This is a genomic window from Saccharicrinis sp. GN24d3 (genome assembly GCF_052400645.1).
In the GTDB taxonomy this organism is placed as follows: Bacteria; Bacteroidota; Bacteroidia; order Bacteroidales; family Marinilabiliaceae; genus Saccharicrinis.
In genome coordinates this window covers 425,881-483,551 of sequence record NZ_JBQTGI010000002.1, presented here as the reverse complement: position 1 = coordinate 483,551, position 57,671 = coordinate 425,881, and the positions used below count along the sequence as shown (strand labels likewise).

Sequence of the window (57,671 nt, the reverse complement as noted above, 5' to 3'; positions counted from 1 at the left end):
GCCCCTTGTACTATGGGAAAAAATGTTTGAGAATAACCGTATTTCGCTTCCGTTGCATCAAATTGAGTGATTCCTCTTTTCAGCCAGCGGTGGGTAAGCTCCATAGAGTTTTTAGCATACTTGTGATCCGCATCCCCAGGTGCACATTCGTCAAAGGCCATTATAATATCCGCCCCAATGATTCTTTGTGTATCAACCACGTTTTCAGGCGTAAATAAATGTTTCGATCCATCTATATGTGATCTGAAAACAGCCCCTTCTTCTTTTAGTTTTCTGTTGCCACTTAAGGAAAATACCTGATAGCCGCCGCTGTCTGTTAATATAGGACGGTCCCAACCATTAAACTTGTGCAGCCCTCCAGCTTTTTCAATTATTTCTAATCCCGGGCGTAAATACAAATGGTAAGTGTTGCCGAGGATTATCTGGGCTTCAATATCCTTTTTTAAATCGTTAAAGTGCACGCCTTTAACGCTTCCCACAGTTCCTACGGGCATAAAAATAGGCGTTTCTATTTCTCCATGGTCCGTGGTTATTTTTCCTGTCCGTGCTCTGCTTTTGGGGTCTGTTACTTGTAATTCAAAATCCATTCGGTCTACATTTGGGGCTGCAAATATAAAAATACATTATATACTTCACCCTGTATATTTTATAAAAATAAATCACTTGTGTCAGTCAATATTGAAATGAAAGGAAAGGTTGAATGAAAATTTTTTTTTAGCCGATAGGCAGGCTTACTTTGTTCTGCAAGACAAATATTTCGAACATCCTGGTATTTTAGCCAATTGGAAAAACCTTAAAAAAGGTTATCCGGACAGGAATAAAAAACCTCCAAATTATTTTACTTTTTACAAAAAAAAAGTGGATGGATGCATTTTTTTGACTCGATTAAAAAGAGCGTTATGTTATAATTAGTGTAAGTCTACGTTTAACAGCCAATGCATCACAATACAACACCTCATCTTAAGTAATTTTTAGTGTTAGAATGTAAGTGTGGCATAAATATGGTTAAGGGTGGGTAAGGTGTTGGATATGAGATTGTAGAAAATGAACCCAATGATTATTGTCTACATGGCCGCAATCTATAAAAAAGGGGAACTTTTATTTTTTTAATGCGTAATGCTATAGAAGCAAAGTTAAATGAGTTATACTTGCCAGAGTCTTATTAATTAAACATATTTGAAAAGTGGAATTATCAAATTTAATACCAACCCATGGCCCTTGGCTTTATGTATTTATTGTATTGCTAAGTGCTTTTTTTATACAAATATTTTACCATTTGTTTTTCTACAACGTATTGGATAAATATTTGAAGAACTATACGGAAGAAAATGATTTTTCGTATCCACCTATTTCAGTAATAATTTGTGCTAGGAATGAGTCTAAAAATCTGAAGCAACATCTTCCTTCTGTATTAGAACAGGATTATCCAGCACCGTTTCAGGTGATTGTTGTTAATGATGCTTCTGAGGATAATTCGGAGTTGGTATTGGCTCAATTAAACGAAAAGTACAATAATTTATATTTTACGAGTATACCTTATGATAAAAAATTTTATCATGGTAAAAAGCTGGCGGTTACTTTGGGAGTGAAAGCGGCAAAGTATGAGCATCTTTTATTTACAGATGCAGATTGTGAACCGGCAGGAAAATATTGGATAAAAAACATGGCCGAAGGATTTGCATCCGGTAAAGATATTGTGCTGGGATATGGCCCATATAAAAAACAAAAAGGATTTGTGAACCTTTGGCATAGGTACGATACTTTTCAGATTGCGATACAATATTTATCGTTCGCCTTAAAGGGAGTTCCGTATATGGGGGTGGGGAGAAACATGGCTTATAAAAAGTCGCTCTTTCAAAAACATGAAGGATTTAAAAGCCACCAGCACGTATTGTCGGGAGATGATGATTTATTTATACGAGATGCAGCAACAAAAGATAATGTAGCTGTTGTTGCATTACCGCAAAGTCAAACCAAATCGGTTCCGGTAGCTAGCTTAAAGGAGTGGAAACGACAAAAAAGCAGACATTTGACAACCTCTCATTTCTATAAGTTTAAAACTAAGATGCTGATTGGTTTGGAGGCTTTATCGAGACAAATATTTTGGGGCATATCTTTAATATCTGTTTTTTTTTCTAATTTTGCCGTAGTTTTAATTGCAGTAATAATTATTAAATTGGCAGTTCAATTTTTTATTCAAAGTAAAATAGCCAGGCAATTAGAAACAACCGAATTACCTTGGGGCGGGTTATTGTTAGATTTTATTCTGCCCTTAGTAACGGGAACATTGCTTTTTAGTGGAAAAAGACAAGCAAAAAAATATAAATGGACTTAAATCCAAACTTATCAGAAAAGGCTAGACACGATTATGCACTCGTTCAATTAGCTGTGAAGGGCGATCAAAAAGCGTTTGCCGAACTTATGGGTAGATATCGCGATGCCATCTACTTTATGTTGTTGAAGATGGTAAATAATAAAAGTGATGCAGAGGATCTAACCATTGAGGCTTTTGGAAAAGCTTTTAAAAACATTCATCAATATTCTCCCAACTACGCATTTAGTACTTGGCTTTTTAAAATCGCTTCCAACAATTGTATCGATTATTTGCGTAAGAAACGCAATAATATTGTTTCTATAGATGGAACGCACATCAGTGAGGAGAAAGAGAACGATTCACCTATACATTTGAAGGATGAAACTCCGGATCCGGAAGAAGGTTTGATAAAACAACAGAAGGCTGTATTGATGCGAACGGTTGTTAAAAAACTGAAGCCAAGATACCGTACTTTAATTGAGCTGCGTTATTTCAACGAATTTTCGTACGAGGAGATTGCGCAAGAGCTTGATTTACCTTTGGGAACAGTAAAAGCGCAGTTGTTCAGGGCTCGCGAACTCCTTTTCAACACCCTTAAAAATACCGACGTTAAATTAGATTAGCATTATACAAATTACACGTTTTCTACATATAAGTATGTAATTTGCATAAAGCTAAAGCAAAATTTATAATGCATTGTTATTGGGAGAAAAGAGGAAGGGATATTAATGGATTTGATTCAAAAATACTTTGCCGGATTATCGGAAGAGCAGGTAAAACTGTTCCAAAAACTTGAGGAGCTATATCCCGAGTGGAATGACAAGATCAATGTGATTTCACGCAAGGATATTGATGAGTTGAATATTCGTCATGTTTTACATTCGCTGGCAATAGCGAAATACATAAAATTCAAACCGGGGACAAAGATAATCGATGTAGGCACAGGTGGCGGTTTTCCCGGCATCCCGTTGGCTATTTACTTTCCTGATTGCGAGTTTCATTTGGTAGATTCTATTGGCAAAAAAATTAAGGTGGTTGAAACTATCGCCCAGGAACTTGGGTTGAACAATGTAATGGCACAACAGGCCCGATCCGAAAATATTAAAGGAAAATACGATTTTGTGGTAAGTAGGGCTGTAACTGCATTCCCTCGTTTTGTTTCGTTAACAAGGCACTTGATAAGCAATAAAAGCAAAAATGCCGTTACCAACGGGATCTTGTATCTTAAGGGAGGCGACTTTGAGGAAGAAATAAAACCGTTTAAGAAAAGCACGTCCGTTATAGCGTTGAAAGAATATTATTCGGAAGATTTCTTTGAAACCAAGAAATTAATTCACCTTACATTTTAAATAAATCTTTTATTTTTTTTGGAAGAAGAAAATAAAGATGTATTTTTGCAGTCCGAAAATAGAAACTAACGAACTGTCGAAAGATATAAAAAAGTAATACGATGAAAAGGACATTTCAACCTTCGAACAGAAAAAGAAGAAACAAGCACGGATTTAGAGCTAGAATGGCCAGCGCTAACGGACGTAAAGTTTTAGCTTCGAGAAGAGCTAAAGGTAGGAAGAAACTGAGTGTTTCAAGCGAGAAAAGACATAAAGCATAATTAATGCTTCATCAGATATTAAAAAGGATTCCTCGTGAATCCTTTTTTTTTGCCTTTTTGTATTATTTTTGAGCTCGTCTTGAATAAAACACAAACTTATGTCGGTTCTTAAATTTCTGGTCAGCAAAAAGTTTTTTCTGCATATAGCATCAGCCGTTGGTCTGGTGGCTTTAATATTGATCAGCACCTTTATTACGCTGAATATTTATACCCATCACGGTGAAAATTACGCCACACCGGATTTCTCAGGTTTAACAGAGAAGCAGTTTATCGATTTGGTGCAACAGAAGAAACTTAGGTATAAAATCATTGATTCGGTTCATATTTCTGAAATGACACCGGGTGTTGTGGTTGAACAAACACCCAAGCCAGGCAGTAAGGTGAAGGAAAACCGAACCATTTTTTTTACCATCAATGCCTATTCGGCAGAACAGGTACCCATGCCGCAGTTAGTCGATTTTTCGTTACGTAATGCCCAGGTAACTTTGGAGTCTTATGGGCTGAGGGTTGGGAAGTTGATTTACATTCCTTCGGAATATACCCAATTGGTGTTGGGTCAGCATTATCAAGGTAAACCCATTGAACAGGGTGTGTTGATTGCCAAAGGTTCAAGTGTCGACTTGTTGGTGGGGCAAGGATTAAGTGACGAAAAAACGGAAGTGCCGGACTTGTTTGGGATGACCCTGGAAGAAGCAAGGATTTTGTGCCAATCAAACGCATTAAACATAAACGCCGTTATTTACGATGATAGCATACCTACGCTTGAAGACAGTGCGAGGGCCTTTATATGGAAGCAGTTGCCCGAGATTGAATCCGGGAAGAAATTAAGACTGGGTTCTTCGCTGGACGTATGGTTGACCATCGATTCGTTTAAGATAATGCCCGATACTTTAATGGTGGATTCATTGGCCGTTCAAATAAACTAAGTAATGACGGAGCAGAAGGATAATAGAAAAGAAATGGAAGGACTGGAGGAAGAGCAAAATGAAATGTTTGAGCATTTCCGTTTTGTTACGGACGCAGGTCAAAAACAAATCCGTATTGATAAATTTTTGGTCAATAGAATGGAGAACGCTTCCAGGAACAAAATTCAGGAAGCAGCTTCCGCAGGGAATATATTGGTAAATGGAACTTCGGTAAAATCAAATTATAAAATAAAGCCCAACGAAACCATTACCATTGTAATGGAATATCCTCGCAGAGAGATCGAGATTATTCCAGAAGATATCCCATTGAATATTCATTATGAGGATGATTGTTTGATGGTCATAAACAAGGAGCCGGGGATGGTGGTGCATCCCGGACATGGGAACTATTCAGGTACATTGGTAAATGCCCTGGCTTATCATTTAAAAGATCTTCCGCTTTTTAATGCCGATGACCCACGACCCGGTTTGGTGCACAGAATAGATAAGGATACCTCAGGCTTATTGGTTGTCGCCAAAACGGAGCAGGCCAAAAACCATTTGGCACGTCAGTTTTTCGACAAAACAACGGAACGTTCCTATACTGCCATTGTATGGGGAAATATAGACGAGGAGGAAGGAACGATAACCGGACATATCGGGCGTAGTCTTAAAAACAGAATGCAGATGTCTGTTTTTCCGGAAGGAGAGTTTGGGAAGCATGCTGTTACGCATTATAAAGTGTTGGAACGATTCGGATATGTTACTTTGGTGCAATGCGTGTTGGAAACAGGACGTACCCATCAGATCCGTGCCCATATGAAATACATTGGACATACCCTTTTTAACGATGAACGATACGGAGGTAACGAAATATTAAAAGGAACAACGTTTACTAAATACAAGCAATTTGTGCAAAACTGTTTTAAGATACTGCCGCGACAAGCACTTCATGCCAAGTCGCTCGGTTTTATCCATCCCCGCACAGGGGAAAAAATGAGTTTTGATACTGAACTTCCTGAGGATATGACCATGGCTATTGAAAAATGGAGGGGTTATATTTCAAGTAGGGGACACTAAGAAGTCCGTAGTGTTCACCAGGTAAAACATTAGATATTGAGATAACCTTCCGATCTTGCGGAACAGGTTGTCCCGAAAAATTGCGGGAAGATATCATAACCTGTCCCTAACTAGTATTGGAAAGACTGCATAGTTACAAGGCAAAAATAAATCCGACGCAGCACTAAACTCAAAAAAAATGTACAATTGTGTGTCGGAACAAACATATTGTTAGTTATAAGTATAATCAAACAACCATGAATAAAAAAAACATAGCTGTTGTTTATGGCGGCGATTCATCGGAAATAATTGTGTCGCGAAAAAGCGCCCGGGGAGTATTGTCTTTTATCGACGACGCTAAATATGATTCGATACCTGTTTTAATTACTTCGGATAAATGGGTGGCCGAGGTAAACGGGCAGGAATTTCCAATTGATAAAGATGATTTTTCTTATTCGATACATGGGGAAAAAAAGTTTTTTGATTGTGCGTATGTGACTATTCATGGAACTCCCGGCGAAGATGGCAAGTTGCAGGGGTATTTTGATATGATAGGTATGCCTTACTCTACTTGTGGAGTGTTGCCGGCATCGCTATCGTTTAATAAGTTTGCCTGTAATACGTACCTAAAAGGTTTTGGTGTATTGGTGGCCGATTCGCTGCTGATCAGAAAAGGCACAGAATATAACATAGATCATATTATCGATACTCTTGGTGTACCGTGTTTTATTAAGCCCAACGCGGGAGGTTCCAGCTTTGGAATTACCAAGGCTCAAAAAATATCGGAAGTAAAACCTGCCATCGAAAAAGCCTTTAGCGAGAGCAACGAGGTGATCATCGAAAAATTTGTCGACGGAAAGGAATTTACCTGCGGATTATATAAAATCGTGGGAAAAGAAACCGTTTTCCCAATTACAGAAGTTATTCCTGCCAATGATTTTTTTGATTTTGAAGCCAAATACAACGCCGATAAAGCGGAGGAAATTACGCCGGCACGTTTGCCACAGGAAACGGCTGAAAGGATGCAAAAAATTACTTCGCTGATTTATGATATACTCGGCTGTAAAGGTATCGTACGAATCGACTATATTCTAAAGGAGAACAACATCTTTTTGCTGGAGGTAAATACCACACCGGGTATGACGGCTACCAGTTTTATTCCTCAGCAAATTAAAGCTGCGGGCTTAAATATAAAGGAAGTTTTCACAGAGATTATCGAAAGTTCTATGTCTCAATAGTTTGAATTTTAGGTCATTTTTTACACTTTTGTCGTCGATAACATTAAATTAACACAGCATTGTTCTTTGTGTTGCTAACAAGGATTTTTGCGCTCCGAATATTAGTGTGGGAAAATGATTTTTAAAAGAACGATAGTTTTTATTTGTATTTTATTACTTGCTAATGTTTTAAATGCTCAGAAACAAGAGCTTAGAGTGTTGGTTCTGGAACAATTTAAAATTGATCCGTCCTGGACAACCACTTTTGATGGTGGATTTTATAAGGGATATAACGGAGCAGATTGGACACGTTGGGGCATTAGAAATCTTACCGCCTACAAATTAAGCGGGAATGTATCTGTGGACGTTGGTTTTATGTATAATCGCACCGCAACTCCCGATAAGGTTGTGCAAAGTGAATTTCGTCCTCATCAATCTATAAAGTTTATGTATCCGCGGATGGCACATATGTCATTCTCGCACCGGTTTAGGATGGAAGAGCAGTTCTATACTTACAATCGTGACCGGGAAAACAAAAATGCCTCACGGTTCAGATATGAGATTAAAACCAAGCGTGCTTTTAACACTAATAAAAACATTGAAGCTAAAACGCCATATTGGATGGCCTCGGTTGAGTTCTTTTTTAACCCGGTAGGCAAAATGGAGCATGACCATATTTTATTCAACAGGGGGAGACATGGGATTGGAATCGGTTATAAGCTAAACTCAAAAACTTCTCTAGAAGGAACTTTATTTTATCAGCACACCCACAGCAATACTAACTTCTCCGATTATTCGGACATCGCTATTTTCAATGTATATATTAAAAACAGTTTGTTTTCGAGGAAATAAAAGGCTGCCTTCAAATCATAAAAGCAGCCCTTGTTTACCATTATTGTTATAATTTATACCGACATGTTAATGATGTATCGTTAAACCTACTACCTCGAAAAAATCGGGTAGGTTATCGGTAGAATTGCTCCATATAATTAAAGAATTATCGAGCATTAATTTTCGCCCTGTGTAAAATTCTTACCCAAGGCGAAGGGTCAAGATGATATTACTTTCCAATTAACTCGTATTCCTCGGGAGTACCACAAGCACAAATCAGGTTTCTGTCGCCAAAGGCATCGTCAACCCTGGCTACGGTCAGCCAAAATTTATTCTCACGAATCCATTCCAGTGGGAATGCCGCTTTTTCACGTCCATATGGGTGTGTCCATTCGTCGGATACCACCTTGTAATCGGGGTGAGGAGCATTTTTAAGAACGTTATCTTCCCTGTCCACAGCACCGGACTCTACTTCTTTAATTTCATTGTAAATTCCTTGCAGTGCTTCAATAAATCTATCCAATTCTTGTAAAGATTCACTTTCCGTAGGTTCTATCATTAAAGTTCCATGTACAGGGAATGATAATGTTGGCGCATGGAAGCCATAGTCCATCAGTCGTTTGGCAATATCAAGTTCTGTGATCCCAGCACTGTTTTTAAAGTGGCGGCATTCAAGTATCATTTCGTGTGCTACCCTTCCTTTTTCTCCGGTGTAAAGTATACCGTAGCCATCTTTTAAATGATGTGCCAAATAATTTGCATTAAGAATAGCCATCTCTGTTGACTTGGTTAAGCCATCACTTCCCAGCATTTTTATATAACCATAGGTAATGGGTAATACGCTGGCACTTCCCCATGGGGCAGCAGCTACAGCTGAAATACCTTTGCGTCCGGTCTGAACAACAGGGTGTGTGGGTAAAAACTCCACCAAATGTTTGGCTACGCCAATGGGGCCAACCCCAGGTCCACCGCCACCGTGTGGGATGGCAAAGGTTTTATGAAGGTTCAAGTGGCAAACGTCGGCTCCTATCAAGCCCGGATTGGTCAGCCCAACCTGGGCGTTCATGTTGGCACCGTCCATATAAACTTGTCCACCATTCTTGTGGATAATCTCACAAATTTCAACTACAGAAGCCTCAAATACGCCGTGAGTGGAAGGGTAGGTGATCATTAAGGATGATAATGTATCCTTGTGTTTTTCTGCTTTTTCTTTTAAGTCGGCTACATCAATGTTTCCTCTTTCATCACATTTAACCACTACTACTTTCATTCCGGCCATTACGGCACTCGCCGGGTTGGTTCCGTGAGCCGACGATGGGATGATGACCACGTTTCTTTGATCTTGGCCTTTGCTTTGGTGATAAGCCCTAATGACCATTAAGCCTGCATATTCGCCTGCTGCTCCGGAGTTTGGCTGAAGGCTAACGTCAGCAAATCCCGTTATCTCGGCCAAATCTCTTTTTAATTCGGCAAAAAGAAGGTGATAACCTGCTGCCTGGTCTCCGGGAACAAAGGGGTGGATGCCCCCAAACTCAATCCAGCTCAGCGGAAGCATTTCGGTAGCGGCATTCAGTTTCATGGTACACGAACCTAACGAGATCATCGAGTGTGTCAAAGAAATATCCTTGCGTTCCAGCTTTTTGATATATCTGACCATTTCTGTTTCGGAGCGATAGTGCTTAAATATTTCTTGTTGCAGATAATCACTGCTTCTTAAATATTCATTATTGATGGTACAGGCATCTGGTATTTCTCTAATTTCAGGTTCCTCGATACAGGCAGCACGGGCAAACACCTCCAATATCCAGTTGACATCTTCCAGATTGGTTGTTTCGTCAATGCTTAAACCAACATCGCCGTTCTCGAAATAACGGAAGTTCATTTCCAATTCCAGAGAATACTTCTCAATTAAATCAACCGAAGCATGTTGAGCCATCGAGAACCTGATGGTATCAAAATAGTTTTGGTTAAGCTGTTTGTAGCCTAATTTTTCAATTTCTTCTGTTAATAAGGATGCTATATTATGAATTTGTCCGGCAATTCTTTTAATACCCTCTGCACCATGGTACACGGCATAGAAACCGGCCATAGTAGCAAGTAGTGCCTGTGCAGTACAGATATTAGAAGTAGCCCTTTCGCGCTTAATATGCTGTTCGCGTGTCTGTAGAGCCATCCTTAAGGCACGGTTGCCGTTTTTATCTTTGGTAATTCCGATAATTCTGCCTGGCAAGAAGCGCTTGGCCGATTCCCTTGCAGCAAAAAAAGCGGCATGAGGACCACCATAACCCATAGGTACCCCAAAACGCTGGGTAGATCCAAATACGATATCGGCTCCCCATTCCCCCGGAGGAGTTAACAAAGCAAGGCTCAATAAATCGGCCCCCACGGCTATTTTACATTCGCTTTCATGGGCTTTTTCAACAAGTGCCTTATAATCTTCAATGTTACCATCAGAGTTAGGGTACTGAACAATTACGCCAAAGTGTTTATCTGTTGGTTCATAGCTTCTCCAGTCGCCAAATTGTAATTCAATACCCAATGGGTTAGCTCTTGTTTCCAAAACGGCGCGGGTTTGGGGCCATACTTTTTCGTCCACAAAAATAATATTTGCACCGGCCTTGGCCATAGCTCTTGGGCGAGAGTTAAACATCATCACCATGGCTTCTGCCGCTGCTGTGGCTTCATCCAATAGGGATGCGTTCGCGATCTCCATTCCGGTAAGATCAATAACTACCGTTTGAAAGTTTAATAAAGCCTCCAGGCGACCCTGGGAAATTTCAGCCTGATAAGGTGTGTATGATGTATACCACACGGGGTTTTCCAAAACATTACGATGGATAACGGCAGGTGTTATGGTATCGTAATAACCCATCCCAATATAGGTGTTGTAAACCTTATTTTTACCGGCAATGTCCAATATTTTTCTAAAATACTGACGTTCCGTTATTCCCTGCGCCAATCGCAAGGGTTCCTTTAATCTAATGTTTGAAGGAACAGTCTCGTCAATTAATGCTTCCATTGAATCTGCACCAATGGTTTTTAGCATTTCGTCAATCTCATGGTCACGAGGTCCAATATGCCTTGCAACAAATTTATCAGTAGCCATATCCGTTTTATAGTTTATTGCCTATGGAAGCAAAGTAATGCCGCCAGGCTTTCCTGTTAAAATGATGGTGTTAAAGGTAAGATTTAAAGAAAATTATAAAAATGATGTTTATGGCTTTTAATGATGATTTTTGTCAGCGCCCCCTGTTGGCCTTTTCCAATTCTCCAGCTGATTTAGTATAATTGTATTTTGGCACTTACAGGTCAACTTTTTCTAATCTCATTTGAAAACGGCACAAGCAGTGTTTTTTATGGCATAATATGTGGGTTAAGACACAATGTGCAATTGTAGCAGGCAGTTCTGATATAAGTACAAAGTTATTTTTGAACGTTGTAATATTTTTTTGATAAAGGTATAGTAAATAGGAATTTGCTTCCTATATCAGTTTTGCTTTCAGCCCAAATATTTCCGTTATGTTTCTCAATGAATTCTTTACATAAGATTAGGCCTAAGCCAGTGCCGGTTTCATTTTCGGTGCCTTTAGTTGATGTGTTTTCGTTGATGTCAAATAGCTGGGGTTGGATTTTTGGTGAGATTCCAATTCCTGTATCTTCGACAGATATTTGCGCAAGCTGTTGTTTGTTTTTATTTGTTATGACGTGAGATTTTATTATAATGTCACCGCCTTTAGGTGTAAATTTAATGGCATTGGACACTAAATTCAGAATTATCGTATATATCATGTTTTTATCGGCAATTACCAATATTTCTTTTTCGGATTTCAACCCCAACTTTATTTCCTTGTTTTCCGCAGTTTCTTTTAATAAGGTAATTATTTCATTAATTAATGTTTTAATATTTATTTTTTCAGGTGAGAATTTAATGATTCCTGTTTGAGATTGTGCCCAGGTTAGTAGGTTTTCAAGTAGTTTGTAGGTTTTTAATGAGCAGTCGTTAATGTACTGAATATATGTTTCCCTTTCTTCATCTTTATACATAGCATGATTTTCCAGTAAGAGTTCGGTAAAACCTAATATGCCTCCAAACGGACTTTTTAAGTCATGCGCAATTATTGAGAAAAATTTGTCCTTTGTTTTGTTTGCTTTTTCTAGTTCCTGGGCTACAGCTTGTATTTCTTCTTTTTGGATAGTAAGCTTTTTGTTTACTTCTTCTATTCGTTTTTTTTGTTTAGCCAGAATAAGATTCGCTTTTCGTTTTTGCAATAGGTTATGAAGGACTGCCAAAGCTAAAACAATTGCTAGAATAATACCGCCAATTAAAGAATCTCTGATGATTTTCTGTTGTTTTTCTTGTTCAGTGTGTATGGCATCTTTTTTCTGTTGTTCAAACTCCATGGCTTCTCTTTCTTTTTGGTATTTGTACTGATATTCCAGATTTGCCATGGATTTTATATTTTCTTCGTTATACAAGCTGTCGCTCATATTTTTAAATAAAACAAAAAACTTGTAGGCCTCTTTATATTCACCTAAAGCAGCTTTACTTTGAGCTAATATTTCGGCACTTTGTTTTATTAAATCAATATTGCCAATATCATTGGCCATAGAAAAGGCTTTATTACCGTATTTTTGGGCTAAAAGGTATTTCTTTTGATTTGCATAAAGGACAGAAAGACCTACATAACATTTCATTTCAATTTGCATATTAGCAATAGCTTTGCCAATGTTTAATGATTGATTATAATACGAAATGGCCTCTGAATACATTTTTTGCAGATAGTATATTTCAGCGAGATCTTTATATGCGTTGGCCAAACCGGTTTTATTCCCAATTTCCTTTTGTAAAGTCAGTGCTTTTTGATGGTTTTCCCATGCCTTTTCATAATCACCTTTGTTTTTGTAAATTAGTCCCAAATACTCATAATTATATGTCAGACCTGTCTTAAAGCCAATTTGTTCAGAGTAGTCTAATCCTTTTTGGCAATATTCTATGGCTTTGGAGAATTCGCCTTGTATATTTAAAATAAAAGCAATATTGGAAGCAGATACTGCCGCATCTTTGTAATTTTTCTGCTTCTCATCTATCCAAAAACTTTTTTGATAGCACTCCAATGCCTTTGGAAAATTTCCTTGCACATTATAAACAACCCCTAAATTGTTGAGCGCATAGGAAATGGATTTTTTGTTGGTTAAGTTGTACGCAATATCAAGTGCTTTCTTTTCATAGTCTAATGCTAAAGCAAAGTTGCCAATGTCACAATAGTCTGTGCCTATGTTGGCGTAACTATGGCAAATTGCTAAACTATCCTTTAATTCAATGTTGATATCCAACGCTTTTTTCTTAAAGTCCAACGCTTTTACAACATCACCTTGGAAATAATAGATGTCTCCAATAGCCAGCATGTTCTTCGCCATTCCTTTTTTATCAGAAATATCTTCAAAAATAGTCTGGCTTTTTTGGGCATATTCCAGCACCTTTTCAAAATCGGATATTGTGTTGTAATAATTTGCCATTTGGTAAAAGGCTTCTGCTTTACCTTTGGAATAATTTAAGGCAATCGAAATATTATATGCCTCTGTTATATATTTTTTTGATGTCTCGGGGTTAATGTTTTGAAATGCATTGGCAGTTTCATTTAATAAATTAACCCTGGTGCTATCTTTTTTTGAGCGGATCTGTAGAAGGTTTTTAAGGCTGTCGGTTTTAACAGTTTGGGCATCAATGCCAAATATACTTATTGTGAATAACAGAACATACGAAAGGTAAAGGTTGTATCTCATATTGGGTTAATTCATTGTTCATTTGTTATTATGGGGATGTGTGTGGTGTATAAATCTCAATAGGTTTTCATGTAAAAATAAAATAATTTACTAAAACATATCTTTTATTTTTTAAAAGATTTTTGTAATTAAATATTAATGATGGTTATTCAGTTTAAAAATGGATGAGTTGGAGAGAAGATAAACATGGAAGGAGAAGGGATAGGGTGCAATTAAAGCTTGAAGAGAAATGCACTTGAATGAACCAAGGCATCTCCCTTTTTATTTCTTTTACAAAAACTGATTGTGCTTTTTTTCGTGTCCAATGGTGGTCGAAGGACCATGGCCCGGGTATACTACGGTTTCGTCCGGTAAAGTTAAAAGGTGTGTTTTAATTCCCGAAATAAGGGTATCAAAATCGCCACCAGGCAAGTCAGCTCTGCCAATACTTTCTCTAAACAAAACATCGCCTGCAATAACTGTGTTTTCATTTTCCATATAAAGGGCCACTCCACCGGGAGAGTGCCCGGGAATATGTAACATTTTAATGGTTGAGCCACCGAATTCAATCACCTGCGCATGTTGTAGGTATCCTTTTAGTGCTGGCGGGTTTTCTTTTATTGCAAATCCCATTTGAGTCGCATAAGGCACTGTCTGTTCAATCCAGAACTCATCTCCCTGATGTGCCTCGGCCCCCAGCTTGAAGTGTTCGCAAACAAAACGGTTTCCAAACACATGGTCCAGGTGCAAATGCGTATTCAATAATCTTACCGGTTTAAGATGGTTATCCTCTAAATACGAAACCAGATGTTGCTGTTCTTCATCTGTTAAGCAGCCGGGGTCAACAATAATGCAATCTCCATTTTCGGCAGCGATTATGTATGTGTTTTCTTGCCAGGGATTGTAAGTTAGCGGGTGAATTTTTAGCATAATTATTAGTTAATAAGTCACGGAACATTAGTTAATAGTCATTACGTTTAAATTACTAATGACTAATCATCCATTGACTATTTGTATGATTTGTTTTAAGTCAGAAATCTCGTTCATCAGTTGTCGGTCGTGTTTGTTTTTGTTAGGGTTGAAAAATACATAATCCAATCCAAAATTAATAGCACCGTCGATATCTGTGTCCAGATTATCGCCAATAATCAAGCATTCTTTCTTTCTGGCATTGGCACTTTTTACGGCATACTCAAAAAATGCGGTTTTAGGTTTTGAAGCTCCAATAGTTTCAGATATAAATATCTTAGAAAAATAATGCTGTAAATTACTGTTCTTTAGTTTTACAAATTGCACTTCCTTAAAGCCATTGGTAATAACGTGCAAGGTGTATCTTTGTTTAAGTTGCTCCAAAACTTCTTTTGTATTTGGCATTAAGGCTGTTTTGGTGGGGCTAACGGTAATGTAATCTTGGGCAAAACGCTGTGCGATAGATTCGTTGGTTATTCCTACTTCTGAAAATGGCGTGTAAAACCTGTCAAAATTCAAATGGTTTTTTGTAATTTTTCCTTTCCTGTATTGCGTCCAAAGTTGTTCGTTATGTTGTTCGTAACGTTCATAGAACGCTCCAAAACTCCTAAAAGAATCGCTTAATTTGTATTTTTCATACAGCTCCTCCAGCGTTTGAACAGAGTTCGTCTCAAAATCCCACAAGGTATGATCCAGGTCGAAAAAAAGGTGTTTGTATTTTTGCATAATGCATAAATTTGGAAGCAAAGATAAAGTTATTATAAATAACTTTTTTTGATTGTCCACAGATTATACAGATTGACGCAGATTTTTAGTTTTATGGCAATGTCAGGATATTCTTCATCGAATGGTTATTATAATGAACTAGAATGACAGTTTTGGGATAAATCCATAAATACATAAACTCCGCGAATCGCGGAGTTTATGTATCTGATCTCTTCCCGCAATCCTGGGGGACAGGTAATCTAAAAATCTCTTTGTGTAGTCCTTATCTAATTTACTTGGACCACCATAAATTTTGAGATGCTCCAGAATGCTTCCTTATCTAATATTTTAACTGTCTTGGTATCTTCTTCACCATTAACCAGTTCATATGATCCTTCCGGGTGGCTGGTTAACATTTTAACTTTGGGGCGGAACAGTGGAATGTTTTCTACTTCCCGGATATCCACTTTTGTGAAATAGTCCTCGTTGAAATCTTCACTTAACACCTTTTGTTTTCCAAATAACGGAAGACCTTCACTTGAAATAACATTGTGTTCCTTTAATTCTTTTTTAGTGCCAAAGGCATAGTAAGCCGCATATAATTCAATTGTTGTAGAGTCGAGAACTTCTTGTGTGTTTTGTTTAACCGTTCTGATTGAATCGATCACCTCGGTCATTCCTTCCACAGTGAAATTAAGCGAAGCAATTTCAATATCCTTGGTGTTCAATTGTTCTTTCAACGCTATTATTTCAATACTCTTGTCTTTAAGCTGTCGGTTAAGGCGGCCTATCAGATTACTCATGTTCTTGTTTTCCAAACCTGAGGATTGTAGGTTTTGTTCAAGTTCGGCGATTTTTTCCTTGTTGGCTAACATCAGTTTGTAAATATCCTGAATGTCCTGATTGATCCTCCTTTGGATGTCCCTTGAATTTCCCTCGGGTGTTCCCATGTTTACATCAATGAGTTTCTCTTTTTCCTTGATTTCTTGAAGGTTCTGATCGATGGTCACTAAAGTGTTTACCAGGTCGTTCGTGATCTGTTGCTGTTCAATGGCAACGGAAACCAGCGAATCGTTTTGCTGCTCCAACGCTTTTTGCTTGGAAGTGTTGCAAGCAATAATTGCTATGGCCAATAATGGTACAATAAGTGTTTTTCTCATGATGTGTTGTTTATGATTGATTTAAAATCTAAATTAAATTAAGATTTATTTTTCATTAACGTTGACTTTGGCGTATTTATTTTCCTTTTTTCCGGCAGGCTTGTCCTCTTTGCCTTCCAGAACAATTACAATTTCGCCTTTTACGGTTTTGGCGGCAAAGTGTTGGGTTACTTCGCTTAAGGTGCCTCGTTTGTTTTCTTCATGTAGCTTTGTCAGCTCTCTGCTAACGGAAACTTTCCTTCCTTCGCCAAACACATCAATAAATTGTTCCAGGGTTTTAACCAGCCTAAAGGGAGACTCGTAGAATATCATGGTTCTTGTTTCTTCCGTAAGTGATCGCAGCCTCTTTTGCCGGCCTTTCTTTTGTGGTAAGAATCCTTCAAAACAGAATCTGTCGTTGGGCAGGCCAGAATTAACCAACGCCGGAACAAAAGCTGTAGCTCCGGGTAAACACTCTACATTCACCCCCTGATCAACAGCATGTTTTACCAATAAAAAACCAGGGTCGGAGATGGCAGGCGTGCCCGCATCCGAAACCAATGCCCCGTTTTCTCCACCTAAAATTCTTTGCACAATCATATCTGATGTTTTGTGCTCGTTGAATTTGTGATGGGAAAACATTTTCGACCCAATTTGAAAGTGTTTCAGCAAAAAACCTGTCTTACGTGTGTCTTCGGCCAAAATAAAATCTGCTTCCTTTAAAACAGTCAGCGCTCGCAGCGTAATATCTTCGAGATTCCCGATCGGGGTTGGTACTATATATAATTTGCCCATTATTATTTTCAGTGAGCAGTTAACAGTATTCAGAAAACAAATTATCAGCATGTACGGCTGACTGTTGACTGTCGACTGTTGACTGATTAAAACTTTCGTTCAATGTAACTAAAAAACGCCTTAGTGACTTCTTGTTCTTCGTCCCAGTTAAAATTCGATTGAATAAATGATTGGGCCGTTATAAAATCTGGCATATCGTTAAGTTGTTGTAGCGTTTGGTTTAATACTTCAATTTTACCACCAAACAATTCCCTTTGAAACATAAAACGGTCGTTAATTCCTAAACCTTTGGTTAGATCCTGGATGGGTTTGCCCTTGAGGGGCTTTTGAATAGTAGAGACCTGAGTATTGGCAATTAACTCGTTTACCGATTTTTTTTCGGAAACCAATGATTCGCCAATGGTTTTTGGATTATCACCCGGTTTGGCTTCTATATTTTCAAATTTTGAATCAGCCTGTTCGATTATCTCTGGTTTATCCTCCTTTGAAACGTCCTGGGGTATTTCAATGGCCTGCTTCTCTTCAGCAACAGTCTTTTTAGTAATCGGCTCTGGATTTATAATTTCCTTTGCAGGCTCTTCCTTTTGTTCAGGTTCAACAACTTGGGGTGTTTCTTCTACAGGTGTTGCCGCAACAGTCAAAGTTTTAACTGGTGCAGTAGTTGCTTCTGCCCCATTTATATGTTTAAGTAATTTAAATTCTTCGGTAATATTTGCGAGCTTACTTTCCGTTAAATCCAGAAATGCACCAGGGATATCTTGTTGACCATGAAATGATTTGACAAGGGTTTCTATTTCGGAAATATCTTTAATAATAATATTGAGTAGTGTTTCTTTGTCCATAATAATATCAATTCAAGCTCTTTTTTCTTATTTTGCAAAGTTAGTGATAATATCCAGTATTAAATACCAATATAAAAGTAGCAAGAAAAATACCAAAAACAGAATAGCTTGCCATCTTGATGCTTTTTTATTTTTTTATGATAAAATGTTTTTAGAGAACAAAATAAACAAAGAAGGAAAGCACGGTTGGATAGAAGTGATTGCAGGCTCTATGTTTTCGGGTAAAACAGAGGAATTGCTTCGGCGGTTGCGAAGGGCGAAAATAGCCAGGCAACAGGTCGAAATATTTAAGCCCCATTTAGATGTGCGTTATAGTGATGAAGAAGTTGTTTCACATGATGAAAACTCAATTCTGTCGACACCTGTGGAAACATCTGGAAATATTTTGTTGTTAACCGGAAATGTTGATGTGGTTGGGATTGATGAGGCACAATTCTTCGACCAAGGATTAACACATGTTTGTTCGCAACTGGCCGATCAAGGCATTCGGGTTATCGTGGCCGGGCTGGACATGGATTTTAAAGGTAAACCTTTTGGACCTATGCCTCAGTTAATGGCTTGTGCCGAATACGTGACTAAGGTACATGCCATTTGTATGAAGTGTGGCGATTTGGCACAATTTTCTCACCGTTTGTCTGACGAGGAAAAATTAGTAATGTTGGGCGAAAGGGTTGAGTATGAGCCTTTATGTCGCACCTGCTATTGTAAAGTCAATAAAAAATAATAAGAATGCAGGAATATCTCTTTAGTGAAGTAAGCCAGTGGATACCATGTAAGTCTATTGTCAATAATGACATGGTTTTTTCGAACCTAATTACCGATAGCCGCACAGTGGGTATTCCTGAAAAAGCGATGTTCGTAGCTATTTCCGGTCAAAACCATAACGGACATGATTATATTCCCTCCCTTTATCAGCAAGGAGTTCGCTGTTTTATGGTGGAGCGTGATTTTGATTATGCTACAGGACTGGATGGGGCTAATTTTTTGGTGGTTGAAAATACCTTGTTGGCATTTCAACAGTTGGTGGCCAAAAAAAGAAACGCATATTCTTGCCCGGTTGTTGGAATTACAGGAAGCAACGGCAAAACGGTTGTGAAAGAATGGATATCACAATTGATAGGCAATTCAAAATTAATAGTTCGTTCTCCCAAAAGTTACAACAGCCAAATTGGTGTGCCTCTTTCGGTATGGCAAATGGATGCGAAAACCGAACTGGGTGTTTTTGAGGCTGGGATATCCCAGAGAGGCGAAATGGAAAAAATAGCCCCGATTATTTCGCCATCGATTGGCGTACTGACCAATATTGGCACTGCACATCAGGAGAACTTTACCTCTCAACTCGAAAAACTAAAGGAAAAAATTAAGCTTTTTAAAAATAGCAGTACCATCATATTTTGTTCAGATTCTACTTTTGTTAAAAATGAAATTCAATCTGAATATGCAAACAAAAAGTTGTTTACTTGGGGGCGTGGAGATGAGGCTAGCCTGCAGTATTTATCAAAAAAAGCCAAAGGAACAGAAACCGCTATCCAATTACAGTATCATGCCCAGCAATATGAAGTTTTTATTCCATTTTCTGATGACGTTTCTTTTGAAAATGCCTTAACCGCCATTTCCGTTCTTCTAGTGTTGGGTTACGATTTTGAATATATATCAAAATCACTGAGGGATTTGGTACCCGTGGCTATGCGAATGGAATTAAAAGAGGGCATTAACAATTGCATAGTGATAAACGATTCCTACAATTCCGATTTATCCTCTTTGGCTTTGTCACTGGCGTTTTTAGTTCAGCAAAGTCGGGATAAAACAGAAAAGCGTACTTTGATCCTTTCGGATATTTACCAAAGTGGCATCGGGAACAAAAAGTTGTGTTTTCAAATTAATGAATTGCTAAAACAAGTAGGTGTTACTAAACTGGTGGGTGTGGGAAATATTCTTAAATCACATGCTTATATGTTTGATTTGGATGGCATATTTTATGACACTACAGAGGAATTGCTTCAAAGTTTGGTTCCCAATTCTTTTAAAAACGAAGCTATTCTCATAAAGGGTTCAAGAAATTTTGGATTCGAGAAGGTCTCTTCCGTACTGGAGATGAGACATCATCAGACCAGTTTGGAAATTAACTTAAATGCATTGGTGGATAACTTAAATTATTATCGCTCTAAGCTAAACGATAAAACCAAGGTCTTGGCCATGGTTAAAGCATTTAGTTATGGTAGTGGTTCTTTTGAGATTGCCAATGTTTTGCAGCATCAAAAGGTAGACTATCTGGGCGTTGCTTTTGCGGATGAGGGCGTTGAGTTACGTAAATCCGGGATTTCGTTACCTATTGTTGTGATGAATCCTGAAGCAAAAAGTTTTCCTATGATGTTAGAGCATCAACTTGAGCCGGAATTATATGGGTTTAAGGTTTTTAATCAGTTTGTAAACTTATTGGCAAAGGAAGGGATTTCAAATTATCCCGTTCATATAAAGTTAGATACAGGGATGAACCGTTTGGGATTTGTGTCCAGCGAAATAAAACAACTCACACAAGTATTAAAACAAACTCACGAAATTAGTGTAAAGTCTTGTTTCTCGCATTTAGTGGGAAGCGATGACGCTCAGTTCGATGAATTTACCCAGGAGCAGATAAATAGGTTTTCTGATTTAACAACACGATTGGAAAAAGAATTGGGATATTCTTTTATCAAGCATATTTTAAACTCGGCAGGTATTTTAAGGTTTCCCCAGGCACAGTTTAATATGGTTCGTTTGGGAATTGGCATGTACGGGGTAGGTGCAATTGAACAAGAAAATCTTAAGCCTGTAACCCGTTTTAAATCTTATATTTCACAAATTAAAAGCGTGAAGGCGGACGAAACTATTGGTTACAACCGTAAAGGAGTGTTGGCGTATGATGCTGAAATAGCCATAGTTCCCGTAGGTTATGCTGATGGATTAAACCGAAAGTTAGGTAATGGAGCGGGTAAAATGATGGTGAAAGGGCAATTGGCAGCCATTGTTGGAAATGTTTGTATGGATATGTGCATGATAGACGTAACAGGACTTTTGGCAAAAGAGGGTGATGAGGTAGAGGTTTTTGGCCCACACAACCCGGTAGAAAATATTGCGCAAGCCCTGGATACCATTCCTTACGAAGTGTTTACAAGCATTAGCAGAAGAGTGAAAAGGGTTTACTATTACGAGTAAGAATAACTTTTTTCATTAGATTAACAATTTTGCCTCTTAACTCCAAAGGACTAGCCCAATTTAGAAATCTTCTCCAATTTTTCGGGATCCAATATTCTAATGATTCTGCCATCAACGGTAATTACCTCTTCGTTCACGAAGGTAGATAAGGTGCGGATGGCATTGGATGTGGTCATATTGGAAAAATTGGCCAAGTCTTCGCGCGACAAGTACACGTTTAGGGTAGTGCCATCTTCGTCAAACCCGTAAATCTCTTTTAACACCAATAAGCTCTCAGCTAATCTTCCGCGGATATGTTTTTGGGTAAGTGTTACGGTTCTATACCTGGAGAAACCAAGTTCCTGCGCAAGGGAACGGATTATATTTAAACTAAATTTATGGTTGTTTTCCAAAAGCTCAAAAACAAGTGCCTTGGGAATATAAAATATAGTGCAGGGTTCAATAACAACTGCCGAAGCCACATGAGGACCTTCCGCAAAGAAAGCCCGATAACCAATAAAACTCGTGGGATTTGCCATGCGTACAATCTGATCTCTGCCACCAAACCCAAGCTTGTATACTTTCACTTTCCCCGATCCAAGGCAAAGCAAACCATCAGGGACTTCACCTTCCTGATAAATCACTTCATTTTTTTTGTAATGTATGGCCTTATGGTTGTGCAGTACTTTCTCTTTTTCTTCTTCCGTAAGTACATCGTAAAGCTGAGAAATGTCTTTGATGGTAGGTTCTTTGATTTCAGTTTTTTCGGCTCTTCTTGGCATATTGGATATGTTGTACAACATGTAAATTTCAGCCAAAAATAGAAAAAAGCCCACATACTCACAAGTAAAACAGGGTAATGCGGACTTTTTTATTTAATAAAGGTGGTTGAACCGTATTATTTCAACGTTGAAATTAGAACCTGGATACCAATGGTATTCTCCTGCCTAATCCAAAGGCTTTGGATGAAACCCTTATAATAGGTGCTGTTTGAAAGCGCTTGTACTCATTGATATTAACCATTCTGACCGCTTTTTTTACCACTGCTTCATCAAATCCTGCGGCAATAATTTTTGCAGGAGATTCATTTTTTTCGATGTAATTGAATAAAACCTGGTCCAATACATCATAGTCAGGTAGAGAGTCGCTGTCCTTTTGGTCGGGACGAAGCTCTGCAGATGGTGGTTTTACAATGGTGTTTTCTGGTATTACTTCATCGTTTCGGTTAATGAATTTTGCCAAAGCAAACACATCGGTCTTGTACACATCACCTAAAACGGAAAGCCCGCCATTCATGTCGCCGTATAAAGTACCGTACCCAACAGCGGCTTCACTTTTATTGGAAGTGTTTAATAAGATATGTCCAAATTTATTAGACAGTGCCATGAGCAAGGTTCCTCGTATTCTGGCTTGAATGTTTTCTTCTGTAACATCAGGATTTAAACCTTCGAACAGGGAGGACATTGTGCTGTCAAAACTACCCACTATGTCCTTAATAGGGACAATGTCGTATCGGATACCCAGATTGTTGGCCAGATCTTCCGCGTCCTTAATAGAGTGATCCGAAGAATATTTCGAGGGTAAAAGAAGCACTCTCACGTTTTCCGGACCAAGCGCACGCGCGGCAATAACTGCAGTTACGGCAGAGTCGATACCACCGGACAGCCCCAATGTGGCTTTTTTGAAACCCATTTTCTCAAAATAATCCCTAACGCCCAATACCAACGCATCGTGAATCATATCCAGTTTTTCCTTTGGAACCGGTTCTATCACATTGGCATGCTCAATGTCTTCCAATTTGCAGTACTGAATATCTTCACTAAAGGAATTAAGCTGATTTACAATTTTACCCTGGCTGTTTACCACCAAAGAGCTACCGTCGAAAACCAGTTCGGTATTCGCACCAATCTGGTTTACATAAACAAACGGTATTTCGTTTTTTGCAGCCTTGTTTCTAATAATTTGCTGACGAATCTGCCCTTGATTGTAGGAGAATGGAGAGGCTGCAATGTTTACCACAAAATCGGGGTTGAGCTGTTTTAACTCTTTCATTGGTGACTTGGTGTACAACTTGCTTTTTGCAAAAGAATTGGCCACAGGTTGCTCATCCCATAAATCCTCGCAAATCGTTAATGCTATTTTTTTGTCCTTTACATCAATCAAACTAAACTCGCTATTAGGCTGGAAGTAACGGTACTCATCAAACACATCGTAGTTGGGCAGTAGCGTTTTATGATGAACTGATTTTATCTTGCCCTCACTAAGTACATATGCCGAGTTAAATAACTTCTTTCCTTTTGGTTCCGGGTTTATGCTGGGGCAGCCTACAATAGCGATAATGTGCTTGCATTTTTCGGCAATCAGGTCAACCTGTTGCAAGCACTGTTCTACAAATTCTTCCCTTTCCAGCAGGTCGAGCGGGGGATATCCGCAGACAGCTAGTTCGGAGAATACGATCAAATCACATCCATCATTTTGTGCTTTTTCGATGGCTTCAATAATTTTTTTGGTGTTGGATGCGAAATTTCCAACATGGTAGTTCAATTGAGCAAGCGCTATCTTCATTTATTAGGAACTTATGAATTATTTCTTGGTAAGCGGTAGTGTTTTTAAAATATGACTCCAAAGTTAAACACCAGGCGGTTCAATATCGTTTTATCGTCAATGGTGCCATTGTCAGTTATATCCGAAAGACCTTGGTTGTATGTCAATCCAAATTTCAAATAGGCGTCACCACCCACCGAATATTGCATGCCACCTCCAAATCGGTAGCCTAAGTTAAAAAGTTTTACTTCATCATTAATGTTTTTACCAGATCCATCATTGGTTTTAATGTTGACCATCCCTGACAAGCCAAAAACGCCATAGTAACTGGCACGCTGAAAATCACTGGTCTGTAACTTTAAGGCAAGTGGTACTTCAAGGTATTTTAACCTGTATTCCAGTGTTGAATTGGCATCGTAAGCAACTTCTTCTCCTCCCACATTAAAATCAATTGGATTTTTATAACGTAGTTTGCCACCTGTTGTGTTAATTGTTAATCCCGTTGAGATAGCATAGTTTTGGGCAAAGAACTTATCCATTTCAAAGCCAAAATTGTACCCCATCAAATTCCCGTTTCCATCGGCGGCAGTATTGTCCGATTTCAACCAACTGATTTGGGGACTAAGTACAAAGGCAAACCTGTAATCAGATTCTCTGCCTGACCTGGTTTGCGCAAAAATCGTAGATGCAACAAGTAACATCAATATGAGCAGTAAGGTTGTGTTTTTCATCTCTTAAATTTTAGCTAAACCATGATAACCAGTGCGTATTTCAATCGTGTGCTTGTTTATGACCTGATTATTTGCTCCCTGCCTATGGCGGACAGGGGACGTGTCGGTTTCATGGTATAATGATTATTTGATTAGTTAAAAATATTGCAAACTTAATAAATTAATAGCGATTAGCTTTTAGCCATGGCATGTTTTAGTAGTAATCGATTAATACTCCGGTTCCTTTGTTACATTCTCCGCTCTTAAGCCAAAACGCCGGGCGATAAAACTTATTGCAATCAATTGCAGCGAATGATATACCATTATCGGGATAATGAAGATTCCTTGCGAAGCCATGTTTTTAAATAGCACGTTTGCCATTACCGAACCATGAATCAGCGACTTTTTGGAACCACAAAACAAAGCCGTAATCTGATCCTCTTTCGAGAAGTTTAGTCTTAGCGTGATAACAAATACAATACCATAAATAAGGGTGAACGTGCATATGATTATTACAACCGTTGTAATTAGGTGTGATAACTTAATGTCATCGAAAACATTGGCGACAAAGGATTTGCCAAAGCTGTTGTAAACAATCATAAGGATGATACTTTTATCGAACAAGGTTAAATACCTGCCGTATTTTCGGGCAGTGTTGCCTAAATATTTATTTAGTGATAGTCCCAGAATTACAGGGCATAAAATTTTCAGTATTAAGCTGGTCACAATTCCCGCAAGGTCGAAATCGCTTTCCGCCGTGTGCATAAATAAACCCATCCAAAGGGGTGTAATAATAATACCAATTAAGCCGGAAATACTGGCGTTAAATATCGCCCCCGGTATATTTCCTTTGGCAATAGATACCATGACCACCGATGAAGATACGGTAGACGGGAGTGCTGCCATAAAAAATAATGCCAACCAAAGTAAATGGATTTCTTCTGTTTTTACCAATGGGCGTAAGCAGATCATTAACAAGGGGAATAATGCAAAAGTCGTTAGCTGAACCAAGATATGAAGTCTGAAATTCGACAGTCCTTTTGCCATGTTCCTGGGGCTCAGTTTCAATCCGTAAAAAAAGAAAATCAGCGAGATTCCAACGGATGTTGCGGTTGTGAGTTGGATGGGGCTGTTCTCATCTCCAATACCAGGATACAGATAAGCGAGTAGTATCATGCACAGCAAGCCAACAATAAATCCATCTATCTTTTTGAGCATTTTGTTTTGTTTGCCGCAAAAATACTAAATGTATTAACAAACTTACTTGATATCAGCCTAATTCCATTTGCAAAATGATAAGGATAGGTATTTTGTGCTAAAATATTTAAGTTTGGTGTCGTTAAATTTTAAGTGAAATCAGATGTGTACTTTTGCTAATAAGTTTGTACTGTTATTTTGTATTGTGTTGGGTGTTACCTTTTTTTCGTGTAAGGATAAAAACATGTATCCCGATGTAAGCGATATTGGGATTGATATAAACGTTATTCCAATCTATCAGGATATACACGGCATGGATACCATGAAAGTGGGCGAGGAGATTGCTCCGGTCATTGCTAAATATCCAGAGTTTATGACGGCGTACAGTTATAAAATAGCAAAACTTGGCAATCCCGAAGCACAGGAATATGCGGATCGTTTGTATGGTTTTGTTACCTATCCTGCCAATAAAGATATCTACCGGAAGTCAAAGGAAATATTTCCTGACTTCAATGATTTTCAGAAGCAACTGGAGAAAGGATTTAAGTATTACAAGTATTACTTTCCGGAGATGCCTGTTCCGGATGTCTATCTGATGATATCAGGTTTCAGCCAATCCATAGCCGTGGATTCGGCCTGGGTAGGTGTGAGTATTGAAAAGTATCTTGGACAGGATTGTGAGTTTTATGCGTGGCTGGGCATACCCAAATATCTTCGGAAGGGTATGGTTAAGGAAAAGATGGCGCCTGATGTTTTGAGAGCCATAGCTATGACCAATTATTCTAATGCCAGGGAGGTGGACGACTTAATCAACAATATGGTCTACCAAGGCAAGGTAAGGTATTTTGTGCACCGGATGTTTCCCGATATTCAAGATACCTTGCTTTTTGATTATTCAAAGGAACAGATGCATTGGTGCAATAATCACGAATCGGATATGTGGGCATCGCTTGTTGAGTGGAAACATCTTTTTAAGGAAGATAGAATGTTGATTCAGAAATATACGGGAGATGCTCCTTTTACCTCAAACTTTGGCAATAATTCGGCACCAAGAGCCGGTGAGTTTCTCGGATACAAGATCATAGCGTCTTACATGAATAAAAACAAAACGGTAAGTTTAAAAGATTTAATGGAAGAAACGGACGGTCGTAAAATACTGGCAGCATCAAATTATCGGCCATGACGGATGTGGTAAGTCAGAAGAAAATACTACGGCAGCAAATAAACGATCAAAAAAAGCTGCTGACTGCGGAAATAAGAAATCGGCAGGCAAAGCAGGTCTTTGACCAGCTTGAACAACAAGATACTTTTATTCATTCGGATCATATGTTGTGTTATTGGTCGCTGCCCGATGAGTTGCCTACGCACGAATTTATGAATAAGTGGTATAGGAAAAAGAATTTTTACCTTCCCAAAGTGGTGGGCGTGGAATTAAGTTTGCATTTGTATAAAGGAGAATCATCCTTGAGCAAAGGTGCTTATGGTATTTGGGAACCAACAGGTGCTGAATTGCTACAGCCGGAAGTGATTGATGTAATTATTGTTCCGGGAGTCGCTTTTGCAGCTTCCGGAAACCGGATGGGTCGAGGTGGGGGATACTACGACAGGTTATTGCCTAAATTGCAAAGCGCTTATAAAGTCGGTGTGGGGTTTAATTTTCAGCTGGTTGAAGGTATACCGACTGAGCCACACGATATAAATATGGATTGTGTGATAACCGGCAGGACATAAAAAAACCCGCTTTGTTAAAAGCAGGGTTTAAATTCTTTCTCGATAAATCATTATGCCGGATGGATAGCCTCGGTCGGACAAACATCAGCGCAAGAACCGCAGTCAGTGCAAGCTTCAGCATCAATTTTATAGATATCACCCTCAGAAATAGCATCTACCGGGCATTCATCAATGCATGTTCCACATGCAATACAATCTTCGTTAATAACGTAAGCCATTTTTGTAATGTTTTTAATTAGTATTAGAAAAGCAAATGTATTTTCTTTTTTTTTATATTAAAACAATATCATCGGTTTTAAGTTTATTTGAAATGTTTTTAAATAAGTTTTATGGGTCGAAAATTACTTTGAAATATCCCTAAGTCCTTTGTAGTCAACTTAAAATATCTAAGGCGATATAGGCCATCAGTCCGACGGAAGTTTCCAGAGATGATTCGTTGAGGCTGAATCCCGGGGTGTGTAACCCACCGGTATGGATATGGTTTGGTTGTTTAACCCCAAAGCGATAAAAAGTACAAGGGTAGGCTTGTGTGTAATACCCGAAATCCTCAGCCGTCATCCTGATATCCATTTTGTGAACATGCTTGTGGCCGAGAAATTCTTGCGCGGCAGTATACGCTTTTTCAGTGACCTCCGTATCATTTGTAACCACAGGATATCCATCGTTAATTTTCACCTCGCATGTTGCACCCATGCTCTCCGCCATTTCGGTGGATATTTTACGGATCTGGGCTTTAATTTTTGCGCGCCATTCCTCGTTCATCGTCCTTAGTGTACCTGCTATTTCCACTTTTTCGGGTATTATGTTGGTGGCGCCATCCGCAATGACTTTCCCAAATGACAATACGGTTGGAATATTTGCAGGAACCATTCGGGCAACAATCTGCTGCAGCGACACAATAATATTGGCCGCAATTAACACATTGTCGTTTAAAGTGTGTGGCATGGCGGCGTGTCCGCCCTTTCCTTTAATGGTCAAATATACCTCATCGCCCGAAGCCATGTACATTCCCTCCTTAAAACCAACATGGCCTGTTTCCATATCAGGCAGCACGTGTTGGCCAATTATGATTTCCGGTTTAGGATTGTCTAACGCCCCTTCTTCCATCAAAAGTTTGGCGCCACCCGGAAATTTTTCCTCGCCCGGCTGGAAAATCAGCAAAATAGTCCCTTCCCACTGGTCTTTTAATTCGTTTAATATTTTTGCGGTGCCCAACAATGAGGCAGAATGTGCATCGTGTCCGCAGGCATGCATGACTCCTTTGTTGCACGATTTAACAGGATTATCCTCATTCTCGATAATGGGTAATGCATCCATATCAGCCCTTAAGGCGATCACCTTTTTGTCAGGATTTTTTCCTTTGATGGTTCCGATAATGCCCGTTTTCACATAGCCCGCCTTGTATGGTATTCCGTACGCGTCCAACTTGGAACAGATATATTTTGACGTGTTAAATTCTTCAAACGAAAGCTCCGGGTTCTCGTGAATATGCCTTCTGATTTCTATAATTTCGGGATAGTATTTTTGGGTTAGCTCTTGAACTTTTTGCTTCAAATCCATAATTACTTTTTAAAATATGATTCCTGCAAATATACTATTATGATTTAAAGGACGGACAATGCTTTCGGTTAATCGCAGTTCTTCCATGTTTGTAATGACCTGCAATTGTATATAGCGCTGACAAGGGCAGCAAACCCTGTAACGGGTGGACGCAGTTAGCTTATAGGATTAAAAAATGTAGTAGGAAATTTCGATAATTTTACCATTGAGCTACCGAATTAGATCAAAAACTCTATTTTTACCCTAAAAAAAATATGGGACATCATCATCATGACCATTATCACGGGCATCATCATCCCGAATTACAGGGTAAGAACCTGATGATTGCCATATTGCTAAATGTACTGATTACAGTTTCGCAAATCATAGGCGCCATATTGAGCCACTCCCTATCCTTAATGACAGATGCCTTGCATAACCTTTCGGATGTAATGGCTCTGGTGATTAGTTATGTGGCTAATAAGTTGGCCAAAAGGAAACCCACGAACAGGCAGTCTTTTGGATATAAAAGAGCCGAAATTTTGGCGGCCTTCATCAATGCTGCGACGCTTTTGGGCATTTCTATATATTTAATTGTGGAAGCTATTGAACGCATGGTAATGTCAAAAAGTGTTGAAGTAGGTGGCGAATTGGTGATGTGGCTGGCCGGATTAAGTATTGTAGCCAACGGTTTAAGTGTGTTGCTGATACAAAAAGATGCCAGGAATAGCATGAACATGAAAGCGGCCTATCTTCATCTTTTCTCCGACATGCTTACTTCTATTGCTGTATTGATAGGTGGTTTTTTAATGATGAATTATAAATTGTATTGGGTGGATAGTTTGTTGTCGGTAATTATTGCCGTGTACCTGATCGTTTCCAGTTGGAAACTGGTGATAGGTGCCATGAAAGTGTTGATGCAGTTTACCCCGCAAGATATTGACCTAGATAAGATAAAGGAAGTAATCTGTGGGTTGAACCAGGTTGAAAACGTACATCATGTGCATATTTGGCAGCTTACCGATCATGAGATACATTTCGAGGCGCATATCGATTGTTCGGAAGATTTGATATTGTCGCAAGTAGATAAGGTGATGGACAAGGTGCGAGAACTGCTACATCACGAATTTAATATCCACCATGCTACCCTTCAGCCGGAATTTCATGTTTGCGATGATAAGTCGCTGATTGCGTATGGGGAGTAGGAGATTTTTTATGTTTGGGCTGTGACTAATCGAAGTCAACGTTCTGCGTTTTTGATTTATCTTGGTTCTGGCTTGTTCTGGGTAATGTTGGCCAATAGGCTGTTTTCGAGGGTATAGGATACGAATTGTAAATATAAACGAATAGTAATCACATAAATTTTACCATCCATGGAATTTTCAATACTCACTGATATTGTAATAATATTTGCACTATCAACATTGGTAAATTTAATTTTTACAAGATTAAGAATACCAACCATTGTAGGTTATTTGCTAACGGGGATTCTTGCTGGCCCTCATCTTCTTTCCTTGGTAAATGGAGAACATGAAATCGAGGTGTTAGCGGAAATTGGGGTCGTTTTATTGTTGTTTACTATCGGTCTGGAGTTTTCGTTAAAGCACCTGCTGAAAATCAGAAAAATAGTATTTCTTGGCGGATTATTGCAGGTTTCAATAACGGCCGCATTATTTTATGGTATTGCCCATTTTTATGGTCTCAGTTGGCAAACGAGTATATTTATTGGTTTTCTTGTGGCATTAAGTAGTTCGGCGCTGGTACTAAAAATATTGCAAGAACGATCAGAACTCTCTTCTAATTATGGGCGAACTATTTTAGGTATTCTGATATTTCAGGATTTATTACTGGTGCCGTTAATATTGTTTGCCAATCTACTTGGGGAAAATGATGTTCATATTGCCCGGGAATTCTTATTTCTTGGGCTAAAAGCAATTTTCATTATAGGTTTTGTTTATGTCGGGAATAAGTGGCTGTTGCCAAAACTTTTGCATGTAATAGCCATGACAAAAAATCAAGAGCTATTTATGATGAGTATTTTTCTCATTTGTCTCGCAATAGCACTTTTAACAGCCCAGTTAGGGATGTCTCTCGCATTTGGTGCTTTTTTGGCGGGACTAATGATTTCTGAATCTCAATACAGCCATAACGCATTTTCTAATCTTATTCCATTTAAAGATACGTTTACAAGCTTCTTCTTTGTATCCATTGGCATGCTGCTGGATTTGACATTTGTGGTCGATAATTATTTGCTGGTTGGTTCTATTGTAGTTGTGGTTATTGCGGTTAAAACAATTATAGCCGGTGGTGCTGGATTTATTTTAGGTCATACCTTGCGCGGTACTGTTTTGGTAGGACTTGCCTTAAGTCAAGTTGGAGAATTCTCATTTATCCTTGCTAAAATAGGATTAAACAATTCGATCATAGATGATTATTTTTATCAGCTATTCCTGGCTGTTTCAGTAATCACTATGGCTTTTGCCCCTTTTTTAATGAGTCTGTCAAGACCCTTGTCGAATTTTTTGTTGAAATTACCGCTGCCCAAATTTTGGGTTGACGGGTTGTTTCCGTTAAAAGAAATCGAAATACCCGATTTTAAAAATCATCTTGTAATTATTGGAACGGACACGAGTGCCCTAAAGCTATCGTTAATGGCCCAATTAAATAATCTGCACCACGTGTCCATCATTTTTGACCCCTTAATTGCAAATGAAAAAATTCAGAATGGTGATTTGGTGGTTTATGGTGATGCTGTTAATGAACCCATATTATTAAAAGCTCATGTGGATACGGCTGAAATTGTCATGGTTTCTGTAGGGAGATTAATACCATCTATGGCCATCATCGAAAAAGTTAGACAGCTGAATAAAAAGGCATATGTCATTGCGCGGGCAAAACATATCCGAAATGTAGAACAACTGTACCAACTTGGAGCTGACCAGGTTTTGCCTGAAAAACTGGAGATTGCGATAGATTTGTTCAAAAGGATACTGGTTAAAAAATTATATCCTCAAAAAGAGGTTAATCGTATTTTAACCCATATCCGAAATCTGAATTTAGGGGAATTTTCGGAAAGAGATATCATTAATCAGCCAAGCATACTGGATGAACTGCAGCATATGAATATATCAGCCATAAAAATCGAAGTAAATTCTCCTGTTGATGGGAAATCGCTTGCCGAAATTAAGCTGCGAAACAAAACAGGAGTTACGCTCTTGGCTATCAAACGTGATTCATCCATAATTGAGCATCCTGTGCCAACTACTGTTCTCAGGAGTAATGATGTCGTTTATGTATTGGGTAATCCGGAGCAAGTCAATTGGGCGTTTGAATTATTTGATAAAGAATAATGCTGATGGAAGATGCGTTTGTTTATTTGTTAACAATAAAGCCATGCCACCCCACGATGTAGTGCCGTGCGATGTTTAACAAACCATGCGAGATTTGTGCGGCAACGGTGGTTTCCATGTAACACTGTTTGTTAAATACAACTATTCGCTAAAAATGAATTGATTAATAGGATTATTTTCCTTTTTGTTCTGATATTTTTAGTTTAGCGAATTGTTTTTTTTATTACCTGCATTCTTCACTGTTTCTTCAATTCGCTTTCGTCTGGTTTTCGGTCGTTTTGCCAAAATAATCCGCTGTAACATTGCTCTTCGAACGGATTTACTTAGACTTAAAAAATGCTTCCTTCTTCTGATGATTAATTTCGACCCATCTTCTCCAGTCTTGTTTACTTGATGGACAAAAACTTTCGATATCGCTATTCACATTCAATCTTTTGTATTCTCTTTCAATAGAATGCACTGTTAACCAGGATATTCATCCTCTGCCTTAGCGGAGGCTTACAAAACCGCGCTAAAAGCCGTAATGCTTATGTTTTTATATCCAAGCGATCTGGCTGTCTGCGAAGGTGTGGTCGTGCTTTTATTTCCTGAAAAAACCAATTTTGGGAAAATACCAAACTTTTATGTCTTTGTTGACTAGGATTCAGTTAGTCACAACAAATGAGAGGGTATGTAATAGGTACATCACTCCCCAAATTACAAGGTAAATAATAATCCGTGAATTTATAATGGCTGCATTGATCTCTCGGTTGTATTCATCTTATAGACCGTGCTAATGATAACTCCAATATAACCAACAAAAAGCAAATTGAATATGAAGCACTTGGTTACCCATGTCAAACATGATTTTGTAATTTACCAAGCATGGGATTCGGTTCCATACGATTGCATTGCTGTTCAGAAAGGATGTGTACCCAAAAACATATGGAATTGGTTGGTTTGCACTTATTCATCAGTCTCAAAAATTCGTATGTATTATGATGAGTCAACGTGTGGAAAATAATATATAAAAATGATTTCTGTTCATTTATTCATCTGGCGAATAAGATGTAAATGTCAGTATGAAAGGTTTAAAGCGGAGCTTAAGTGTTTTTAATTTTTACAATATAGCTTTCGTTTGGCATTAAGGTTAAGCATGGTGTATTTAACTGCAGTACTTGGTCGACAGAAAAATTCATATGGTCTAAGTTTCAGTCCAACAGCTTCACCACTGACTTGTATTTAAACCGTAATGTCTCAAATTACACGAATTTTTAAACCCGAAGTGCATACTTTATATCGCAAATCTTAATCCTTAATTCCCAACATCGATAGATTGATTCTTACATCTCGAACCATAATTGCCGAATCGTGAACCTCTCTGAACGATTCTACAACCTCAATGATTGGATCACGAACCACGCTGAAATGAACTTTACCAAAGTTTTAAACTCTGGAAAAGTTGGAATTAGGGAAGGTGGAGACTTTCAGATACAAAAAAAGGCGTCCTTTGGACGCCTTTCAAGTTATATCTAATTTTAACCGAAACTACAATTGATATGGGTTACTAGTAGAGCATTCAATAAATTCCGTTAAGAAGTTCAAAGCTTAAAAAACGATTGTATGTAATTGTTTCTTAACTGATAATATCAATTTCACTATATAAACTTTATACTTTGAAACTTCACGAGTTCAGCACTAGTTCAATAGTTCGGCCAATTTTTCTTCCAGGGCAGGGCCTCTAAGGTTTTTAGCAACCACTTTTCCTTCTTTATCTAATAATAGAGTAAAGGGAATTCCCGTAACACCGTATGTGTTGGCAATGTCACCTTTCCCATCGATTACCTGGGTCCAGGTTAGGCCATCGTCGTTAATGGCTTTTCTCCAGGCGGCAGAATCCCTGTCTAACGAAACGCTTAATACCTCAAAGCCTTTAGCGGCATATGTTCCATAAGCTTTAACCACATTCGGGTTCTCTTCGCGACAAGGCTTGCACCACGAAGCCCAAAAGTCAACCAAAAGATATTTACCACGTAACGATGAAAGCGCTACATTATCACCGTCCACCGATTCCAGGGTGAAATCAGGTGCAACGGCACCAACTTCGGTAGCTTTAGCCGCAGCGGCCGCTTTTTCCATGGGCTCCAGGGCTTTTTTCAAATCGGCCACATACTTGCTGTCGCCAAGGTTTGCCTCAAACTCGGCCGTAAGGGCTTTAAATTCTTCAACTTCAAACTCACTAATCGCCTGCATAGCCATATGTGCACCAACCACGCTGTTGGTGTTGTTTTTAATAAAATCAATGAAGTACGCTTTTTGCTCTTCCATAAGCTCGCTGGCTTCTTCGCGCAATGCCTTCTGTATTTCATTGTCGCCGGCACCCATTGCCTTTTGATACTCTTCGTTAATTTGGTTCAGACGATCTGATCCCGGAAGCTCCTTTACAAAATTGTTGTACACATCTGTTATGGCCGATCCTGTGATAACAGCTTCCTGCATGTTTTCGGTATTGGCTTCGATGGTGATGTTGGCGTTTTCGCCGAAGAATACGATAGGGGTACGGTTGTTTTCAATAAAAATCAAATACAACTGAGGTTCGTCCACAGTTCCTGTAAAAGTAAATTTACCTTCTACAATATCGGTTGTGTCCAAAGAAGCAGGTCTACCGTCCACAATGTTTCTCAAGATGGCTTTCCCTTCAGTAACCCCCTCAATGGTGCCGTTTATGGTAAAAGTTGATGGCTGACAGGCAGCGAAAATAATGGCCATTACTGCCACTAAAAATAAGTTCTTCATTCTGAATCATTTTAAGGGTAAGATAATATTTTACCCGGTTGAAATTATTTACTGGTTTATTTTTTCAAAATATTGGTTTAACAATTCCTGCGCGGCCGTAAACGAGCTTACTTCGTCGTTTAACACCTTTTGTTTGTACTTTTCTGTTAACGTTGCAATATCAGGATTGTTGTAAAAGTTCGATTTTAAATTTTCGTTGATCGATTCGAACATCCAGTACTGCGACTGTTCGTTCCTCCGGTACGAAAAGAATCCGTTTTTGTTTGTTTTTTCAACGTATTCGTTCACCATATCCCAAATTTCGTTAATCCCTGTTTTTTCTAAGGCAGAACAAGTCTCAACCCTGGGTATCCATCCCGATGGTGTGGGAGGGAACAGGTGAAGGGCGCTGGTGTATTCTGTTTTGGCCAGGTTGGCACGTTGAATGTTGTTTCCATCGGCTTTGTTGATGACGATGGCGTCGGCCATTTCCATGATGCCGCGTTTGATGCCTTGTAACTCGTCGCCGGCCCCGGCCAACATAATCAACAAAAAGAAATCAACCATGGAATGCACGGCGGTTTCGGATTGTCCAACCCCGACCGTCTCAATAAAGATGGTATCGAAACCTGCGGCCTCGCACAAAATAATGGTTTCCCGTGTTTTGCGGGCAACACCACCCAGCGAGCCTGCTGATGGCGAAGGACGGATATAGGCATTCGGTTCAGCGGAAAGTTCCTCCATACGGGTCTTGTCACCCAGGATACTCCCTTTAGACCTTTCGCTACTGGGGTCAATAGCCAGAACGGCCAATTTTCCACCCTGTTGTATAATATGCATCCCCAGGGCTTCAATGGCGGTGCTTTTCCCTGCCCCCGGCACGCCCGTAATTCCTAGGCGGATGGAGTTTCCTGAATAGGGAAGGCATTTTTCTATAATTTGTTGGGCCACGCTCTGATGATTCGGAAGCGAGCTTTCAACCAAAGTAACCGCCTTGCTCAATAGTGTGATGTCCCCTTTTCTTATACCTTCAAAAAATTCGTCCGCGGTAGGTAATTTCCTTTTTTTCTTCAGGAACCTTTGCGCTGCTGCGGCATTTACAGTCTGAACATTTTCTACTCCTTTGTTGACGTTCAGGTTACTGTAATGCGGGTCGTTCTCGATATGATGATGGTTGTCGTTAATCATTCCTGCAATAAATTTATTGCGAATTTACATTAAATCCACATTAATCGTCACTTTTTTTTAAAAACAAAAACGGAATGCCCCCAGTGATAAGGGCATTCCGTTATATCGTTTTAATATTCGACTAAAATTCGAATATAATATTAGTTGGTTACCGTCCCTTGAATTCGTAATAGTGTGCTGCTGGCCAATGGATCATTGGTAATTACGGTAACCGATTTGTTTTGGCGACCTTTTTTACCTGTCGAGTTAAACTCTGCCACAATGGCTGTTTTCTCACCCGGGGCAATCGTGGTTTTTTCCGGTTTGATAGCGGTACAACCACAAGAGGCTTTCACCTTACGGATAAGTAAGTTTGACTTTCCCGTGTTGGTAATATAATAGGTGTGCGTGGCCTTTTGCCCTTGTTTAATCTCACCAAAGTCGAAGACCTTGTTATCGACACTTATTTTAGCAGCATTTGCTTTTTGCTCCTGGCTCCAGCTTGCAAAATCCTCTTGGATATTCGCGTTTACGCTGATACGGTTCTTATAGTTGGTTTCCCCGTTAATTTTCAAGAAAACCTGATCATAAACAAAACCCCAATCGTTTTTGGCGGCAGCATCGTAAGTGGCTGTAATAATTCCTTTTTCTCCCGGTTTAAATATGTTGGAGTGGTTAACCGTGGTAGCGTGGTTTAACGGACTTGCAAATAACGTAATATGCTTGGGTACACGGTCAAAATCCAGTGTAATCGTTTGGTCGGAAGTATTTATAAAATCAACCGTTTCGCTCTTTTTTTCATTAGGCTGTATGCGCGTGAAGCTAATGTGGGTACTTTTAAAACGCAATGGACCAACCGCTCTCGGGTACGTGTCTTCCACCGTTTTGGGTCGGGGTTTTACATTACCGGTTATCCTTAAAACGGTATTAGGATTAGCTGTGTTGGCGGTTACCGTAATGGTTTTATTAAAGTTTCCCGGACGGTTTCTGGGGTCAAACGTGGCTTTTACATACCCTTTGGCACCCGGGGCAATCGGTTTCTTACTCCATTCGGGAGAAGTACAACCGCAGGATGCTCTTACGTTATGAATAACTAACGGCAGGCTACCGGTATTGGTAAAGCTGAATTCGTGTGATACTTTTCCGTCCGCTTCCTTAACTTCACCAAAATTGTGAAGGGTTTCGTTAAAGGAGAAGGCCGGTTTTGAATGCTGCGCCCACGAGGTGGATACCCAAAGTAAAGCAAAGGCATATAAAACAATCTTTTTCATTTTCAATCGTATTTTGAAATGTTATCTGTTAGTTAAAGTCTATCCGGTGTTTTATGAGACTACAAAGCTAATAAAACAAATGCAACGCCCGAATATGAATGTTGCGTTTTAACATCATGTTAACGCAACGCGGCATTGCAGTTCGTTCATTTCGGTACAGATGGTTTAAACGAGAACAATGCCAAAATGTTACTAAAAAAAATACCTGATTCCAGCAGATTAAAATGACCTACTTAGAAGGATGGCTGCGAATATGCGGGATGTCGCATTTCAATTACCCTGAATGTCTACCTTTTAAGAAGGTGCGAAAAAGATAGTGTTGGGTAAAAAAAACGGAATGGGTTAGATGAAGTTTATTTTTTGGGGATAAAATTATGTGATAAGTTTATTTTCCATGAGACAGGAGTTTTAACATATGGATTGAATTAAATCATGTACTTATTTTTTGTTGTGTACGTTTAATATTCTACCTTAGAATCTCTCAATCGATTGGTTCATCAGGTATTTTCTGGTGCCTATTTAGGGATAAACAATTAGGTAAATGTATTCAACCTTTTTGTTTAAGCTTTGTTAATTTATCGTTGCCGTAAAATATATTAGGCTATCAATTGATTTTGAACGTGGTTTAATTGGTGGTGTGACCGAATTTTAAAGAATTATATACCTTAGAAATATGCAATACGATTTAGTAGTTATTGGAAGTGGCCCAGGGGGCTATGTAGGAGCCATACGTGCTTCGCAATTAGGCTTAAAAGTAGCCATAGTAGAAAGAGCAGAACTGGGCGGGATTTGTCTGAATTGGGGTTGTATCCCTACCAAATCTTTGTTGAAGAGTGCTACAGTTTTCGAATATATTCAACATGCCGGGGATTACGGGATTAAGATAGAGGGGGAGTCGAAGGCCGATTTCGAATCCATGGTTTCAAGAAGCCGGGGAGTAGCCGACGGTATGAGTAAAGGTGTTCAGTTTTTGTTGAAAAAGAACAAGGTAGATGTTATCAACGGTTTCGGGAGATTAAAGGACAACAAAACCGTGGAGGTTAAAAAAGAAGACGGAAGCACCCAAGATGTTTCCGCCAAACATATTTTATTGGCAACAGGAGCACGCAGCCGCGAGCTTCCCAACCTTCCGCAGGATGGAGTTAAAGTTATTGGATATAGAAAAGCTTTGACGTTGGAAAAGAAACCGGAATCAATGATTGTGGTGGGTTCGGGCGCCATCGGAAGCGAATTTGCCTATTTTTATAATTCCATTGGAACCAAGGTTACCCTCGTGGAATTCTTGCCTAACATTGTTCCGTTGGAAGATGAAGAAGTATCTAAGCAATTGGCGCGTTCATTTAAAAAGGCTAAGATAGATGTGATGGTATCTTCGGAGGTGCTTAGCGTAGATACAAGTGGCGATAAGGTGAAGGCGGTCATAAAAACTAAAAAGGGTGAAGAAACGCACGAAGCCGACATAATTTTATCCGCTGTAGGTATCTCACCCAATATTGAAGGAATCGGATTGGAAGAAGTAGGGGTGACCGTGGAAAATGGTAAGATTAAAGTAGACGAATTCTACAAGACTTCGGTTGATGGTGTTTATGCCATAGGTGATATAGTGCCGGGACAGGCATTGGCGCACGTTGCATCTGCGGAGGCTATTACCTGTGTGGAGAAAATTGCCGGACATACCCCGGAACCAATTAATTATAACAACATACCGGGTTGTACTTATACTTCCCCCGAAGTGGCTTCTGTGGGCATGAGCGAAAAGGCAGCCAAAGAAGCGGGTTACGAACTCAAGGTAGGTAAGTTCCCATTTTCGGCATCCGGCAAAGCCAGCGCTGCCGGTCACAAGGATGGTTTTGTGAAACTGATTTTTGATGCCAAATATGGTGAGCTGTTGGGGGCGCACTTAATTGGTGCCAATGTAACTGAAATGATCGCGGAACTTGTGGTGGCCAAAAAGCTGGAAACAACGGGCCATGAGTTGATAAAATCGGTTCATCCTCACCCTACCATGTCCGAAGCCATTATGGAAGCCGCGGCGGCGGCGTATGATGAGGTGATTCATATATAGAGGAACTTGAGAATAATCCACCTTAAAAATATAGGCGGTATCAGCATTTTGGTACCGCCATTTTTTTAGCATATTTGCTATACTACTTCTTTGCCATAGACATATAGGCTTTAACTTCAAATGCCATTTTCTGATTGTACTCAAACGCCAACGATTTATAATTGACCAGGTCAACGATTGTTCCGATTAAGCACAGTCCGGCTGTTAAAAAATATAATACACCCATACCTATTTGATTAATGATAAAACGGTGTATGCCTGCAACCCCGAACAAACCGACCAAAGCCAGTAGTAATATCATTTGTGGATCTTTGCGCCTGCTGCGGTATAGCATTGCAAAGGTTTTAACTTCGTCATCTGAATAATCTTTGATGACGTCGTCAATAAATGAGGCTTCTTCCAGCTCTAGATCGGGAAAAAAGTTGAGAATTCTGTTCATTTGAGTTTGTTTTTAAATTGGTTGTTTCTGAAAATTTGAAATATTCTATATGTCAAAATCACCACCGCTAAAATACCCAGCGGATGGCTGTTGAATGAATTTGTGATCTCTCCCCTGGCTATAAAGCCCACCGAATGCCCCAGGCCACAACCGGGACAAAATCCTAAACCGCAGTTTTTAAATAAACACATTGAATAATGGCTGTTTTCATAAGGATCGGAAAACGCCATAAGCAATAGTCCAGCTGTCCAAATGAACGCCTCAAGATGTCTCCTTAAATATATAATAATATGGGTAAAATTCATTTGTATTATTTAGAGCGTAGGATGAATGTGCGGTACAATGAATAAAAAGGTAGATCCCTTATCCTGTTCGCTTTCAAACCATATTTCACCACCCATTAGGTTTATGATTGATTTTGAGATGTTTAAACCAAGACCAACGCCGCCGTGATGGCCCATGTACACTTGATCTAACCTCCTAAATCTTTCAAAAACAAAAGCTTTGAGTTCCTGGGGTATGCCTATTCCATAATCCTTTACGGAGAACAGGCAATACTGGTCGTGGTTAAGTTCGTAATCATAAAGGTTTATTTTAGCGATGATCTCGTTTTTGGTGTAAAAATGATAGCTTAACGTTATTGTTCCGGTGTAGGAATATTTAATGGCGTTGTTGATCAAATTTTGGATAATCTGGTTCAATCTAAACTGATCGACATAAAGATTTTTTGGGCCTCCTTCGGGTATCTTCAATCTCAGTTTGAGTTTTGTTTTTTTTAAGCGTTCCAATTGATCCTTATTTCTATTAATGAGCCCGTCCAAAAAGGTGGGCAAGTATACTTCCCTATAATTTAGTTTTAGTTCGTTGGAGTCAATTAGTGAAAGATCCAGAACATCATTGATCAATCGTTCCAGAATTTGCGAACTGTCATGGATATGCTTTATGAAATCGTTTAGTTTCTCATTCTTGTTCTCAGTCTTTAAAATATCGGAAAATCCGATTATCGCATTTAGCGGTGTTCTTATTTCGTGCGAAACGTTAGCAATAAATGACGTTTTTACTGATTCTGACTGCAATGCCCTATCTCTGGCATCCTCAATCCTTTTTCGGTATCGTTTCTGATCCCTGTTATTTAAAACTAAAATGATAATGATAGCGATACAGGCAGCGATAAATAAAAAGTTGATGTATATCAGTTGTTTAAATTTTAAAAAAATAGAATCAGGCTTGTTAACGATTATGGCATCGCGGGGTAATAATTCCTTGTCAACATTAAATCGTTTTAGTTCTGCGTAGTTATATACCAGTTTTCCTTTGGGATGGATAATACGGGGACTGATTTTGTTGCCGTTAAGTATTTTAATCACCATTTGGGCAGCGGTACGACCGTGAAACATGCCTACGTTTTCTTCACCTCCAACAATGTTATCAATGCCGTCACGAATATGTGATCCCGAAAAAATGGGAACGTCCAGGGGGTCTTCAATTTTGTTCAGTATATCGGAATAAGGCCAATGGGCTCCTAATTGACTAAACGTTCTGCTAAAAAGATATACCATATCGTTTTTACCCAAAGAATTAAGGATACGGATCAACGTGTCTTCGTTACTACTCATTATTGTTTTGTAGTCGGGCACTCCAAATTCTTGCGCGTATTTGGCTACAGTTTCTTGATTCAATGAATCTGTATGAGATACATTTGAAAAGACATATACGTTTTTTCTGTCGGGGAAGAGGCGATGCATACTATAAAAAACATGTTCTAATCCTCTGCCTTCAACAATGCCGTAGGCATGTATCTGGTTAAATTGATAATCATCAATGTTCCTGATACCCGCAAATACCAGTGGTTTGTTTTTAAAAATAATTGAATCCTTATGGCTTAGGAAAAAATCAAGTGCGTTATTGTCGGAAGTAACAACAATATCAAAATTAATATTGGTGTATTTGCTAATAAGGTATTGGTAGAAGTAATTAAAATTTGGTTGATATGTAAGGCGTTTGGTGTCCATAAATTCGATATAGTACTCCAGGTCACCACTTTTGTCCAGTTCCGTTTTAAACCCTTCGGTCAAGTCATCCGTCCAGGGTAAACCGATACTATAGGAATTTATATAGAGAATTTTTTTATGATTTGGTTCGGATTGGGCAAACAACCCCCGTACTAAACAAAATAGTATTAAAATAAACAAATATAATTTGAAGGTGGCAGTTTTCACTTTCTTAATTTTGAGAAAAGTTAGTGAAAATGTTGATATATGGAAAGTTTTATTTTTTCAACCCTTGACCAATGGGATGAATTGTCTGCTTTATGGGGACATTCTAGTTAGATGGAATCTGTCGTCGGGGCTGTTTTCTATATTGAACTTACGGATTGTAAGTAGTGCGAACTAGTTACCCCACCTTTTACCCCGACGGTCTTATCCAATGGCGAAGGACTAACGTAAATGTTGAAAAAACGGTTTAACCCGCCATATGCATTAGAAAATCTATTACCCATTGAAATTGTTTCAAAACAAGACACTCCGCTGCCTCACTTCAACTCACCAGAACGATGCTCCCGAAAGTAATCCGGACAAGTGATGCCTCGTTTGGGTAATGCCTTGTTTTATTGTACTTGCCATGCTCATGACGAACCTCCAATACATAATCCGGGTTCAAGCTTGTTAACGATCATTTCTTCTTTTCAGTGTTGTTTTTTTATAGCAATTTTCATTTTGAAGATGGTTTGCTTGTGCAACATGGGCTTAGCCTCTTTTGGCTACGCCGAAAACTTACGGAGTGTTTTTTAGGAGGAAAAAACTAGTATTTAAAACTGCTTCCTCCCAAAAACTCCCTAATAATGGAGGTGGGTGGAATGTTTTTGGCCTGAATACTATTAAAATAGCTAAAGAAATATAACAACCTGTTCGCCTCGGCACGTTCGGGCTTATTGTGGGGGACCTCAAGTAACATGGGTTCCACCAGGGGCTTCAGAACAGCCAGTTCGTATAACAGCGCGGTGTTGAACATGACATCTGCTTCTTCCTGGTATGGGAAAATATGCTTGTCTTCGCCTCTTCTCACACTTTGCCATCGCGAAAGGGTGTCTACAGCCGAATAGCTCCTGTATTTGTAGTCCCTGACTATTCTTCTGATAAGTCGGTTATCGGTGGTGGGTATCCTGTTGTGGTTGTCGATGTTGATGGAAGTAAGTGCCGAAACATAAATCTTGAATTTAAAGGAATCATGGATGTTACGGGTTAATTCCGGGTTGAGACCGTGTATACCTTCAATAACAAGTATGTCGTTCTTTTTTAATCTCATCTTGGTGTCGTCGTAAAACCGTTTCCCCGCTTCAAACGAGAATTTGGGCAAGTTGACTTTCTCTCCTTTTAAAAGCAGTGTTAAATCCTGGTTGAACTGGTCGATATCCAGGGCTTCCAACGCTTCAAAGTCGAATTGGCCGTTTTCGTCGAGCGGTGTTTTTTCGCGGTCTACAAAATAATTATCCAGAGATAAGGTATGTGGTTTAAGTCCGTTGACCATCAGTTGTATAGCCAGACGTTTGCTAAAGGTGGTTTTTCCGCTTGACGAGGGGCCGCTTATCAAGATGATTCGGACATTGTCCTTTCGTTCGGCTATCATATCCGCAATATGACCTATCTTTTTTTCGTGAAATGCTTCCGATACCTTAATAAGGCGTTGGGCCTTGTCGTTCTTTTGCAACGTGTTTAAATCGTGAATATTGGTGACCTTGAGCACTTTGTTCCAGTGGCTATACTCCTGAAAAATCTCGAACATCTTGTTTTGAATCACCAGGTCCTCCACTACTTCCGGTTCAAAACGCTTGGGGATCTGCAGTAAAATGCCATTGTAGTATTTGTTGACATCGAACACTTTCAGATATCCTGTTGACGGAACCAAATAGCCGTAAAATGAAGCCACAGCATCTTTTAGCCGGTAGTATGAGGTGTAGTTCTGACCTCTGCTTTCCAACAAGCCGATTTTATCATCAAAGCCCTGTTCGTTAAAAAGCGCTATCACTTTTTCAGTTTCTTTCTGGAAATATTCAAATGGGATATCTTCTGTTGCCAGGCTGCGCATATATTCGGCCACTTCCGCTACCTGGTCAAAGGTAACCTCACCGGGGCTGTCAAGTTCGCAGTACACGCCGTTTGAAACCGAATGTTCCACTCTGAGTTTTGTGCCTGGAATTACACTTTCAACGGCATAATATAACAGAAACGACAGACTCCTGATGTACATACGCATACCATCGGGATTGGTGATATCAATAAACTCAACCGTTTTTGGGTGAAATATTTCATAGGGAAGCTGTTCCAGGTTATTGTTGACCAGGGCGCCTATTATTTCACTTCGGAGTTGAATGTTATGGTCTTCGGCTATTTGTTTTAATGTGATACCCCGTTTATAACTTTTGTAGGTGTTGTTGTTTAGGCATTTGATTTCTATTTGTTGACTCATATGGGTGATTTTAAGATTTTATTGTGTTAAAATAGTAAATACTTACAGATGCATCAAACTTTTATACATGTGTGGTCGGAATAAGGGTCGGTCATTAGTTTGAAAGCTTTGATATTGATGTTGGTGGCATCTCATATTTATAGAATAGTCCGTTAATAAAATAACTGATTTCAGCAATTAGCAAGTATAATGTACGAACTGTTTATATTCGATGTCGCTGTCTGTGGGGAAAAGACGGGGAGACGTTTTATATCTTGCTTTTAATTATTTGTATTTAGCAGACCTCTAAACTTTATCCCTGGCTAGTTCAAGCGCCAGATATTTGGCCGTAAAGCTTTCCTGGTTGTTAACGACCTCTTCGGGTGTGCCTTCGCAAAGAATTTCGCCGCCAAAGCGACCACCTTCTTTTCCGATATCGATGATGTAATCAGCTACTTTTATAACATCCAGGTTGTGCTCAATAACGATAACCGTATTCCCTTTATCTACCAGTCTGTTTAGTACGTCTAGCAACACCCTGATATCTTCAAAATGCAATCCTGTAGTTGGCTCATCTAAAATATAGATCGTTTTTCCCGTATCTTTTTTTGCCAGTTCCGAAGCCAGTTTAACGCGTTGCGATTCTCCTCCGGATAAGGTAGTGGAGGGTTGACCTAAGGTAATATATCCCAATCCCACTTCTTTGATTACCCTCAGTTTGTGCGCTATTTGTGGAATGTTTTCGAAAAAGTCTACCGCCTGGTTAATGGTCATGTCCAGCACATCGCTGATGGATTTTCCTTTGTATCTCACTTCCAGGGTTTCGCGGTTGTAGCGTTTGCCGTGGCACTCGGGACATTCCACCATCACATCGGGCAAAAAGTTCATCTCAATCACCTGAACACCTCCTCCTTTGCAGGTTTCGCAACGGCCACCGGTCATGTTAAAGGAAAAGCGCCCCGGTTTGTAGTTCCTTATTTTTGATTCAGGAAGGTTGGTGAACAACTTTCTTATTTCATCGAAAACCTTTGTGTAGGTTGCCGGATTCGATCGTGGTGTTCTTCCTAACGGAGATTGATCCACATCTACCACTTTGTCCACTGACTTTAAGCCAACAATTTTTTCAAAGGGCAACGGGTCCTTTACCGAATTGTACACATGTTGGTTTAAAATCGGATAAAGTGTTTCGTTTATTAACGTGGATTTCCCGCTGCCAGAAACTCCGGTAACACAAATAAACTTACCCAAGGGAAATGTTGCAGTAACATGCTTTAGGTTGTTGCCGCAGGCATTGTGCAGGACCAATTTTTTACCGTTCCCTTTTCTTCTCTTCTCCGGAATTTCTATGGATTTTTTGTTATTCAAATAATCCGCTGTCAACGTGTTTTGTTGAATGACTTGCAATGGCGTACCCTGAGCAACAATTTCACCGCCATGTCTCCCCGCAAATGGTCCCATATCAATCAGGTAGTCGGCTTGCATCATCATATCTTTATCGTGCTCCACCACCAAAACGGAGTTACCCGTATCCCTTAATTGGTGCAGCGACTGAATCAACTTATGATTGTCGCGCTGATGTAACCCGATGCTCGGCTCATCTAAGATATAAAGTACATTGACCAATTGAGAGCCTATTTGCGTTGCCAACCTTATTCGCTGGCTTTCGCCACCAGACAAGGTCATGGCGCTTCTGTCCAGGGCGAGGTAACCTAACCCTACATCTAACAAAAAGCCAAGACGGCTTCGGATTTCTTTCAATATTTCTGCCGCAATTGCGTTTTGTTTTTCACTTAAATGCGTTTCAATACCTTTAAACCATACTGCCAACAGGCTTAAATCCATCTCGGCCAATTCGGCGATGTTCTTATTGTTCATCTTAAAATGCAAGGCTTCTTTGTTTAATCTTTGTCCGTTACATTGGGGACAAATAGAATTGGTAACAAATTGACCGGCCCATTTTTTAGCTTTCTTGCTGGTGTCGTTGGTCTGTTGCTGCAATATGTATTTGATAACCCCGTCAAAGCTTATAAAGTAATTGGAACTGGTTCCGAGGGGTGTGTTTTTTAAGGTGATCGGTTCGCTTGAGCCGTTTAAAATTGTGTCCAATGCCTCTTCGGGAAGATCTTTGATAGGGGTTTTTAACGTAAAGTCATGTTTTTCGGCCAGGGCTTCGATCTGCCAAAAGATAAGTGTGTTTTTATATTTCCCCAAAGGAGCTATTCCTCCGCCATGAATACTAACCTTATCATCGGGAATGACCTTTTCAATATCAACAATGTTAATAGTGCCGAGTCCTTTACATTTGTTACAGGAACCTTGTGGTGAGTTAAACGAGAAGGAGTGGGGTGCAGGCTCGTTGTACGAAATTCCCGTTGTTGGGCACATTAACTTTTGCGAATAAAACTTGGCCTCATTGCTCTTCACGTCAAGCATCATCATTATGCCTTTACCATTTTTCATGGCCAGATCGAGTGAGTCGGAGAGTCTTTTTTCTTCCTTATCAGAAACTTTAATGCGGTCGATGACCATTTCGATGCTGTGGTTTTTGTACCTGTCTAGTTTATAGCCATGCTCCAGCTCTACTATTTCGCCATCCACACGGGCATGCAAAAAACCTTTTTTTCTGATTTGCTCAAATAGTTCTTTGTAATGCCCCTTTCTGTTTTTAACTAGAGGGGCAAGAACCATTACCTTTTTGCCATCAAAGTTATCCTTAATCAAGGAAAGTATTTTTTCCGTCGTGTACTTTACCATCTTCTCACCCGTGTTGTACGAGTAGGCATCTGCAGCACGGGCATATAATAGTCTTAGGAAATCATAAATCTCGGTGATGGTTCCGACGGTGGAACGTGGGTTTTTATTGGTTGTTTTTTGCTCAATGGAAATAACGGGGCTTAATCCGGTAATCTTGTCAACATCGGGCCGCTCCATGTTCCCCAAGAATTGTCGGGCGTAAGCCGAAAAGGTCTCGATATATCTGCGTTGGCCTTCCGCATAAATGGTATCAAAAGCCAGTGAAGATTTTCCGCTTCCGCTTAATCCGGTAATGACTACCAGCTTGTTTCGGGGGAATTCTACATCAATGTCCTGTAAATTGTGCACTCTGGCTCCCATTACGGAAATCGTTCCGTTCTCCACTATATCTGCATCGGAGTGTTCAATTATATCTTTTTTTGTACCCATATCTCGCAAAAAAAATTTTAACAGGCAAATATAAGAACAAATCACTTTTGTTCTTTGATATAGCGTTTTTAATGTGAGGTTTGTTTAAATAAAAAAAGCGCTGACATTAAATGCAACGCTTTTGATTTATCATTGTGATTTTTTTGCTGAAGTTACTTCACCCGCAGTCCTTGTGTTTTTAGTTGAATCTGGTTTCCGTTGATACTATGGGCAGGGATTGATTCAGGTGTAATGGGATTTTCTATTGGCTTTTCTGCTTTTAGTGCATTTACCGGCAATTGAATTTCATAACTTCTCTTTCGACTATTTGTCAGTTCATTATCCCTCAACCAGGGATTTAAATCCTTTAACTGTTTGTAGGAGATGTCAAATTTTTTGGCAAAAGTTGCTATGTTGTGTATCGTGCTGTCCACACTGACCTTTTCTGTTTTTAGGTACGGATACATATCCTCTTTGTCAACATGAAATCCGTATTTGTCGGGATCGGAAAGGATTTCCTTCAGGGCGATGATACGATAAACATATCTGCCTGTTTCCTCGCCTAACAATAAGTTGTAGTAATCGGAAGCTTGCTGGCGGTTTAATTGCTTGCTAATACCGGCTTTGCCTGCATTGTATGATGCGGCAACCAACGTCCAGTTCTGATATTTGGCATAGGACTTTTTAAAATACTTACATGCGGCAACTGTTGCTTTTTCAAGATGATAGCGCTCGTCTACTTCACTGTTCACCTCTAAACCATATTCGCTACCTGTGCTTTTCATGAATTGCCAAATCCCTGCAGCTCCTGCCGGAGAAATAGAACGGGGCATCAATCCACTTTCAATAACCGCCAAATACTTAAAATCATCGGGAACACCGTGTTCTTTCAAGATAGGCTCGATAACCGGGAAATAGCGATTACATCGTTTAATGAATAAAACTGTTTGCGACTGCCAATACGTATTCACCAATAATTCCCGGTCGAGGCTTTCCCGTACCCAATGTTGTTCAATCGGAACTCTTTCGTTCGCAAAATTGATACTGTCGGGAATCTTCAAGCTAAAAATAGAATAATTGTCCTTAAATGTAAGCGCTTTTTCAACCGTGGGCGTGGGCGATGATGAAAAAGTAAATAATTGTGTTACGATATAAAGCGCTATGATGCTTGTAGATATTGATAATATCTTGATGTACCCCGATGTTTTTTTGCGTTTCATGGTTTATCCCCTCCTTGTTCGTTGTTAGCACTAATTTATTGAAAAAATTTAAGATAATCCCAAAATTATCATTTGTAAATACCCATTGAGAAATTCCAATAAGAAAAATCTAATCGTTTCGGAAAACTGATTAGTAAGATTTTCTATCGGGACGGCAAAAGCCTGCTGGCGTTAGAAAATACTGTATTTTCTAACAGCCGATCTCGGATAATAAATAGTTCTTGTTTTATCGGCTTAAAATAATACGTTCAAATGCAAATTTTGTTTTGAAATTATCCAACAAACTACTTTTGGGTTTTTCGCAAGCGGTTTGTAAATAAACTGGCAGTTGTGATGCAGATGGCCAACAGTGGATGACGTACCTTAACGTTGTCCTTCTTCTTCGCTGGGAACCCTGTCATCCAACTTATCGTCCATTTTACTGATGTCGTAGGATCGGAGCGGGTTTTTCGATAATTCTTTATGGGATTTTCTATTCCTGTAAATATCGATAGCCGAATAAACCGCCTGCCTAAACGATTCCTCATCCGCCTTGCCTTGCCCGGCAATTTCAAATGCTGTTCCATGGTCGGGCGAAGTTCTGACAACAGGAAGGCCAGCCGTGAAATTGACTCCAGATGAGAATGAGATAGTTTTAAATGGTATTAATCCTTGGTCGTGGTACATCGCCAATATGGCATCGAACTTTGAAAGGTTATTTGACCCGAACAATCCATCGGCCGGGTAGGGGCCAAGCGCCATGATGCCTTTGTTTTTGGCTTCTTCAATGGCAAGAATAATCACGTCTTGTTCCTCCTTACCGATTAATCCTTCGTCTCCCGCATGCGGGTTAAGACCCAAAACTGCGATCCTGGGTTTTCTGATGGTAAAATCTTCCCTTAACGATTTATTTAGGATTTTTAGCTTGCTGACAATTTTTTCCTTTGTGATGTTTTTTGATACATCGTTTAAGGGGATGTGACCTGTAACCACGCCTACTTTTAATACATCGCTGATTAACAACATCAAAGAACCACTGGTACCAAATTCAGCTTCCAGGTATTCCGTATGTCCCGGAAACTTAAAGTCATCCGACTGAATATTTTTTTTGTGAATGGGCGCTGTAACCAGCACGTCAATTTTCTTTTCTTTAAGGTCGGAAACAGCTTTACTTAGTGCGGCGTATGCCGCTTCACCACCCATTTTAGTTGCTTTGCCCAGTTCAACCCTTACACTGTCGTCTACGCAGTTGATGATGTTGGCACGTTTGGGATGTGCCTCATCCGCTGTTTTTATGTTGTTAAGGCTAAAGTTTGAAATGTTTAAAGTTTTGCGGTGATAAGCAGCTACCTTCGACGAACCGTAAACAATTGGTGTGCACATATCAAACATTCTGATATCGCTCAACGCCTTGAATATAATCTCGTAACCAATTCCGTTTATATCGCCGTGGGTTATTCCCAATCTTATTTTATCTGTCCTCATGAATTCTTTTTTTACAGCCAGTAATTAATCCTTTTCACGTATTGTCTTCCTCCATAAATATCTGGTGGGGCTTAAATATCGCCATTTTTGCGGAACTATCCGGTTAAAAGGCTATTTTTTTGTTTTTGCTTTGAAAAACTGATATAACAAACGAACACCAACTCCGGAAGCTCCTTTTCCGCGATAGCTGCTCTCTGATAAATGAAATGCCGGACCTGCAATATCTAAATGTACCCAAGGATAATCCACAAATTTCGACAGGAATTTACCCGCCGTGATGGAGCCAGCTTCTCTTCCCCCAAGGTTTTTAATGTCTGCAATATCCGATTTTATTAACTCATCATAATCGCTCCAGAACGGAAATTTAACGATTCTCTCGTGCGTTTCAAATCCAGTTTTTTCCAATTCGTTAAATGTCTTCTCATCCGCAGTTCCCATAGCAACGGTACCATACTCACCAATAGCCATTACCGCAGAGCCTGTCAAGGTGGCCAGGTCAATTACCAGTTCCGGTTCGTATTTGTTGGCATAGCTCAGGGCATCGGCCAAAATCAGCCTTCCTTCAGCATCAGTATTTAATACTTCAACCGTTAATCCGTTGTGCATGGTTAGGATGTCACCGGGAACGTAGGCATTTTTGCCGGGCCGATTATCGGTGGCAGGAACCAATCCAATCACATGAACCGGAAGCTTGTTTTTGGAAATGGCCATCATCGTTCCTATTACAGAGGCTGCCCCGCCCATATCGCATTTCATCGTATCTAAACTTCCAGGTGGGGTTTTTAGGTTAATGCCGCCAGTATCAAAAACAACTCCCTTACCCACCAGTACATATGGTTTCTCATTGACTGCATCCTCCGGTTTCCACTCCATTACTGAAAAAGTAGGAGGGTCAATGCTTCCTTTGTTAACCGCCAATAGCCCACCAAATTTAAGCGCTTCTATCTTGGCTATGTTGAAAACTTCAGCGTTAAAACCATCTTTCCCCGACTGATTGAGGATAAAATCGGCTAATTGTGTAGCATTGAGTTTGTCGACCGGTTGGTTTACCAAATCGCGCGTTAGAAATACGGATTCAATGATATTGTTTAATTCGTTGATTTCGCATCCGGTAACTGCAGTACTCGCAATGTTAATTTCTTTCAGTTCAAATTCCTCGTCTTTCTTTTCCGTTTTGTACCTCACAAAACTATAGGCGCTCAAGGCAATTCCTTCCGCCAATGCCAGGGCTTGGTTTTTGTTGCCGATAAGGTCTATCAATGAAAATTCCGAAACTTCTTCAGCTTTGAGTTTCTTGAAGATAGCGTTACCGTCCTTTCGTATTTTCTCGTTTTCTTCGTTTCCTTGTTGGTTGGTGAAACGGATAAAAACCTGTTGCGACAGTCGGTTTATATGAACCAGGGTTTTTTCCTTAGCGGTTTTGCTCTGGATATATTCAATCTCTTCTTCGGAGAATTTAAAATCGCTTAATGTGGATAAATCATTCACCAAAAAAACTAAGTGTTTTTCGTGGTTGATGTCAATAGCGTTTTTTATTATAGGATGCATATGCTTTGTTTAATGTAGTTCAGTATTCAGTATGGAAGAACGTATTTATAACTGGATTGTTCTCCTAATCTAATTCCAACCGGTCGCGGTTACTGTTTTGTTGCCTGAAATAATCGCGGGTTATCACTTTTTTTAGTTCGCGGTGAATGATTAACTCGGTTAAAACCTCGCTATAATCACTGTCCTGCATTTCTTGTTCGTACAGCATTATTTGTTTTTCGCTAATATCGATACGATACAGGAAATGCATGAAGCGATCCTGACTGTCCGAAATTAATGATGCCACATGAACTTTCATCTGTTCGAACAATTCTTCATAAAAAATTTCTGCTTTTCCCGAGAAATGTATTTCCAGTCCGAACTCGCCAAAATCTTTTTGAATCTGCCTTCCGGTTTCAACAATAAGCTCATTTTTACGGGAAGCCTGTTGTAAATCGGCTCGCGATGTTGCAGGGAAGTTCATGGTTGTTCCTTTTTAACTGGTGCATACGAGTATAAAATGGCTTCTAACTGACGAACCATATTTCTTTTTTTGGGTTTTTGAGGATTGTAAGAATAACCTTCCGTAATGATCAGCTTATTGCGTTTGGTGTTGTGATGCACCATGGTAATGAATGGGCCACCCATCATATCGCCTTGTACTTTCCATAAACCGCGAAGCACTACGGTGTTTGAGTCGGCAGGTGTTTTAATTACTTGATAGTTAATAGGGAATTGATGTTCCGTTGTCATGTAGGAACCCGCCGACGGGCCGGGAACATTTTTCATCATTGTTTCGTCCCGCTTGTTTAACAGATACTCTTTTGAGAAGCTTCCTTCGCCAACGTAATCAATTTCATATATCAACAATCCTAAACTAGAAATGCTGGTTTCTTGCGACATCCATAAAAAACCGTCCACTTCTTTTCTTAGGCTAAAGTCGAGAGGGACTTCAATGGATATCCCAAATTTTTCCTTTACTTTATTTTTCAGCTCTTTGTTAAAAGTAGTTTTGAAATATTTAGTTAAGCGCTCCCGTTCGGCTTTAGCGAAAAAACCTACCAGCTTTAATTCGTTTTCCTCCACTAATTTTTGCATGGAGGCATCGTCCTTGGCATAAATACGTACCAGGGCCTGTTGTTTGGCCCAAGTGCCCGTATGGAAATAAATACCTTCTTTTTTAACATTTTCACCCACTTCCACTACTACAATATTCCGGTAGGTTTTCATAAAGTCGGATAACGACCTGTGCGGGATAACCGAAACATCAAACATGGGTTCCTCTTGCGGCAAACCAATCATAGGCTGCACCATCATGTCCCATAATTTTTTCCCGGCTTCGGTCTTCTTTACCACATCGTTCATGACTATAATCATGACACCTGCGTTGCCCGAAGGGTTTGGTTTATGCGAATTGGGTTTTGTTTTGCAACTGGTGGTTATTATGGATAAAATAAATAACAAATAAACTAATTGTTTCATATTTTTAAATTTAATATCTGTTTTTTACTATAAACTTCTTGTAACACTAATTTACTTCTGTCAAATGATCAAGTTCGTCCTTTATAAAAAAGAAATTTTGAGCCTCTTTTTTTTTCCATACGGTTAGTTTTTGCCCCGGGTGCAGATCTTTGTCTTTTATGTTGTTCCATCTCATGATATCCTCAATGGTGCATTCATGCTGAATGGCTATTTTATGGAAATATTCACCTTTACTAACCGTATGAATGGTTTTAAAGTTTGACGGTTTGTTACTGTTTATTTGCACTCGCTCTTCACCTTGGTAAAGCAAGGGCTCCTTTTTAACAAAGATATTTACGTATTCCCTCGGAAGGAATAAGCATACCGGTTTTTTGTTAACAGGTATGGTCTGTTTCGTAAAAGCCGGATTTAAAAAGGTAAGGTCATCCATGCTTATTCCTATCACTTCCGATATTTTGTTGAGCGTAATGGTTTGTTGTACGAGGACGGTATCCAGTTGATTGAAGTTAAATTTGACAGGTGCTACCTCAATATCATAATTAGAATGGTATTCAATGGCATAATTTGCTGCAATAAAAGCAGGTACATATCCTTTTACCTGGGAGGGGAGATAAGGGCGTAGCTCCCAATAGTTGGTCTTGCCGCCCGATCGTTCAATGGCCTTTTTCACTACGCCGGCACCTCCGTTATAGGCAGCCAACGCCAACTGCCAATCGTCAAAAATCCGGTACAGGTATTCTAAATATTGGCAAGCTGCTTCCGTTGCCAAAACGGGATCACTGCGTTCGTCAATATAGGTGGTCACCTTCAGTCCAAACATATTACCGGAATGATAAAGAAACTGCCAAAGGCCTTTAGCGCCTGATTTTGATTTGGCCCTTGGGTCGAGGGCGGATTCTATGACTGCCAGATATTTAAGTTCGAGTGGTAGGTTATATTTGTCGAGATATTCTTCAAACAGGGGAAAGTATAGTTTGGAGCGGCTGATGATGTTGGCCAGGTGTTCCCTTCGTTTTACGGTATACACGTCAATATAAGCCTGAATGTGCTCGTTGTAATCCAGTTGGATAGGGGTTTGATAGTTAAGAACCTCCATTCTTTTTTCTACCATCCATGTGGGAAATTGGGGCAAGTTTTTTTCTTGTCCAGTTACTATTAACCCATAGGACATTAATAAAATCCCTACTAAGAGTACACGAAAATGTATTCGACAGTAAAAATCCTTCATTCTACCTTAAATTAAACGTCATGGTTCCAATGTTATGGCCATCTGCGAAAATATCGGCAATATATTCACCTTTCGTAAGCTCTCCGGCATCCACTTGATAGTACAGGCAAACATCCACATCTTCGCCTCCGTACTCAATGGTGCGCATCGATGAGTAATTGATTTCTTTGTTTTGGTGTTGGAACAAATCATCTTTGCTATGATATAACAGCGCGCCATCGGGTCTTAACACTCTCAAATAAATGGTTTTCTCACCCACCTCAGCCGTAATATTTTTTTGAATAGAAAAACAGATCCTTATTTTGGAAACCCTGGATGACCTGGTGGTCGTCCGGTCTTTGGAATTGAGCCCGTCCGCCTCCATATTAAAGGTTTCCAGTTTGGATGCTACTTCTACTTTCTTTTCCAAAGTTTCTTTTACCTCCTCCAATTTGCTGTAGGTGGTCTGCATGTTGGATACTTTTTTCCGGTATTCCAGATTCTCTTCCTGTAAGGCCTTGTTACTCTGGTTGAGCGAATCTATCTGAACCACATAATTTTTAAGTACTTTTCGCAGTGAGGTGAGTTCTTTTTTGTATTCCCGTATTTTAGACGAGTTGGTAGCTTTTATGGTCTGGATCTCTTCGATTAACTGCGAAATCTTTTCACGTTCCTTTTCCAGCATGATATTTAGCGTGTCGCTGTTGGTTTGTAAGGAGTCGTAATCTAGCGCCAGGTTCTCAAACTCATAGGTTAACATTTCCTTTTCCTCTATCATCTCGTCCACCAAAACCTTCATTTCGCTTCGGTTTTTAAAATAAAGAAATCCTAATATGATAATCAGAACCAGGGATATGACCCCCACAATTATGGTAGTTTGGTGCGATTTATGTGGTGTATTGTTTTCTGTATTGTCCATTGTTATGTGTGTACTATTATTTTAATAACGGCAAATTTAAAATTTTTACTGCATTACTTATAACCGGGGGGCAATTATATCATCCCAAATTTGTTGTCATAGAATGACAAATTTGCCCATAGCGTGACAAAGCTTTGAGCAACAAAGCTTTGTCGGGATTGATCCGGACATTTAAAATGAAAGAAATTTTTATTTATTTTATCAACGTATCTGTTTCATTTTCAATCGTCAGCTGATTATGCTTCGGTCACTGTCTGATATCAATTAAGGTCGGACAAAAAGTGCAAAAGTGTTGTTAGACATTTTCAGGATCATATTATTTTCATCATTTTAGAGGATGAATGTATAATTGAATTAAATTTGCCACTTATATTGAACTAAGATATTTTAAATAATGCGAAATTATATTTTTGGGTTGATTGCGGTAATAATACTGTTTTACTCCTGTGCTAACCCTGGTTATCCTACAGGTGGCCCAAAGGACGAAACTCCTCCAAAGATCAAAAAATCCACGCCGAAACCCAATGCTTTAAACTACAAAAAAGACCAGGTAACCATTGAATTCGATGAGATTATTAAGCTAGACGATGTTTATCAGAAATTTGTGGTGTCACCTCCCTTGAAAAAGAGACCGAAGATTGATGCTCGTGCCCAAAGGCTAAACATAAAATTTGACGAGGAGGAGGTACTTCAGGACAATACCACGTATACGCTGGATTTTGCCGATGCTGTTCAGGATAATAACGAAGGAAATCCTATAGAGTCGTTTGTGTTTTCTTTTTCTACCGGCGAAGTGGTGGATTCGTTCGCTATTATGGGTAACTTATGGGAAGCGAACGATCTGTCTCCCGTGGAAGGTGCTTTGGTGATGGCTCATAAAAATCTGAACGACACGGCCTTTACACATGATGTACCGGTACGTCTGGGGAAAACAGATGATGAAGGGCATTTTGCCATTCGTAACCTAAGCCCCGGAAAATATAGGATTTATGCCATTGAAGACGGCAATAGTAACTACATGTTCGATCAACCGGGAGAATACATTGCCTGGTACGATACCATTATCTCGCCATCCATGGCGTACGTGCAAATGCCCGATACTATAGCTCCGGATTCAGTCGTGTTTAAAGAAGAATTAGTGTATACTCCCAACGATTTGAAGCTTTTCTTGTTTAAAGAAGAAAGTACCGAGCAGTACTCATTGGGTGAAGAACGAAAAGATTCCAATACCCTGGCTTTCTTTTTCAATCTTCCGTTGGAGGATTTTAAATTGCAACCGGTATTAGATGAATCGGTGAAAAAGGACTGGGCAGTGTTTGAACCGTCCATGAAGAAAGATAGCATGTTTGTTTGGATAGCGGATAGTACGGTTTATAAAAAAGATACGCTTACGATGGCTTATTCTTATTTGGGGCTGGATAGTTTAAACAAACCGACACTTGTGAATGATACGGTTAAAATGTATTATTTTACCATGCCTAAAAAGAGGGAAGCCAGAAGACGGAACAAGAAAACAGAAGAGGTTGTGAATACCTTAAAGATAGGTAAATCATCATCGTCGGTTGATGTTTACAATAGCTTTAATTTTATAATGCCAACACCCGTTAAGCAATTTAATGTAAACGCTATTCATCTCATGGAAAAAGTGGATACCCTCTGGGAAAAAAGAGAATTTGAGGTTATGCAGGATTCTTTGTTTAAACGACGGTATTCGGTTAGAACCATTACCAAATGGACGCCGGGAGCTCAATATTTGCTAACGATTGATTCTGCTGCCATTGAAGATATATATGGGCTGAAATGTGATTCAATAGGTAAAATGTTTTCCGTAAAAGAGCTGGACTCTTATGGTACCTTGCTGATTAAGATGCAGCAAACAGGCGATAATTGGTTGGTTCAGTTACAGGATAATTCCGAAAACGTGATACATCAGAAGTATGTTCCTAAATCGGGAAAGTTAGGGTTTCAATATCTTAATCCAGGTACTTACACGTTGAAATTAGTGTTGGATAAAAACAGAAATGGAGTATGGGATACCGGTAAATATTCCGAAAAATTGCAACCCGAGCAGGTATATTATTATCCCGATAAAATTACTTTAAGAGCTACCTGGGAACATGCAGTTGAATGGAATGTGAAGGATTTTGATATTTAC

46 protein-coding genes (2 of these 46 only partly in view) are annotated in these 57,671 nt (G+C 39.4%); 16 read left to right on the top strand and 30 right to left on the bottom strand.

What is annotated here, in order from left to right; translation table 11 throughout:
* Positions 1-587 carry the 5' portion of a tRNA guanosine(34) transglycosylase Tgt gene (tgt, locus tag ACT29I_RS04420; protein ID WP_430931577.1) on the bottom strand. 544 nt of this gene lie to the left of the window's left edge, so the window shows 587 of its 1,131 coding nt (coding positions 1-587); it begins with the start codon at positions 585-587; its stop codon lies beyond the left edge, outside the window.
* 596 nt (positions 588-1,183) lie between these two features.
* Here tgt and ACT29I_RS04415 point away from each other — a divergent pair.
* The 8 genes from ACT29I_RS04415 (at position 1,184) to ACT29I_RS04380 (ending at position 7,956) form a co-directional block, all read left to right on the top strand.
* A complete protein-coding gene (locus ACT29I_RS04415; protein ID WP_430931576.1) occupies positions 1,184-2,335 on the top strand; it encodes a glycosyltransferase in 1,152 nt (383 codons plus the stop codon).
* A complete protein-coding gene (locus tag ACT29I_RS04410; RefSeq protein ID WP_430931575.1) occupies positions 2,326-2,937 on the top strand; it encodes an RNA polymerase sigma factor in 612 nt (203 codons plus the stop codon). The genes ACT29I_RS04415 and ACT29I_RS04410 overlap by 10 nt, the downstream gene beginning before the upstream one ends.
* A gap of 105 nt (positions 2,938-3,042) precedes the next feature.
* Entirely contained in the window at positions 3,043-3,663 is a 621-nt protein-coding gene (rsmG, locus tag ACT29I_RS04405; RefSeq protein WP_430931574.1) for a 16S rRNA (guanine(527)-N(7))-methyltransferase RsmG, read from the top strand.
* A gap of 101 nt (positions 3,664-3,764) precedes the next feature.
* Positions 3,765-3,923: a 50S ribosomal protein L34 gene (gene rpmH / locus ACT29I_RS04400; RefSeq protein ID WP_044262814.1), complete on the top strand. Its 159-nt coding sequence runs from the start codon at positions 3,765-3,767 to the stop codon at positions 3,921-3,923.
* 98 nt (positions 3,924-4,021) lie between these two features.
* Positions 4,022-4,849, top strand: a complete 828-nt coding sequence (locus ACT29I_RS04395; RefSeq protein WP_444792744.1) for a PASTA domain-containing protein — start codon at positions 4,022-4,024, stop codon at positions 4,847-4,849.
* Positions 4,850-4,852: 3 nt separating this feature from the next.
* Positions 4,853-5,908: an RluA family pseudouridine synthase gene (locus ACT29I_RS04390; protein ID WP_430931572.1), complete on the top strand. Its 1,056-nt coding sequence runs from the start codon at positions 4,853-4,855 to the stop codon at positions 5,906-5,908.
* 236 nt (positions 5,909-6,144) lie between these two features.
* Positions 6,145-7,125: a D-alanine--D-alanine ligase gene (locus ACT29I_RS04385; protein ID WP_430931571.1), complete on the top strand. Its 981-nt coding sequence runs from the start codon at positions 6,145-6,147 to the stop codon at positions 7,123-7,125.
* Positions 7,126-7,239: 114 nt separating this feature from the next.
* The gene (locus ACT29I_RS04380) at positions 7,240-7,956 is read left to right on the top strand and encodes a DUF2490 domain-containing protein (protein WP_444792743.1); all 717 of its coding nucleotides are present in this window, start codon (positions 7,240-7,242) and stop codon (positions 7,954-7,956) included.
* Between the two features lie 208 nt (positions 7,957-8,164).
* Here ACT29I_RS04380 and gcvP read toward each other — a convergent pair whose 3' ends face one another.
* From gcvP to ACT29I_RS04345, 7 genes are all read right to left on the bottom strand, one after another.
* Positions 8,165-11,041, bottom strand: a complete 2,877-nt coding sequence (gene gcvP, locus ACT29I_RS04375; protein WP_430931569.1) for an aminomethyl-transferring glycine dehydrogenase — start codon at positions 11,039-11,041, stop codon at positions 8,165-8,167.
* A 317-nt stretch (positions 11,042-11,358) separates the two neighbouring features.
* Positions 11,359-13,719: a tetratricopeptide repeat-containing sensor histidine kinase gene (locus tag ACT29I_RS04370; RefSeq protein ID WP_444792742.1), complete on the bottom strand. Its 2,361-nt coding sequence runs from the start codon at positions 13,717-13,719 to the stop codon at positions 11,359-11,361.
* Between the two features lie 270 nt (positions 13,720-13,989).
* A complete protein-coding gene (locus ACT29I_RS04365) occupies positions 13,990-14,628 on the bottom strand; it encodes an MBL fold metallo-hydrolase (RefSeq protein WP_430931567.1) in 639 nt (212 codons plus the stop codon).
* 66 nt (positions 14,629-14,694) lie between these two features.
* Complete coding sequence (locus ACT29I_RS04360) at positions 14,695-15,393, bottom strand: YjjG family noncanonical pyrimidine nucleotidase (RefSeq protein ID WP_430931566.1); 699 nt, start codon at positions 15,391-15,393, stop codon at positions 14,695-14,697.
* A gap of 266 nt (positions 15,394-15,659) precedes the next feature.
* Complete coding sequence (locus ACT29I_RS04355) at positions 15,660-16,532, bottom strand: Cbp1 family collagen-binding glycoprotein adhesin (protein WP_430931565.1); 873 nt, start codon at positions 16,530-16,532, stop codon at positions 15,660-15,662.
* A gap of 45 nt (positions 16,533-16,577) precedes the next feature.
* Entirely contained in the window at positions 16,578-17,306 is a 729-nt protein-coding gene (gene rsmI, locus ACT29I_RS04350) for a 16S rRNA (cytidine(1402)-2'-O)-methyltransferase (RefSeq protein ID WP_444792741.1), read from the bottom strand.
* Between the two features lie 86 nt (positions 17,307-17,392).
* A complete protein-coding gene (locus ACT29I_RS04345; RefSeq protein WP_430931563.1) occupies positions 17,393-18,148 on the bottom strand; it encodes a hypothetical protein in 756 nt (251 codons plus the stop codon).
* A 145-nt stretch (positions 18,149-18,293) separates the two neighbouring features.
* Here ACT29I_RS04345 and ACT29I_RS04340 point away from each other — a divergent pair, with 145 nt between their 5' ends.
* Together ACT29I_RS04340 and ACT29I_RS04335 are read left to right on the top strand one after the other, a co-directional pair.
* Positions 18,294-18,872 (top strand): thymidine kinase, encoded by a 579-nt coding sequence (locus ACT29I_RS04340; RefSeq protein WP_430931561.1) that lies wholly within the window; start codon positions 18,294-18,296, stop codon positions 18,870-18,872.
* 5 nt (positions 18,873-18,877) lie between these two features.
* A complete protein-coding gene (locus tag ACT29I_RS04335) occupies positions 18,878-21,343 on the top strand; it encodes a bifunctional UDP-N-acetylmuramoyl-tripeptide:D-alanyl-D-alanine ligase/alanine racemase (protein ID WP_444792740.1) in 2,466 nt (821 codons plus the stop codon).
* A gap of 50 nt (positions 21,344-21,393) precedes the next feature.
* Here ACT29I_RS04335 and ACT29I_RS04330 read toward each other — a convergent pair whose 3' ends face one another.
* The 4 genes from ACT29I_RS04330 to ACT29I_RS04315 all read right to left on the bottom strand — a co-directional run bounded on the left by ACT29I_RS04330 (position 21,394) and on the right by ACT29I_RS04315 (position 25,794).
* Positions 21,394-22,104, bottom strand: a complete 711-nt coding sequence (locus ACT29I_RS04330; RefSeq protein ID WP_430931558.1) for a Crp/Fnr family transcriptional regulator — start codon at positions 22,102-22,104, stop codon at positions 21,394-21,396.
* A gap of 133 nt (positions 22,105-22,237) precedes the next feature.
* Positions 22,238-23,887, bottom strand: coding sequence for an NAD+ synthase (locus tag ACT29I_RS04325; RefSeq protein WP_430931556.1), 1,650 nt, complete (start codon positions 23,885-23,887; stop codon positions 22,238-22,240).
* A 44-nt stretch (positions 23,888-23,931) separates the two neighbouring features.
* On the bottom strand, positions 23,932-24,597 hold the full coding sequence (locus tag ACT29I_RS04320) for a porin family protein (protein WP_430931554.1): 666 nt from the start codon (positions 24,595-24,597) through the stop codon (positions 23,932-23,934).
* Positions 24,598-24,804: 207 nt separating this feature from the next.
* Positions 24,805-25,794, bottom strand: coding sequence for a bile acid:sodium symporter family protein (locus tag ACT29I_RS04315; RefSeq protein ID WP_430931552.1), 990 nt, complete (start codon positions 25,792-25,794; stop codon positions 24,805-24,807).
* A 142-nt stretch (positions 25,795-25,936) separates the two neighbouring features.
* Between ACT29I_RS04315 and gldB the strand changes: the two genes are divergently transcribed.
* A complete protein-coding gene (gene gldB, locus ACT29I_RS04310; protein WP_430931551.1) occupies positions 25,937-26,956 on the top strand; it encodes a gliding motility lipoprotein GldB in 1,020 nt (339 codons plus the stop codon).
* Entirely contained in the window at positions 26,953-27,504 is a 552-nt protein-coding gene (locus tag ACT29I_RS04305; RefSeq protein WP_430931549.1) for a 5-formyltetrahydrofolate cyclo-ligase, read from the top strand. Before gldB ends, ACT29I_RS04305 begins: the two co-directional genes overlap by 4 nt.
* 50 nt (positions 27,505-27,554) lie before the next feature.
* On the opposite strand, the gene ACT29I_RS04300 is transcribed toward ACT29I_RS04305, so the two are convergent.
* Together ACT29I_RS04300 and ACT29I_RS04295 are read right to left on the bottom strand one after the other, a co-directional pair.
* Positions 27,555-27,722: a DUF362 domain-containing protein gene (locus ACT29I_RS04300; protein ID WP_430931548.1), complete on the bottom strand. Its 168-nt coding sequence runs from the start codon at positions 27,720-27,722 to the stop codon at positions 27,555-27,557.
* A gap of 154 nt (positions 27,723-27,876) precedes the next feature.
* The gene (locus tag ACT29I_RS04295) at positions 27,877-29,064 is read right to left on the bottom strand and encodes a M20 metallopeptidase family protein (protein ID WP_430931547.1); all 1,188 of its coding nucleotides are present in this window, start codon (positions 29,062-29,064) and stop codon (positions 27,877-27,879) included.
* 254 nt (positions 29,065-29,318) lie between these two features.
* Here ACT29I_RS04295 and ACT29I_RS04290 point away from each other — a divergent pair, with 254 nt between their 5' ends.
* Positions 29,319-30,248 (top strand): cation diffusion facilitator family transporter, encoded by a 930-nt coding sequence (locus tag ACT29I_RS04290; RefSeq protein ID WP_430931546.1) that lies wholly within the window; start codon positions 29,319-29,321, stop codon positions 30,246-30,248.
* Positions 30,249-30,416: 168 nt separating this feature from the next.
* Positions 30,417-32,393 carry a cation:proton antiporter domain-containing protein gene (locus tag ACT29I_RS04285; RefSeq protein ID WP_430931545.1) on the top strand — a complete coding sequence of 659 codons (1,977 nt, stop codon included), beginning with the start codon at positions 30,417-30,419 and terminating at the stop codon, positions 32,391-32,393.
* Between the two features lie 198 nt (positions 32,394-32,591).
* Here ACT29I_RS04285 and ACT29I_RS04280 read toward each other — a convergent pair whose 3' ends face one another.
* From ACT29I_RS04280 to ACT29I_RS04265, 4 genes are all read right to left on the bottom strand, one after another.
* On the bottom strand, positions 32,592-32,747 hold the full coding sequence (locus ACT29I_RS04280; protein WP_430931642.1) for a YdeI/OmpD-associated family protein: 156 nt from the start codon (positions 32,745-32,747) through the stop codon (positions 32,592-32,594).
* Positions 32,748-34,070: 1,323 nt separating this feature from the next.
* Positions 34,071-35,168: a redoxin domain-containing protein gene (locus ACT29I_RS04275; RefSeq protein ID WP_430931544.1), complete on the bottom strand. Its 1,098-nt coding sequence runs from the start codon at positions 35,166-35,168 to the stop codon at positions 34,071-34,073.
* Between the two features lie 48 nt (positions 35,169-35,216).
* The gene (meaB, locus tag ACT29I_RS04270; protein ID WP_430931543.1) at positions 35,217-36,335 is read right to left on the bottom strand and encodes a methylmalonyl Co-A mutase-associated GTPase MeaB; all 1,119 of its coding nucleotides are present in this window, start codon (positions 36,333-36,335) and stop codon (positions 35,217-35,219) included.
* A 140-nt stretch (positions 36,336-36,475) separates the two neighbouring features.
* Positions 36,476-37,585, bottom strand: a complete 1,110-nt coding sequence (locus tag ACT29I_RS04265; protein ID WP_430931542.1) for a DUF1573 domain-containing protein — start codon at positions 37,583-37,585, stop codon at positions 36,476-36,478.
* 673 nt (positions 37,586-38,258) lie between these two features.
* Between ACT29I_RS04265 and lpdA the strand changes: the two genes are divergently transcribed.
* On the top strand, positions 38,259-39,650 hold the full coding sequence (gene lpdA, locus ACT29I_RS04260) for a dihydrolipoyl dehydrogenase (protein ID WP_430931541.1): 1,392 nt from the start codon (positions 38,259-38,261) through the stop codon (positions 39,648-39,650).
* 82 nt (positions 39,651-39,732) lie between these two features.
* Here lpdA and ACT29I_RS04255 read toward each other — a convergent pair whose 3' ends face one another.
* From ACT29I_RS04255 to ACT29I_RS04200, 12 genes are all read right to left on the bottom strand, one after another.
* Positions 39,733-40,089, bottom strand: a complete 357-nt coding sequence (locus ACT29I_RS04255) for a TM2 domain-containing protein (protein ID WP_430931540.1) — start codon at positions 40,087-40,089, stop codon at positions 39,733-39,735.
* Positions 40,086-40,280: a DUF2752 domain-containing protein gene (locus ACT29I_RS04250; protein ID WP_430931641.1), complete on the bottom strand. Its 195-nt coding sequence runs from the start codon at positions 40,278-40,280 to the stop codon at positions 40,086-40,088. The genes ACT29I_RS04255 and ACT29I_RS04250 overlap by 4 nt, the downstream gene beginning before the upstream one ends.
* Positions 40,281-40,403: 123 nt before the next feature.
* Positions 40,404-42,308 (bottom strand): sensor histidine kinase, encoded by a 1,905-nt coding sequence (locus tag ACT29I_RS04245; RefSeq protein ID WP_430931539.1) that lies wholly within the window; start codon positions 42,306-42,308, stop codon positions 40,404-40,406.
* 583 nt (positions 42,309-42,891) lie between these two features.
* Positions 42,892-44,556, bottom strand: coding sequence for a uridine kinase family protein (locus tag ACT29I_RS04240; RefSeq protein WP_430931538.1), 1,665 nt, complete (start codon positions 44,554-44,556; stop codon positions 42,892-42,894).
* Between the two features lie 285 nt (positions 44,557-44,841).
* Positions 44,842-47,718 (bottom strand): excinuclease ABC subunit UvrA, encoded by a 2,877-nt coding sequence (gene uvrA / locus ACT29I_RS04235; RefSeq protein WP_430931537.1) that lies wholly within the window; start codon positions 47,716-47,718, stop codon positions 44,842-44,844.
* A gap of 152 nt (positions 47,719-47,870) precedes the next feature.
* Positions 47,871-48,917 carry a lytic transglycosylase domain-containing protein gene (locus ACT29I_RS04230; protein WP_430931536.1) on the bottom strand — a complete coding sequence of 349 codons (1,047 nt, stop codon included), beginning with the start codon at positions 48,915-48,917 and terminating at the stop codon, positions 47,871-47,873.
* A 363-nt stretch (positions 48,918-49,280) separates the two neighbouring features.
* A complete protein-coding gene (gene pdxA, locus ACT29I_RS04225; RefSeq protein ID WP_430931535.1) occupies positions 49,281-50,381 on the bottom strand; it encodes a 4-hydroxythreonine-4-phosphate dehydrogenase PdxA in 1,101 nt (366 codons plus the stop codon).
* 111 nt (positions 50,382-50,492) lie between these two features.
* Positions 50,493-51,929, bottom strand: a complete 1,437-nt coding sequence (locus tag ACT29I_RS04220) for a leucyl aminopeptidase family protein (protein ID WP_430931534.1) — start codon at positions 51,927-51,929, stop codon at positions 50,493-50,495.
* Positions 51,930-51,993: 64 nt separating this feature from the next.
* Entirely contained in the window at positions 51,994-52,392 is a 399-nt protein-coding gene (locus ACT29I_RS04215; protein ID WP_430931533.1) for a hypothetical protein, read from the bottom strand.
* Positions 52,389-53,390 (bottom strand): DUF4837 family protein, encoded by a 1,002-nt coding sequence (locus tag ACT29I_RS04210; RefSeq protein WP_430931532.1) that lies wholly within the window; start codon positions 53,388-53,390, stop codon positions 52,389-52,391. Before ACT29I_RS04210 ends, ACT29I_RS04215 begins: the two co-directional genes overlap by 4 nt.
* A 46-nt stretch (positions 53,391-53,436) precedes the next feature.
* Complete coding sequence (locus tag ACT29I_RS04205) at positions 53,437-54,501, bottom strand: lytic transglycosylase domain-containing protein (RefSeq protein WP_430931531.1); 1,065 nt, start codon at positions 54,499-54,501, stop codon at positions 53,437-53,439.
* A 118-nt stretch (positions 54,502-54,619) separates the two neighbouring features.
* The gene (locus ACT29I_RS04200; RefSeq protein ID WP_430931530.1) at positions 54,620-55,516 is read right to left on the bottom strand and encodes a hypothetical protein; all 897 of its coding nucleotides are present in this window, start codon (positions 55,514-55,516) and stop codon (positions 54,620-54,622) included.
* Positions 55,517-55,910: 394 nt separating this feature from the next.
* On the opposite strand from ACT29I_RS04200, the gene ACT29I_RS04195 reads away from it, so the two are divergent.
* Positions 55,911-57,671 carry the 5' portion of an Ig-like domain-containing protein gene (locus ACT29I_RS04195; protein WP_444792739.1) on the top strand. Its footprint extends 45 nt past the window's final position, so 1,761 of the gene's 1,806 nt are visible here — the first part of the coding sequence; the start codon lies at positions 55,911-55,913; the stop codon falls past the right edge of the window.

Coding starts and splice junctions, on each gene's coding strand:
- ACT29I_RS04410 (WP_430931575.1), top strand. CDS start 2,326: ATGGACTTAAATCCAAACTTATCAGAAAAGGCTAGACACGATTATGCA.
- rsmG (WP_430931574.1), top strand. CDS start 3,043: ATGGATTTGATTCAAAAATACTTTGCCGGATTATCGGAAGAGCAGGTA.
- rpmH (WP_044262814.1), top strand. CDS start 3,765: ATGAAAAGGACATTTCAACCTTCGAACAGAAAAAGAAGAAACAAGCAC.
- ACT29I_RS04395 (WP_444792744.1), top strand. CDS start 4,022: ATGTCGGTTCTTAAATTTCTGGTCAGCAAAAAGTTTTTTCTGCATATA.
- ACT29I_RS04390 (WP_430931572.1), top strand. CDS start 4,853: ATGACGGAGCAGAAGGATAATAGAAAAGAAATGGAAGGACTGGAGGAA.
- ACT29I_RS04385 (WP_430931571.1), top strand. CDS start 6,145: ATGAATAAAAAAAACATAGCTGTTGTTTATGGCGGCGATTCATCGGAA.
- ACT29I_RS04380 (WP_444792743.1), top strand. CDS start 7,240: ATGATTTTTAAAAGAACGATAGTTTTTATTTGTATTTTATTACTTGCT.
- gcvP (WP_430931569.1), bottom strand. CDS start 11,041: ATGGCTACTGATAAATTTGTTGCAAGGCATATTGGACCTCGTGACCAT.
- ACT29I_RS04370 (WP_444792742.1), bottom strand. CDS start 13,719: ATGAGATACAACCTTTACCTTTCGTATGTTCTGTTATTCACAATAAGT.
- ACT29I_RS04365 (WP_430931567.1), bottom strand. CDS start 14,628: ATGCTAAAAATTCACCCGCTAACTTACAATCCCTGGCAAGAAAACACA.
- ACT29I_RS04360 (WP_430931566.1), bottom strand. CDS start 15,393: ATGCAAAAATACAAACACCTTTTTTTCGACCTGGATCATACCTTGTGG.
- ACT29I_RS04355 (WP_430931565.1), bottom strand. CDS start 16,532: ATGAGAAAAACACTTATTGTACCATTATTGGCCATAGCAATTATTGCT.
- rsmI (WP_444792741.1), bottom strand. CDS start 17,306: ATGGGCAAATTATATATAGTACCAACCCCGATCGGGAATCTCGAAGAT.
- ACT29I_RS04345 (WP_430931563.1), bottom strand. CDS start 18,148: ATGGACAAAGAAACACTACTCAATATTATTATTAAAGATATTTCCGAA.
- ACT29I_RS04340 (WP_430931561.1), top strand. CDS start 18,294: ATGTTTTTAGAGAACAAAATAAACAAAGAAGGAAAGCACGGTTGGATA.
- ACT29I_RS04335 (WP_444792740.1), top strand. CDS start 18,878: ATGCAGGAATATCTCTTTAGTGAAGTAAGCCAGTGGATACCATGTAAG.
- ACT29I_RS04330 (WP_430931558.1), bottom strand. CDS start 22,104: ATGCCAAGAAGAGCCGAAAAAACTGAAATCAAAGAACCTACCATCAAA.
- ACT29I_RS04325 (WP_430931556.1), bottom strand. CDS start 23,887: ATGAAGATAGCGCTTGCTCAATTGAACTACCATGTTGGAAATTTCGCA.
- ACT29I_RS04320 (WP_430931554.1), bottom strand. CDS start 24,597: ATGAAAAACACAACCTTACTGCTCATATTGATGTTACTTGTTGCATCT.
- ACT29I_RS04315 (WP_430931552.1), bottom strand. CDS start 25,794: ATGCTCAAAAAGATAGATGGATTTATTGTTGGCTTGCTGTGCATGATA.
- gldB (WP_430931551.1), top strand. CDS start 25,937: ATGTGTACTTTTGCTAATAAGTTTGTACTGTTATTTTGTATTGTGTTG.
- ACT29I_RS04305 (WP_430931549.1), top strand. CDS start 26,953: ATGACGGATGTGGTAAGTCAGAAGAAAATACTACGGCAGCAAATAAAC.
- ACT29I_RS04300 (WP_430931548.1), bottom strand. CDS start 27,722: ATGGCTTACGTTATTAACGAAGATTGTATTGCATGTGGAACATGCATT.
- ACT29I_RS04295 (WP_430931547.1), bottom strand. CDS start 29,064: ATGGATTTGAAGCAAAAAGTTCAAGAGCTAACCCAAAAATACTATCCC.
- ACT29I_RS04290 (WP_430931546.1), top strand. CDS start 29,319: ATGGGACATCATCATCATGACCATTATCACGGGCATCATCATCCCGAA.
- ACT29I_RS04285 (WP_430931545.1), top strand. CDS start 30,417: ATGGAATTTTCAATACTCACTGATATTGTAATAATATTTGCACTATCA.
- ACT29I_RS04275 (WP_430931544.1), bottom strand. CDS start 35,168: ATGAAGAACTTATTTTTAGTGGCAGTAATGGCCATTATTTTCGCTGCC.
- meaB (WP_430931543.1), bottom strand. CDS start 36,335: ATGATTAACGACAACCATCATCATATCGAGAACGACCCGCATTACAGT.
- ACT29I_RS04265 (WP_430931542.1), bottom strand. CDS start 37,585: ATGAAAAAGATTGTTTTATATGCCTTTGCTTTACTTTGGGTATCCACC.
- lpdA (WP_430931541.1), top strand. CDS start 38,259: ATGCAATACGATTTAGTAGTTATTGGAAGTGGCCCAGGGGGCTATGTA.
- ACT29I_RS04255 (WP_430931540.1), bottom strand. CDS start 40,089: ATGAACAGAATTCTCAACTTTTTTCCCGATCTAGAGCTGGAAGAAGCC.
- ACT29I_RS04250 (WP_430931641.1), bottom strand. CDS start 40,280: ATGTGTTTATTTAAAAACTGCGGTTTAGGATTTTGTCCCGGTTGTGGC.
- ACT29I_RS04240 (WP_430931538.1), bottom strand. CDS start 44,556: ATGAGTCAACAAATAGAAATCAAATGCCTAAACAACAACACCTACAAA.
- uvrA (WP_430931537.1), bottom strand. CDS start 47,718: ATGGGTACAAAAAAAGATATAATTGAACACTCCGATGCAGATATAGTG.
- ACT29I_RS04230 (WP_430931536.1), bottom strand. CDS start 48,917: ATGAAACGCAAAAAAACATCGGGGTACATCAAGATATTATCAATATCT.
- pdxA (WP_430931535.1), bottom strand. CDS start 50,381: ATGAGGACAGATAAAATAAGATTGGGAATAACCCACGGCGATATAAAC.
- ACT29I_RS04220 (WP_430931534.1), bottom strand. CDS start 51,929: ATGCATCCTATAATAAAAAACGCTATTGACATCAACCACGAAAAACAC.
- ACT29I_RS04215 (WP_430931533.1), bottom strand. CDS start 52,392: ATGAACTTCCCTGCAACATCGCGAGCCGATTTACAACAGGCTTCCCGT.
- ACT29I_RS04210 (WP_430931532.1), bottom strand. CDS start 53,390: ATGAAACAATTAGTTTATTTGTTATTTATTTTATCCATAATAACCACC.
- ACT29I_RS04205 (WP_430931531.1), bottom strand. CDS start 54,501: ATGGTAGAAAAAAGAATGGAGGTTCTTAACTATCAAACCCCTATCCAA.
- ACT29I_RS04200 (WP_430931530.1), bottom strand. CDS start 55,516: ATGGACAATACAGAAAACAATACACCACATAAATCGCACCAAACTACC.